The following is a 43,815-nucleotide window of genomic DNA, read 5'->3' on the forward strand; positions in this document are numbered from 1 at the left end:
TGCTGGCGGATGCGGGGCAGGCGCGCGGCGCAGGAGCGCGGCGCCGTGGGCGGTGACGGCGTCCAGCCGCTGGGCGAACTGCGGCAGGAGCGCCTCGGGCTCCTGGCCCACGGGCTGCGGGCGCCAGGAGTCATGGTCGGTGGGCAGCGCGATGAGGGCGTAGTGCAGCTCCGCCTCGCGCGCGAGCCGCGCCTCCGGCATGGCGGTGAGCCCCACGAGGTCCGCGCCCCACGCGCGGTACAGCTGGCTCTCCGCCTGGGTGCTGAGGGAGGGGCCCTCGATGCAGACGTAGGTGGCGGAAGGGTGCACCACGGTGTCGCTCTTCTGGCCCGCGTCGATGAGCGTCTGGCGCAGGGTGGCGCAGAAGGGCTGGGCCAGCTCCACGTGCACGGCGACGTCGTCGTAGAACGTGCAGGGGCGGCGGTAGGTGCGGTCGATGACCTGATCCGGCAGGGCCAGGTGGAGCGGCTGGATGGCGTCGCGCAGGCTGCCCACGGTGCCGGTGGCCACGACGTGGGTGACGCCGAACGTCTTCAGGGCGAAGAGGTTGGCGCGGTAGGGGGCGGGTGGCGTTGTGGACGTGGCCCTGGCCGTGGCGGAACACGAAGACGATGGGGACGCCGTCCAGCTCCGTGGCGATGAGCGGGGTGCTGTGGGGCCCGAAGGGCGTCTCCACGGAGAGGTGTTCGCCGCGCCCCTGGAGCCCCAGGGCCTGGTAGAGGGCTTGGCCCCCGATGATGCCCACCTTGACCGCCGGCATGCGTCTCCTCTCGCCCGGTCGCCGGGCGTGGGCCTGACGATATCGCGGGGGGCTCGCCCGGGAAGCGCGGAAGGCTGGTAGCCTTCACATTTGCCATGCGTCTTCTTTCGCGCCTCGTCGTCCTCAGCGTCCTCTTCGGCACCCCTGCCCTGGCCGGCCCCGTCCCGCCCGGCTGCGAGGAGGACGCCGCCACGTGCAAGGAGGACTGCACCATCGAGTACGGCGGCAACGGCGCCGCCCTCAAGAAGCTGACGCGCTGTTTCGAGGGCTGCCTGCAAACGCGCACCCGGTGTGCCCGTCAGTTCAACGCGGTGAACAACCGGGCGCCGGACGCACCGGACGCCGCGCCCGAGCGCCGGCGGGGCATGACGGAGGCGGCCAAGCTGCGCGAAATCCAGGAGAAGGACCGCCGCCGCGAGGAGGACCCTTCGGCGACGAGGAGAACCCGCAGCCGCGCGCGCGCCCGGTGCGCGACTCCTACGATGATCCGCCGGAGCCGACCCCGGAGCGCAGGGGCTACCGCGCGTCGGATGAGAAGCCCGCGAAGTACAGCCCGCGGCAGCAGGCCACCGTCCCCGCGCGGGCCACGGAGCCCGCGCGTCCGCCGCCCCCCCTCTCCCGCCGTGGCGCCGGAGCCCCAGCGCTCCGAGGCCCCCGACATCGAGGCCTTCTCGGAGCCGCCCCGCGCAATCCCGAGCCGAAGCCGGTGGTGGCCGAGCCCGCGCGGCCGAGCCGGACGGAGAACGAGGACCTGCTGTCTCCGCCCCCGCCGGCGAAGAAGGAGCCGCCGCCCCGTATCGCGGAGCCGCCGCGTCCCACGCTCCCGCCGGAGCCCAAGAAGGACATCTCCGACTGGGACCCCAACGGCGACTGAGGCCGGGGCCGTCAGCCCGCGCGCACCACCACCGGCGCGGCCTTCACCGGCGCGGTCTGCGTCAGCCGCACGCCCACGAGCACCAGCGCGCCGCCCAGCGCCAGCTCCCAGTGCAGCGCTTCATCCAGGAAGAGCCACGCCACCAGCGCCGTCACCGCCGGCTGCAGGTTGGAGAAGATGGCCACGCGTGACGCGGGCACCTTCGACAGCGCGTAGGACCAGAGCAGGTACGCCACCACCGACGTCATCAGCCCCACGTACACGATGGAGGCCTTCGCGGCGGCGCTGGAGGCCCACACCGCCGCGGGCTCCAGCACGAACGGGACCAGCGGCAGCTGCAACACCGTGGCCACCGTCATCGTCCACGCCGTCGCGCGCAGCGGTCCATGCTCGGAGGCCAGGGGCTTGCCCTCCGTCGTGTAGACCACCCACGCCACCACCGCCGCGAGGATGAGCAGGTCGCCCTCCAGCGTGCCCCTCGCGCTCGCCAGGCCCCGGCCCAGCAGCAGCACCACCACGCCCACCAGCGCCGTGAGGATGCCCGCGGTGGTCCGCGTGGAGGCCCGCTCCCGGCCCAGCACCAGGCTGGCCACGTACACGCCCAGCGGCGTGAGCGCGTAGAACAGCGCCGCGTGGGCCGCCGTGGAGCGCGACAGGCCGGAGAAGAACAGCGTCTGGTTCACCGGCCCGCCCATCAGCCCCAGCAGCGCCACGCGCTTCCACGCATGTCGCGGCGGCAGCTTCCGCCCCGGCGTCACCGCGAGCAGCACCACGAACGCGGCGCCGCACACGAGGAAGCGCCACAGCACCACCGTGAACGGCGACAGCTCCGTCATCGCCCGCTTGGCGGCCAGGTACGTGCCCGCGCTGATCAGCACCTGCACCGTCAGCGCCGCGTACACCCGCCCGAGCGGCGGCGCGGCAGGAGGCGTCACGGCTCCAGTTGCAGAAGCGCCCATCGTGCGGCGCTGCGTACCAGTTCACTGCCGTCGCCGCTGAGTTTTTCGAGCAGCGGCCGGGCGTGCGCCTGCCGTGCGACCCCCAGTGCATAGACAGCGTTGCGCCTCAAACCGTCGTACCGCGCGCGCGCCAGCGCCGTGCCGGGGATGAGCTCCTTGTATTGCTCGGGGGTGAGCGCCGCCAGCTCCAGCGTGCCCAGCGACGCCACCGCGCGGGGCACGAAGCGGTCATCCTCCGCGAACACCGGCTTGCGGTTGAGCGGGCACACCTGCTGGCAGATGTCGCAGCCGAAGATGAGGTTGTCGAACTTGAGCCGGAACGCCTCCGGCACGTCGCGGTCGCGGTTCTCAATCGTCTGGTACGACAGGCACGCCCGCGCATCCACCTGCCGGTGTCCCACCAGCGCGCCCGTGGGACACGCCATCAGACACCGCCGGCAGGAACCGCAGCGGTCCGCCACCGGCCCGTCCGGATACGCGTCCACCTCCGCGTCCAGGATGAGCGTGGCCAAGAGCACCCAGGAGCCGTGCGACTCCGTGATGAGGCAGCCGTTCTTGCCCACGTAGCCCAGCCCCCCGCGCGCGGCCCACACCTTCTCCATCATGGGTCCGCTGTCCACGCCGCCGTAGGTGCCCAGCCCCGGGTACCAGGCGTTGATGGTTTTACGGAACGCCTTCATCCGGTCGCGCAGCGTGGAGTGGTAGTCGCGGCCCCTCGCGTACCGCGCGATGGGTGAGCCCTGCGACGGTGCGTCGTCCCGGTAGTAGTTGTTCGCGAAGGACAGCACCGTGCGCGCGCCCGGCAGCAGCACCGACACGTCCAGCCGCTCCTCCGCGCGCGACCCCATCCAGTCCATGTCCGCGTCGTAGCCAGCCTCCAGCCACGACATCAGCGACGAGGGCGGGATGGGCTCCGCGCGCGCGAAGCCGATGAGGTCGAAGCCCACGTCCCGGGCGAGCTGCCGCAAGCGGGCAGTGGGCAGTTGCGTCGCGTACACGGGGCTACTTCGTCGGCTTCTCGGGGATCCACTTCACGTCCGGCAGGCCGGCGCGGAAGTTCACCAGCCGGGCCACCACGAAGAGCAGGTCCGACAGGCGGTTCAAGTACATGGCCACCGCGGGCGGCGCCTTGTCCTCACGCAGGAGCGTCACGACCCGGCGCTCGGTGCGGCGGCACACCGTGCGCGACAGGTGCAGCGCCGCGGCCGCGGGCGCGCCTCCCGGGAGGATGAAGTGCGTCATCTTCGGCAGCTCCTCCTCGTAGCGGTCGATGTGGCGCTCCATCTCCTCCACCCACTCCGGGCGCAGCTCCGGGATGTGGGCCGCAGCCTTGGTGTGCGGCGGCGTGGCCAGCACCGCGCCCACCGTGAAGAGCTGGTCCTGGATGCGCTGGAGCAGGTGGTCCAGGTCCGCCGGCAGCGGGGACGTGCGCGCGAGGCCCAGCGTGGCGTTGAGCTCGTCCACCTCGCCGTAGGCGTCCACCAGCGCGTCGTCCTTCGCCACGCGGCCGCCGCCGAAGAGGCCCGTCTCGCCGGCGTCGCCGGTCTTCGTGTAAATCTTCATGGCAGCCCTTGTTTAACGATGCGACACGGCGGCGCCGTGCGCGGGTGGACAGCGGCCGATATTTTGCTCGCTTGCCCGACCCCACCTAGGGAAAAAGGGCCCCATGCAGCCTTACCTGAGTCTGATGGAGCACGTCCTGAACCACGGGACGAAGAAGGGCGACCGGACCGGCACGGGGACGCTGAGCCTCTTCGGCCACCAGCTCCGCTTCGACCTCACCCAGGGCTTCCCCCTGGTGACGACGAAGAAGCTCCACCTGAAGTCCATCATCCATGAGCTCCTGTGGATGCTCCGGGGGGACTCGAACGTGCGCTCGCTCCAGGAGGTGGGGGTCACCATCTGGGACGAGTGGGCCAGCGCCGACGGCAGCCTGGGCCCCGTGTACGGCCACCAGTGGCGCTCGTGGAACACGCCGGACGGCGGCCACGTGGACCAGATGAAGCAGCTGGTGGACGGGCTGGAGAAGAACCCGGACTCGCGCCGGCACCTGGTGAGCGCGTGGAACGTGGCGGACGTGCCCTCCATGAAGCTGCCGCCCTGCCACGTGATGTTCCAGTTCTACGTGGCCGACGGAAAGCTCTCCTGCCAGCTCTACCAGCGCAGCGCGGACATCTTCCTGGGGCTGCCCTTCAACATCGCGTCGTACTCGCTGCTGACGATGATGGTGGCGCAGGCCACGGGCCTCACCCCGCACGAGTTCATCCACACGATTGGCGACGCGCACCTGTACCTCAACCACGTGGAGCAGGCGCGGGAGCAGTTGAAGCGCGAGCCGCGCCCGCTGCCGCGCATGCGCCTGAACCCGGACGTGAAGGACCTGTTCGCCTTCCGCTACGAGGACTTCACGCTGGAGGGCTACGACCCGCACCCCGCCATCAAGGCGCCCGTGGCCGTATGAGCCCGCGCGTGTCCGCCATCGCCGCCATGGCGGCGAACCGCGTCATCGGCCAGGGCAACACCCTGCCCTGGCGCCTGCCGCAGGACCTGGCGCGCTTCAAGCGCCTGACCCTGGGCCACACCCTCGTGATGGGCCGCAAGACGTACGACTCCATCGGCAGGCCCCTGCCCGGCCGCACCACCGTGGTCCTCACCCGCCAGCGCGGCTGGGCCGCCCCCCAGGGCGTCCGCGTGGCACACACCGTGGAGGAAGCGCTGGCGCAGGCCCGGGGCGACAGCGAGGTCTTCATCGCCGGGGGCGCGGACCTCTACGCGCAGACGCAGGCGCTGTGGCACCGGCTCTACCTCACCCGCATCGAGCGGGACTTCCCCGGCGACGCCCTCTTCCCGCCCCTGGACCTCGCCGGATGGAGGCTGGTGGAGGAGGAGCGGCACCCGGAGGGCGACCTGCCCTTCGGTTTCCTCACCTACGAGCGTCAGGGCTAGCCACTGTTCCGGGAAAGGCCGGAACGACCTGCCGTGCGGGCGCCTCACACCCCCGGGGAACACCCGGAGTGTTGACCCCCACGCCCCCTCCGTCTTCGGAGGGGGTGCCATTAATTGATCTTGATTCGCAGAATTGAACGCTCCGGGGGGGGTTGGTAGAACGCGGACGTGAAACACGCCGCCGCCCTCTCGCTGTGCCTGCTGGTCGCGCTGTCCTCTTCCGCCCGGGCCGAAGCGCCGGCGTCCGACGAGGGGCGCACCTGGCACCGGCTGGTGGGCATCCTCCAGTACCTCCAGGCGGACTACCCGGCGGCGGTGTCGTCGAAGTCGGAGTTCGAGCTGACGGAGCAGAAGAGCTTCGCGGCGGAGGCGCTGTCGGCGGCGAAGGACCTGGGCCCGGCGGCGGCCACGTTCGTGCCGCGCGTGGAGGCCATCCAGGCGCGCGTCAACGAGGCCGCGGACCCGGAGGGCGTGAGCCGCGACTGCGGTGAGCTGGTGGAGAGCCTGGTGCTGGCGGGGGGCCTGGCGCGCAGCCCTCGCGTGGCGCCGGACCTGGAGCACGGCAAGAAGCTGTTCCAGGCCAACTGCTCGGCGTGCCACGGCGCGCAAGGCAAGGCGGACGTGTCCATCGCGGCCACCATGGAGCCTGGGCCGGCGGACTTCCACGACCCGGAGCTGATGGAGGACGGCCTGACGCCCTACAAGGCGTTCAACACCACCAGCTTCGGCGTGCCCGGCACCGCGATGCCGGCCTACCCCACGCTCACCGAGGACGACCGCTGGTCGCTGGCCTTCTTCGTCTTCACGCTGCGCCAGCCGCCGTGCCAGGGCGAGCCGCCCAACGTGTCGCTGGAGCGGCTGGCCACGTCCACGGACGCGGAGCTGGCGAAGGCGTTCGGCGCGGACAAGGTGGCGTGCCTGCGCCGGAACATGCCGGACGCGGACGAGGAGAAGGTGCTGCTCAACGCGCGCGCGGCGGTGGGCCACGCGCTGCGCCTGGGCGCGGACGGCGACTACGCGGCCGCGAAGACGGCGCTCCTGGACGCGTACCTGAACGGCCTGGAGCCGGTGGAGCCCAAGCTGCGCGGGCGCGACCCGGCGCTCACCCAGAAGCTGGAGGAGGCGTTCCTCCAGGCGCGGCTCGCCGCCGAGCACAAGAGCCCGCACCTCCAGGACGAGGGGCGGGAGCTGCTGTCGCTGCTGGACCAGGCGCGCAAGTCCACCGGCAGCACGACGGACCTCCTGTCGGTGATGTGGCTGACGCTGCTCATCCTGCTGCGCGAGGGCTTCGAGGCGACCATCATCGTCACGGCGCTGCTGGCCGCGCTGAAGAAGATGAAGGCCATGGACCAGGTGCGCGTGGTGCACGCGGGCTGGGTGTCCGCGCTCATCGCCGGCGCCCTGGCGTACATCCTGGGCCGCAAGCTGCTGGCCGGCGCGCAGCGCGAGTGGCTGGAGGGCGTCACCGCGCTCGTCGCCGTGGGCATGCTGCTGTACGCGGCGCTGTGGCTCAACGCGCGCGCCAACGTGAGCCACTTCATGGGGGAGCTGCGCCAGAAGATGCAGGGCGCGCTGGGCCGGGGCAGCACGGTGGGCCTGTTCGTCATCGCGTTCACGTCCGTGCTGCGCGAGAGCTTCGAGACGGCCATCTTCCTCCAGGGCCTGGCGGTGGACTCCGCGGCGGGCGTGGTCTGGGGCGTGGTGGCGGGCATCGCGGCGCTGGCGGTGCTGGTGCTCTTCATCAACCGCATGGGCTACCGGCTGCCCATGAAGACGCTCTTCAACCTCTCCACGGTGGTGATGGTGGTGACGGCGGTGATGCTGCTGGGCAAGGGCATCCACTCGCTGCAGGAGGTGGGCGCGCTGCCGCTGGTGCCGGTGCGCTTCCTCTACGTGGACATGCTGGGGGTGTACCCGGACGCCCTGTCGCTGGTGCCGCAGGCGCTGCTGGCCGTGGCGCCGCTCGTCCTACCGGGCCTGCGCCGCCGGCCCCGCGTGGAGACGCCCGGCCTCCGGGGACGGGGCGACGCCGACGCCGCCCTTGCGGTAGCGTGGGCCCTGGTGAAGCTCCCCCGCCTGTCCCCACTCCTCGCCCTGGTGCTCGTGTCGGGCCTGGCCTCCGCCCAGGAGGCCCCCTCCGAGCCGGCCCGGGCTCCCGCCGGGAGCCTCACGGCGCCACCGCTGGTGGGCGCGCCGGTCGAGGACGTGCCGCCTCCCCCGGACGTCCCCCAGGAGGAGGAGACGCCCACGCGCGCGTCCGTCACGCCGGAAGCGCTGCCGTCCCTGAAGGCCGCGCCCGCGAAGGACCCCGTGCCGCGCGTGGCGGTGGAGGTGCTGGGCGGCGCGGCGGGCGGCGTGGTGGGCGCGACGGTGCTGGGCTCCGTGGGCTACCTGCTGGGGTCCGCCACGGTGGGCTGTGACGAGTGCCTGGTGATGGCCGTCGCGGGCGCCGCGGCGGGAGGCCTCATCGGCATCCCGGTGGGCACCTACGCGGGCGGCCGGTTCATGGGCGGACGCGGACGCGTGGGCCCCACGGTGGCCGGGAGCATGGTGGGCTGGGGCGCGACGTTCCTGGCGCTCACGCTGGTGAACAGCGGCGGCACCGAAGCGCCCCCGGCCGTCAACGCGGCCCTCTTCATCCTGCCGGTGGTGGGCGCGAGCGCGGGCTTCGAACTGTCCCACGGCAAGGCGCTGCGCCTGGAGGCCGAGGAGCACGCCTCCTCCACGCCCTCCGTGAGCCTGATGCCCGTGGCCACCTACAGCAGCAAGGGCCCGCACCTGGGCCTGATGGGCAGCTTCTAGGCGTTCCCGCCGCCGCCGCGTCAGGCCCCCACGCGGAACCAGGTGAAGGAGTCCTCGCGCACGCGGCCTTCGGCCACCAGCTTCTCCAGCGAGGCCAGGGCGCTGCGCTCCGCCACCGGGTGCAGGAGGGGCGGCGTGTCCGCGTAGGCCGTGGCCACCACCTCCGCCAGCGTCGCGCCCGTCGCGGGCACCGCCTCCAGGACCAGGGCCTCGCGCTGGGCGCGGTGGCGCAGGTACTCGTTCAGCTTGCCCGGGCCGTCCGGCACCGGCGAGCCGTGCGCGGGGTACAGCGTGGTGACGGGCCAGTCGCGCAGCCGCTTCAGCTGCTCAAGGTAGTCCACCATGTTGCCCTCCGGCGGGTCGATGACGATGGAGCCCACGCTCGCCACCATGTCGCCCACGATGGCGGACTTGCTGCGCGAGTCCACCAGGCACACGTGCCCGCGCGCGTGCCCCGGCGTGTGCAGCACGTGCCAGCGCTGCACCAGGGGGCCGTCCAGGTTCAGCACCTCGCCGTCCTCCAGCAGCCGCTCCACCGGGAAGTCCAGCCGGTCCGCCGTGCGCGCGTGGCACCAGAGCGGGATGCCCAGCCGCTCCTTCACCGCGAACGCGCCGCCCACGTGGTCGCCGTGGTGGTGGGTGAGCACCACCGCCACCGGCCTCGCCCCTTCCGCCTTCAGGCCCGCCACCAGCGACAGCAGCTTCGCGTACTGCTTCACGTCCGACGAACCCGGGTCCACGATGAGCAGGTCGCCCGTGCCCAGCACGTACGCGTTCGTGTGCGTCGCCGGCGGCAGCGTGGGCGTCTCCAGCGCCACCACGCGCACGCCGCGCTGGAACTCGATGCGCTGGGCCACGTAGCCCGGGCAGTACGGCGGCGTGCACAGCTTCGCGCGCGCGTCGGCTTCGTCCGTGAACTCCGACAGCACCTGCAGCGCGTGCTGCGCGGGCGGGTGCAGGAGCGCCGTGCCGTCGCTCCAGCGCGACAGCCCGTCCTCCGGGCGGATCCACGCGCCCTCCGTCAGCTCGCCGGGGATGATGCTCGCGGCGGCGCCCTCCGGCAGCTCCACCAGGTAGAAGCGCGTGTCGAAGCGCACCGGGATGGCCGGCGGCGTCACCCAGCGCCCCGCGGGCTTGAGGTCCTCCGCGCGTAAGCACAGCGTGTGGCGCACCAGCCACTCGCTCCACTTCACCGTGCCCGCGAGCAGCGCCGCGCGTCCCTCCTCCAGCGCCTGGGCGACAGCGCGCGCGCCCCTTCCGCCACCAGCACGCCCGCCTCCTCGAACAACTCGCGCGCCGCCGCGGACCTCAGCGCGGCCTCCTCGCCCTGCGCGCCCAGCACGGGCACGTCGTGGTCGTCCGGGTCCAGCTTGCCGCCGGGGAAGGCCTGGAAGCCGCCCGCGAAGGTGAGCGCGCGCTCGCGCTTCACCCAGAACACCTCCACGCCCGAATGCGCGCGGCGGTAGAGGATGACCACCGAGGAGGGCCGGGGCTCCACGGGGGTGTGGGGCCCGAAGAGGCCCATGCCGGGAAGGGGCTCGCTCATGGTTGCACCGTCGTCCTTCAGGACTGCGTCGTCTGGCCGAGCATCCGGCCCATCATCTCGCGCGCCCGCTCCGCCTGGTCCGGCCGGACGTAGAGCCGCGTCAGTCGCACCGCGCCACTGTAGCGCTGGTAGAGCGGCGTGTAGCGCGCCACCTCCGTCAGCCGCCCCGTGGACACGTCCAGGATGAACAACCCCGGGCTGCCCCCGGTCGCGGAAGACCCCACGTACTTGCTGAGCGCCCCCTTGGACTGCACGGTGTAGTGCTCGAAGCCGCCGCTGGTGAGCGCGCTGTTGAGCACCTCCAGGTCGTAGCCCGTGTCGCGCTCCGTGAACTGCGCCAGCAGCTTGAAGCCCTGCCGCCGGCTGATGCGCTCCGCCCACCGGTTCTTCGACCGGCGCAGCGTGTACCAGAGCGCCGCGTCGTCGCAGAGCAGGAAGGCCTCCGGGTCGTGCGGAATCTCGAACTCGCCGGGCGTCTCCTCGTAGTACCGGCGCAGCATGTGGTCGAAGTTCACGGACGTGTGGTGCAGGTACACCGACACGAACATGTGGTAGCGGCTGAGCAGGAAGTCCTCGAACGCGAACGCCGCCGCGCGCGACAGGGCCAGCACCGCCCGCCCGTCCTTCACCGCCGGGTTCAGGTTGGAGACGATCCAATCCATGTCGTACCGGCCGTAGTTCACGCCCGTGTAGAACGAGTCGCGCAACAGGTAGTCCATCCGGTCCGCGTCCAGCTCGCCGGAGACGATGGCGCGCAACAGCGGCATCCAGTCCACGCCCTTGTGCGTGAAGCCCGGGTCCCTGGGCGGCTTCGCGCCGGTGATGAGCGCCACCGCCGCCATGGGGGTGATGCCGCGCGGGCCGAACTCCTTCTGGATGATGTCCGTCAGCGAGCTGTCCAGGAGCAGCTTCGCCGTGTAGTCCTCGTGGGTCGCCTGCTCGCCTTCCGCCACGGAGTCCAGCCAGCCGGGCAGCCGCAGCAGCGACCGCCGGGGCGCGATGCGCTCGGACGCGTGGGAGAAGGGCATGTGCCCCAGGTCGTGGCAGAGCACCGCCAGGCGCACGGCGGTGCAGAAATGTTCACGCACATCGTCCGGCAGGTCGGACCGGCTGGCCACGGCGTTGAAGACGCGCGAGGCGACGTACATGGCGCCCAGGCTGTGGGCGTGGCGGGTGTGGGTGGCGCCGGGGAAGGCCAGGTCCCCGAAGCCCAGCTGCCGCACGTAGCGCAGGCGCTGGTAGAAGCGGCTGTCGATGACGGCCTTCTCCGGGTCGCTCACCGGGATGACGCCGTGGATGGGGTCGCGGATCCGCATGTCGTCCTTGCCGGGCCCCTGCTCACCCAAGGAGCCCGGAACTGCTCCTACAGGTCACCCACCGTAGCGCATACCCTGACAGGCGGTAGCCCTGTGAGGGGCCGACCGGCCACCACGTCACAGGCTGGGAAGGTCCCTGGGGACGTGCTAACCCTCGGGTCACTCCGAATGCACATCATCCTGCTGCACAATCGTGACCACGACCTCCTCGAGGACGACCCCGGGCGCGAAGCCCGCGAGGACGTGGTCCGGGTGGCCGAGAGCCTGGCCCACGCGCTGAGCCGGGACGGCGTGAACGCCGAGCCGCTCGCCATCGAAGGCGACAAGCTGGACTTCATGGAGGCCCTGCGCCTCCTCCAGCCCGACCTCGTGGTGAACCTCTGCGAGTCGCTGGCCGCCGACAGCCGCGGGGAGATGGCCGTCCCCTGCCTCCTGGACGCGCTGGGGCTGCCGTACACCGGCTCGTCCGCCCTGTCGCTGGGGCTGGCGCTGCACAAGCCCAAGGCCAAGGACATCCTGCGCGCCCACGGCGTCTCCACGCCCGCCTCCTTCCTGGTGAAGAAGCGCGAGGACGCCCTGGCGGTGGACCTGCCGTGGCCGCTCATCGTGAAGCCCGCGCGCGAGGACGCCAGCGTGGGCATGGACTTCGACTCCGTGGTGACGGAGCGCTCGGCGCTCGTGCGGGCGTGCGAGTCCGTGCTGCGCACCTTCCACCAGCCCGCGCTCGTGGAGCAGTTCATCGCGGGACGGGAGGTCTACGTGCCGCTGCTGGGCAACAGCCCCCGCCAGGCGCTGCCGCTCACGGAGATCCACTTCGGCCGCGCGTTCGACAACCGGCCGAACATCGTGTCGTACCGGGCCAAGTGGGAGGAGGCGTCGCCAGAGTACCGGGACTCGCCCACGGGGCCCTGCCGGCTCGACGCAGTGCAGGAAGCGCGTTGCATCCAGACGGCGCTGGAAGCATTTGCAGCGCTGGATTGCCAGGACTATGGACGCGTGGACCTTCGGGTGTCGCCCGAGGGTGTGCCGTACGTCATCGACATCAACCCCAACTGCGACCTTCACCCAGGCGCGGGGTTCGCGAAGGCGGCGCAGGCCGCCGGCATGGACTACGCGACCCTGGCCTCGCGAATCGTGGAGGTCGCTCTCGAAAGAGCCCATGGAAATCCGCACACTCGAAAGAAAGGACCGGGAACCGCTCGCCGCGCTGATCCGGCGAATCGAAACCTTCTCGCAGGAGGAGCAGGACTGCGCCATCGAGCTGGTTGACACCGCGCTCACCGCGGGCAACCGCGACTACACCATCCTGGTGGCGGACCGCGGGCAGGACGGGGGCGGGCTGGTGGGCTACTGCTGCTACGGCCCCACGCCGATGACGGAGAACACCTTCGACCTGTACTGGATCGCCTCCGCGCCGGAAGTCCGGGGCCAGGGCATCGGCGCGGGGCTCATCTCCGCCATGGAGGCCGACCTGCGCCGCCGCAAGGCGCGCATCATCCGCGTGGAGACGAGCGCCACGGAGGCCTACGGCCCCACGCGCGGCTTCTATGCCTCCATGAAGTACGGCGAGGAAGCGCGCATCAAGGACTTCTACAAGCAGGGCGACGACCTCATCATCCTGACCAAGCGCCTGTAGTCCCCCGCCGTCCAACCCCTGGGCGTGAAGACGCCGCCCGGGTCCCCGTCAGGAGGGGGCAGATGCCTTCCATGAACCGACCGATGCGACGCACCCGTCTGGGATTGTTGAGCCTGCTCGCCCTGCTGACAGGGGCCCCTCCCCCGCCTGGGCCCAGGCGCCCGCCGCGCTGAAGCACCAGGCGAAGGCCGCGGCGGCCAAGGCCCAGGCGAAAACCTCCGGCGCCCCGCAGGCGCAGGAGCAGGTTTCCGACGTGCTGAAGGCCCCGCGCCCCAAGGGCGGCGAGTACTTCGGCCTGTACCTGATGGACAAGAAGGTGGGCTGGTTCTTCACCGACCTGAAGGCGCTGCCGGGCAACAAGGTGCAGAGCATCAACGAGCTCATCTTCAAGGCGCAGGTGGGCACGCGCGTGTCGGAGCGCGTGCACCGCGAGGTGCGCGTCTACGAAGCGAAGCCGGGCGGCAAGCTGCTGTCCTTCACCGTCACGCAGAAGGGCGACGGCGGGGACAACGAGCTGGTGGGCACGGTGACGGGTGACGCCCTGCGCGTGGTGCGCAAGCGCCCGGGCCAGCCGGATGAACTGCTCAAGCCGCTGCCCGTGCCCAAGGAGACGGTGGAGGACGCGGACCAGGCGCGCGTGGCGCTCCTGCGCGGCCAGAAGGTGGAGGGCGTGGCGCTGGACGGCACGGACCTGGAGGGCTACCGCACCGTCACGACGGTGGAGGCGCCCGAGGAGCAGATGCTGGGCGGCGTGAAGGTGAAGCTGTCGCGGGTGAGCACGCTGTCGGACAAGGAGAAGGTGCCGGTGACGGCCTTCCTGACGTCGGACGGCAAGATGGTGCGGGTGGACTTCGGCCAGACGATGCAGGCGCGCGCCGAGTCGGAGACGGTGGCGAAGCGGCTGGACCTGGTGGAGGTGTTCGGCCTCACGCGCGTGGTGCTGCCGCAGCCCTTGCCCGCGAAGGCGCGCGAGGTGCCCGGCCAGGTGAAGCTGGTGATGAAGAACCTGCCGGAGAAGTTCCAGCAGGACACGTACCGGCAGAAGTTCCGCCGGCTGCCGGACGGCCGCGTGGAGGTGACGCTGATGGCGGCGCCGCCTTCGCCCAAGGGCCGCGTGGCCCGCCCGGTGGCGGACCCCGACAAGGGGGAGAACCTCAAGTCCACGCTCGCGGTGGAGGCGGACGCGCCGGCCATCAAGGCGCAGGCCCGGAGCATCATCCGCGACGAGAAGGACGCGTACACGGCGGCGCGGATGCTGTCCGCGTGGGTGTACAGCAACCTGCAGAAGGACTACGGCGCCAGCGCGGACCGGGCCACGGACGTGCTGCGCCAGAAGAAGGGCGACTGCACGGAGCACTCGCTGCTCACGGTGGCGATGCTGCGCGCGTCCGGCATCCCCGCCCGCCGCGTGGACGGCGTCATCTACATGGTGAACTCCGACGGCGTGCCCGCGCTGTACTGGCACGAGTGGGTGGAGGCCTACGTGGGCGAGTGGACCCAGCTGGACCCCACCTTCAACCAGCCCGTCGCGGACGCCACCCACTTCTACGTGGGCTACGAGGGCAACGCGGAGATCACGCCCCTCATCGGGGCGTTGCAGGTCACGGACGTGAAGTAGCGCCCGCGCGTCCCGGGCCGCGTTTCAGTGGCCCGGGGCCGCCAGCAGGCGCTCCGCGAGCAGGCCCGCTTCCGTGATGGGCCGCTCGCAGACGAAGCCGCGGCAGAGGTACGCGGCGCCCTTGCCTTCCACCGGCTCGCGGCCCGCGAAGAGCTCCTGGAGGCGCGCGGGCGGCGGGGCGCTGGTGTCGTGCCAGCCGAAGGAGAACACCGGCGCGTAGGTGCGGTTCGCGGACGCCAGCAGCGGGGCCACCGCCTCGCGCGTGCCCGCGAAGGTGACGCCTGACGCGCCGTCCAGCAGCGAGTCCGCCGCGAGCGCCAGGTGGCCGTAGCCCATGGGGTTTCGCACCAGCTGATCATGCAGCTTGGCGACGTAGTGCTCCGGGTGGTCCAGGTGGCACACGTCGCCGGTGAGCGCGGAGAGCGCCACCTGGGCCTCGGTGAGCGTGGACGCACCGGCCGGGAAGGCGTTGTCGAAGAGGCAGTAGGCCGCCACCACCAGGTCCTTCTGTCCGCGGGGCGCGGAGAGGTACGCCTGCTTCTCCTCGTCCCAGAACAGCTCCACCGCGCGGTGCGCGAGCGCGTCCGCCGCGTCCAGGTACTTCGCGTCGAACGTCGCCTGATAGAGCGCGGTGAGCCCCGCGGCGAAGTCGCCGTAGTCCTCCAGGAAGCCGTCGATGCGGCCCTGGCCGTGCTGGTACGAGCGCAACAGCCGCTTGCCGTCCCACATGTTCGCGAGCACGAAGTCCGCCGCGTTCGCCGCGAGCCTCGCCCAGTCCGGGCGGTTGAACACGCGGGAGGCCAGCGCGAGCCCGCGGATCATCAGCCCGTTCCAGCCCGCCAGGATCTTGTCGTCGCGGCCCGGCTTCACGCGCTGCTCGCGCAGGAGGAAGAGGACGCGGCGCGCCTCCGCCAGCTCCTGCTCCACCGCGTCCACGGGGCGGCCCTGCTCCTTCGCGAGCTGCTCCACGGGGACGACGACCTCCAGCACCGTGGCGCCGTGCTCGAAGTTGCCGCCGGACTTGATGCCGAAGTGGCGCAGCACGGTGTCCGCCTGCGGGCCCACGGCCAGGGCCGCGCGGACCTCCTCGGGGCGCCAGACGAAGAACTTCCCCTCCTCGCCCTCGCTGTCCGCGTCCTGCGTGGCGTAGAAGCCGCCGGCCGGGTCGGTCATCTCGCGGCGCACGTACTCGACGGTCTCCTCCACGACCTTGCGCCAGAGCGGCCGTGACTCCACCTGCTCTGCTTCCGAGTACAGGTGCAGCAGCTGGGCGTTGTCGTAGAGCATCTTCTCGAAGTGGGGCACCAGCCAGCGCTCGTCCACCGAGTAGCGGTGGAAGCCGCCGCCCAGCTGGTCGTAGATGCCGCCCAGGGCCATGCGCTCCAGCGTGCGGAACACCGCCGCCTTCAGGGGCTCGCCGCCGCCACGGCGCCACGCGCGCAAGAGCAGCGCGACGTTCATGGGGTTGGGGAACTTGGGGGCGTTGCCGAAGCCGCCGTTCACCGGGTCCATGCGCTTGAGCATGGACTGGCCCATGGCCACGATGTCCTCCGCGGACAGGTGCGCGGGGGCGGCGTCCAGGCCGTGCGTGGACAGCTCTCCCAGCCCCTCCTGGAAGCGGCTGGCCTGCTCCTCGATGTCGCTGGCCTTGTTCACCCACGCGTCGCGCAGCGCGGAGAGCAGGCGCGGGAAGCCGGGCCGGCCGTAGCGGTCCGACGGGGGGAAGTAGGTGCCGCCGTAGAAGGGGCGCAGGTCCGGGGTGAGGAACACGGTGAGGGGCCAGCCCCCGCCCTGCCCCATGAGCTGCACGACGCCTTGATAAATCTGGTCAAGGTCGGGGCGCTCCTCGCGGTCGACCTTGATGTTGATGAAGCCCTCGTTCATCAGGCGCGCGATGTCGGGGTCCTCGAAGGACTCGTGCGCCATGACGTGGCACCAGTGGCACGCGGAGTAGCCCACGGAGAGCAGGATGGGCTTGTTCTCCGCGCGGGCGCGGGCCAGGGCTTCATCCCCCCAGGGGTACCAGTCCACGGGATTCGTGGCGTGCTGGCGCAGGTACGGCGACGGCTCCTGGGCCAGACGGTTGGTTTTTCCAGAGGGGGGACGGTCATCCATGGGGTACTCCCGGTGCGAAGCGGCTTCGGGGCCCTTCACATTGTGAGCCTGGGTGCGCGGGGGCAAGCTGAAATGGCCTCACTCCCTGCTGGCCAACGGCCTTCCGGTGCGCTTTGTCCGGGGGCGTGCGTGCGTCCGCCCACTCCAGCCCCGGCCCGGGAATGAAGACGTGCCTCGTCCTGGTGGCCCTGGGCGTGGGGGTGCGGCTCGCGCTGGCGCTGGGAACGGACGTCTACTTCGACGAAGCCTATTACTGGCAATGGGCCCGGCATCTCGCATGGGGATATTTCGACCATCCGCCGATGGTGGCGTGGCTCATCGCCGCGCTGGGCATCCGGGGGACGGCGCTCCTGTGCGGGCTGGGGACGGGCGTGGCGGTGTGGGGCCTGGCCCTGGACGTGTACCGCTCCCGCGACGCGGCGTGGCGGGCCCTGGCGCTGTGGAGCGCGGTGCCGGTGGGCATCCTCTCCGGTGTCTGGGCCACCCCGGACTCCCCCATGTTGCTGTTCTGGGCGCTGGGGTTGTGGGCGCTGTACCGCGAGAAGTGGGTGCTGGCGGGGCTGACGTGTGGGCTCGCGCTGCTGTCGAAATATCCATCCGTGCTGCTGGGGCTCGCGTTCATGGTCGCGGCGCTGCGGGCGCGGAGGCTGCCGGCGGGGGCGTGGCTCACGGCGGGGCTTGGATTGCTGTGCTTCCTGCCGGTGGTGCTGTGGAACGCGAGCCATGACTGGGTGGGCTTCAAGTTCCAGCTGAACCACGGCCTGGGCGGAAGCGGCGGGTGGGCGACGTTCGGCGAGTACGTCGCGGGGCAGTTCGCCATGGGAGGGCCGGTGCTGTTCCCGCTGGCGCTGGTGTACGCGGTGCGAGGGCCGAAGGAGCAGTTCCTCTTGCGCATGGCGGCAGTGATTCCGCTGCTGTTCTTCGGCTACGCGGCGGCGAAGACGCGGGGCGAGGCGAACTGGCCTGCGGCGGCGTACGTGGCGGCCTGCATTGGCGTCGCGGGGATGCGGCCGGTGTGGCAGCGGGCGGCGGCGTGGAGCGGGATGGCGGTGGTGCTGGCGGTGACGTCGCACCTGCTGTTCCCGGTGCTGACGTTCGAGCGCGATGTGGTGCTGGCGAGGACGCACGGCTGGGGCGTGCTGGAGAAGTTGAAGGCGCCGGAGCAGTTGTTCCCGGGCATGGCGCCGGGTCTCACGGCGGTCTACGCGCCCACGTACCAGCTGGCCTCGCAGGTGGCGTACGCGACGGGCGCGGAGACGGACACGGTGGGGCCGTCACGGCGCAAGAGCCAGTACGACGTCTGGCCTGAGCTGGAGTTGAAGCCCGGGCAGGACGTGCTGTGGTGTTCGGAGAACGGCGCGGCGCCGCCGGAGGAGCTGGTGCAGCGCTTTGGGGCGGTGGAAGGCCCCGTGAAGCTCACGGGGGTGTTCCGGGGCCGGAGGCTGCACACCTTCACGGTGTGGCTGTTGAGGAACTAGCCTCTAGCGGACGGTAAGCTTGTCCTAGTGCCCCAGTCCCAGTCACATGGCAAAATCCAAACCCGCCACAACAAGCATCCGCAGACCATCATGAACTGCGGCACCTTCGCATCATGAACGACTTCAAAAACATCAGAAACCGAGACGCCTGGGCAACAATTCGCGGCTTCGTCTATCAAGCAGATCTAACCATTCTACGCTGGCTTTCACTTCAACCGCACCAAGTTCTGCTACTTGAGCTGGGTGAAGATATCGACACAGTTACCCATGCATTTGACGCACCAGAGGAAGAAACCCATCGCCTCCTTGAGCAAGTCAAGCACCGAGACAACAAGACAACCCTCAGAGACAGCGCAGTAGTTGGCTTCCTAGCAAGCGCACATGAACACTTAAAGCTAAACGCAAACAAAAACATAACACTTCGATACATAACAAACGCACAGCCCACTTACGAACGACCAAATCTGTTCACGCCGCGACAGCGAGCCCTACAGGTCTGGATGGACCTAAGCAGCAAGTCATTAGCATCAATCAGTGAAGACCCCAGCCTTCCAAAGCTGCTGTTCGGACTGCAAAACCTATCACGCCCTGACGACTTAGCCCCAAGCACATGGGATTCGTTCGTAAATTTCACCAAGACTGCGACCTCAGAGGATGCCTCAACATTCATAAAAAGTATTGAATGGAGTTTTGGAGTCGGAGAGACACGCAACCTCAGAGAGCAAATCACCGAAAAACTACTCGAAAGACACGCCGCCACCACCAACGAAGCAACAGCGGCCTACGAGCGAGCCTTTGCCCATGTCTTCGCGACACTCAGCCAAAGCGGCCTCAAAAGTCTATCTCCACCCGACTTAAAAAACGTTATTGCAGGGCTTGGCCTCGATCAAACCTCGATCCAGCGCATCAACATCACCCAAAATCTACTATCAGCCCTCAACTCGAGAATGGGCGACGTAGAAGCAATTCTCTCCCAGCAGCAACTCGCCCTTGGCGAAATTGACACAGCAGTAAACAACCTGATTTCCGAACACCAACAAACCCCGCAAATCAAATACGCCCCAACTCGCACGAACACAAAATCCTACCCGCCGATAGTGCCGGGCGCAGAGCGACCAGAACTGCTGGAAAAGCTCCTTCAATCCCTAGACACAAAAACATGGGTAGCTCTAACAGGTGATCATGGCGCTGGAAAAACGCAACTAGCTAGGCGGTTGGGCGAACACCACCTACCACGCCTACATTGGCTTCGACTGCGGGGTCTTTCCACAGAGGCAGCCTCAACGCTTATCTTTAATACAACGAGTACCTTTACGCCAGAAGCAGACCACCACCCATTACTTGTCCTAGACGACCTACCTCGCATTCGGCATGGAGACCTATTATCAGACCATCTAACCGACCTAACGCAGAACAAATCAACAAGCCACATTCAGCTATTTTCAACCAGCAACCACCAACTACCCATCCAACTACTAGATTTACTAGGCATCCATATCGAATCAATACCCACACCGAGATTCACAGACAGCGAGGCCAAGTCGCTATTCGCCAGCACACAGGCGCCATCGGATTTTCTGGAGAACAGCAAACTTATCGAGACCCTAAATGCTCTCGCAGGCGGCCACCCCACACTGCTCCAAGCAATGTCTCGGTATCTAAAAAAGGCAAACTGGGCAATATCCGATGACTCGACGCTCACCGGCATATTTCGCCGAGACTACGCGCAACCGATCCAAGCCGAAATTCAATCGATCATTAAATCGACAGTATCAGAACCAGAGTCGCGCGAACTTTTATACCGACTAGACATCGTGGTCGGTTCAATATCTGAACAAGAAATTCGCACGATTTGCGCCGTTTCCCCATCCATAGAGCACCCATTTGAACATACTGCCGAACTTACTGGCCTCTGGCTGCAACCAGAAGACCACCAGACATATTCGCTCTCCCCCCTCCTCAAACAGTTCGGCAAGGTCAATCTTCCTACCGCAAGATTTCAGCTAATCAATCGTTCTCTGGGCGAGTCGATCCTTAGCCGCGGAGTCATCGCCCCAGCAGACGTTGACCGATGCATCATATATTTCACGGCGGCCGACCTAGCCGAGCGAGCAGCAACCTTGCTTCTCGCCGGCCTAGCGATGCTACTCAAGCATAAAACTTCTTCGTCTTGGCGCTACAGTACGTGGCTGAGTCTTTGGGCAGACTCGCCACTCCCCTCCAACATGAGGCTTGACGCCAAGCTAGTTCTTCGCGGCGTTCAGACCCAAGCAAGAGAAGCCTATTCTCTGCCCGTTGACTTCATATTAGGGGACCTGGACGCTCTACTCACAGCCGCAGGTCCGAAAGAAAGCGAGGCTGTGATTATCGCATGCACCCATGCAATTTCAGCCAACACCAGCTCAGCGCCGGAGCGGAACTTCAAATACTCCAAAGCAGCACTTCGAGCTTGGCGGTCAACCCTGCCAGCGGAGCGCTCTTCGGCAGCCTTGGATCTGCCCTCTCACGTAGAATGGGCCCTTTGGGTCATGGCGACCAGCGTGCGTTCCGTCTCAAATCTAGAGGATTGGATTTCCATTTTCGAGGCGCTTAGTCCAGAACAGCAGAGCACTGCCCTGCAAAGCCAAATGGCCAACCGCGGCACCATGCTAATGGTCGATCAACTCTGGCTCCACGAGCAGGACAAAGATCCGCGCCTCCAGGATTGGCCATCGATCATCGCTACATTAACTCACTGGCATGACAAGGCAAGACGACTCAAGCGTCCCGAATTGTCTGCAGCCGCGATGCGCGCCCTCATCGCAATCAAAGCAGAAGTCGAGTCTCAGCCCCAAGAAGCAATCGTTCTTGCCCGAGAAGAGCTCAAAATCCATACCACAGACTCTCTTCCAGCATTCATGATCAACGAATGCATCGGGCGAAATCTAGCCTACAAGAACATGTGGCCAGAGGCATTTCACCACCTCATTTCCGCCACTCAGTACACTGGCTCTGAATTGCCGGTCGAACGCATGCTTGCACACCTGGAAGCAAGTTATGCAGCGACCAAGACAGGAAATCCAGATCGAATCTCATTAGCCCAAAAGGCCGTTTCCATTACAGATGAGTCCTCAACAATTGGCCCCACAGAGCGCGTAAAGGCTCTAGCCGAACTGGCGATCGCACTGTGGCAAACACACGGCCTATCACAGGCATTCGACACATGGAACCTAGCTGCCAAGGAGTTACTAAAAGTCACAACTGATGATTTCCGCCGCAATGGCCTATTCATGATTTTCGGACATTGCACGGGTTACTTCATGATACTCGCCAGGACCGGCCATCCGCCCGCATCCCTTCCTAACGGACAGCACTATGCACCGCCTCAAAGCAGGCTCTTTCTAGGTGACCTGACTCGATTCGGTCACCTATTTAACGAGTCGAACACTTCGTACCTATATGCGCAAATGGCTTGGTTCGCCGATGGCGTAAACAACGTTTCACAGGCTGAACATTGGGCTCTCCAAGGCCTTGAAGCCCTTGAAACGGCACACCTTCCAATTGCTCAATCCGTACTGATCCACCAGTCGCTCCCGCACCTTCTTGGGGCGAATGTTTTTGGACGAGTCATTGCCAGCGCCCCCCATTTTGCCCATTCTCCAAAGTACAACTCTCAGGACCGAGAGCAGCTAACGAGGCAACTCATCTGTCCGCCCGTAGCACTGCGATTAGCAACGCTAACGATCACCGACTTGACTACAGCGCATCTGGCGGCGAACGAAACGGCAATGTCATACAAAGCCATGGCCGAAAAAAGCGAGCTTCCTGCTCCGTGGAAAAAGGCGGCACACTTGGTCCAGGAGCTTGTTCAGCCTCACGCCACTGCCGAAGTTCTTTTTAACCATCCGAGAGAAGAGAACTTCCCCAAGGAATGGGCACTGCATTTCATGAGCAACATATTTGGCTCCATTCAAGACACGTGTCCCCTTGGCCTGGCCGCCGTTGTTCAGTCAGACCTGCTTGCACATTTTTACAACAACACAACCCCCGATCATTCGATGACCCATCGAATTGTGCTTCCTTTTATCTCTGCATTTTGGATGAAGGTTTGGGGCGAACGACGATTTCTCCTGCGTACTCCACGGCTATTGGCCGGAGTCTTCAAGGAGCCCACCTCGATTGGCGATGTGAGGCAACTTCTCCATGCCGTCATTCAAGATCAAGCCCAGACACCATCCGACATTGCAAAACAATGGATTTTGTCAACCGGATCAAAGACAAGACCGTAACAACACAAGCATCCGCCCCAAGTGCAATCTCACTCTGATGCAGTGCTTTGGATCCGTGGAGGGACCCGTGAAGCTCACGGGGGTCTTCCGGGGCCGGAGGCTGCACACGTTCACGGTGTGGCGGCTGGGGAACTGATCACTCCGGGCTGAGGAACTTGTTCACGACCGGGTTGTCGTTGGAGTCCCAGCCCAGCACGCCCAGGTACATGCCCCGGCGGCCCCCGTCGTCGGTCTGCGCGTCGAAGTTCACCGGGCAGGGACCGCTGCCGCACAGCCAGCCGTGGAAGAAGATGCGCTGTCCACCGTCGAGCGCCGCCGCGATGTCCGCGCCGCCAGGGCCGCACACGCCGCCGGTGCTCCCGTCCGTGAGTAGGGTGTGCTGCGTGACGGCGTTGAAGGCGTTGGCACCCAGGCCATTGGCCCGCATCCAGATGGTCTCGTAGGTGCACTTGTTGTACGGGCCGCGCGAGGCGAACAGGATGTAGTCGCCAGCGCGCTTCACCAGGACCGGGTTCTCCACGATGCGGTCCGAGCGCAGCAACTGGCGGCTGGTGGCGCCGCTGGCCACGTGCGTGCCCGCCGCGTTGAGCCGGACGATGCGCAGCGACGAGGGCAACTGCTGCGTTTTGTAGAGCAGGAAGCGCGTGCCATCGCTGTCCTTGAAGCCGGACGGGTCGATGACGCCAGCGTTCGTGAGCGGACGGCCCGGGACGTTGTCATCCGGCGCAGGCGTGTTCGCCAGTCCCGGGCAGACCAGCGGGCCACCCGAGACCGGAGTGAACGGTCCCAGCGGCGAACTGGCGGTGGCCGCGCCGATACAGCGCTGGTTGGCGTCCAGCCCGTCCACCGGAGCGGCGAAGTAGACCACCCATTCGTTCGCGCTGATCCGCTCCAGGTCCGGGGCCCACATGACGCCGCCCGTGGCCCACGAAGGCTTGGCGGTCAGGGCCGGCCCTTCCGCCGTCCAGGGACCGGTGCCGATGTTGCCCTGGGCCGATGGAACAAGGCTTCCCGTCGACATGCCGTAGAACTGGTCGTTGTGGCTGACCACCGTCGGATCGGCGAACCCGCCACCGCCCGGTGCAAACACGGGACGGGGCGCGGCGCCCGCAGTCAGGGAGACATGGAGACAGGCAACGAATGCGCCAAGGGCGCTACGGCGGAGTGGCGTCATGGGAAATCCTCCTCGACGCTTTCTATCAGAATTCCAGCTTTTACTCGTCTACACTCCGACTCGCGGCGCCTTGGTAGACTTGAGCACTCATGCTCCCGAGTCGACCCAAGCCTGGCCCCAGGGATTTCTCGTTCCTCCAGTCGAGCCAACTGCTGAATCCGCATGATCTCGTCACGGTCTGCACAGCGCTCGCTACCCACCTGGACGAAGGCACGCCCGAGGCAGCGGACTGGCACCGTCGCCTGGCACAGGCGCTCTTCGAGCATTTCGGCCTGTCAGGCTTGCCCCAAGCCCACGCTGCCTCCATGGCTGAGAGCGGCAGCGAGCTTCGTCACAATCTAGGGGACCATGAGGTGCGTCCGCTTGCAGCGGGATTCGAGCTGGCGAATGCCTGGCGCTATCGCAAACAGCTCCTCGCACTCGCGCTCCCCGTGGGGCTGCTGGAGGGGCATCCTTTCTGGTTCACGTTCCCACGCCGGCTGCCAGAAGCGCTCCGCCCGATAGCGGAGAGCGTGTCCGACCGCCTGCTGAGGCACGCTCATGCCGCAGAAGATCTCGTGAGTGAGTTGGACCGCGTCATCGTTGCAATGTGGGGCTGCCCCGTCGAGCTACTGGATTCCAGTGTGATGGCCGAGACGCTCGTCGCGCAGGGGCTTACGCTTCCGCCGCCTCCTCCTCGTGACGATGACGACTGGTCTTCACACTAGAGCGCTGACAACAGAAGCATGACGAAGAGGAACGCGAAGTAGGTCCGGGCCGCGAGCTTTCCCGAGAGCGCGCGGGGCCTGCGGTCCTTGAAGAACAGCGTCAGGTTGATGACCGCCATTCCCAGGGGCAGCAGGAAGAGCCAGCCTTTGGTCAGCCACAGATAGAGCCCTGACGCTCCGGCCATCACCGCGAAGGCAATCACGGCGCTGGCCTTGGAGCCCACCTCGTCGGAGTAGAGCTTCTCCCCTGGCTTCGTCGTCCCCGGCCATGCGGTCTTCCGCATGACCTCCCAGTGCAGGTACAGGAAGACCATGGCCAGGATGGCCAGCAGTCCCTGGAGATTCAGCGGCCTTCCGGTGCGCTCCGCGTGCGCCACCCATACGTAGAGGCCGTGGCCCACGTGGAGCTGGATGGCAATTCCAATCATCAGGAACATGCTGCGCTGATACGCGATCCAGTGCTTCTCCAGCGCCCAGAGCATCAGCGCGTGCACCATGATTCCCAACAGGATGGCGGCCCTCACCCAGGACACGGTCAGGTTGGTCCCCAGCAACACGGCCGCATTGAGCCCCAGCGCGACGTACAGGTCCCCGAAGGTGACGTCTCCTTTCGCCAGCCCCCGGTTGGGGTTGTGGACGAGGTCGTATTCGTAGTCGCGCAGCTCATCCACGATGCGCATGAAGTAGCCCACGCCGATGATGCTCAATGCGACGTGCAGCAGGTCCGGAGAGAACGTCAGCCCCGGGCCCCCGTCGAGCACTCCGAACATCCCGTCCAGGCTCACGCACCAGAGCGAAATCACCAGCAGGTAGAACAGCGGCGGGTAGCGCTGCACAGAGAAACGCAGCGTTGCCCTTGCCCGCTCCATGACCGTCCTCCTCATGCCGCCACCAGTGTGACCGTGCCCGTGGAACCATCCACGCGGACCCTCGCACCATCCGGGATGCGCGTGGTCGCGTGCGCCACTCCCACCACCGTGGGGATGCCGAACTTCCGGCCCGCGATGGCCGTGTGCGACAGCATGCTGCCTCGCTCCACGACGATGCCTCCCGAGGCCAGCATCAGGAACAGCCAGCCCGGATCCGTCTCCTTCGCGATGAGGATGTCGTCCTTGCCCAGCGTGCCCACCGCGCCCGGGTCCAGCACGACGCGCGCGTTGCCCTCCACGATGCCCGCGCTCGAACCGATTCCCTTGAAGAGCGAGGCGTCATCGTTGGCCGCTTCCACGGCCCTGGGGATGCCGTCCGCCACGCTTCCCACCGTGGTGAAGTCACGCGGCGGCTGGCGCTCCTGGTTGTCCTGCTGCTCCCTTCGCCGCAGCCTCGCGAGCTCGCCCAGGTTCCTCGTGACGCTCCGGCCTTCGAAGTGGTCCAGCACCTCGCGCATCGTGAGGTAGTGCACGTCCAGCGGTGCATCCAGCACGCCCCGCTCCGCCATCCGCTTCCCGAGCGCCGCGAACACCTGCTTGCTGAAGCCGAAGAGCTGGCCTCGCCAGAACCGGCTGTCCTCCCGCAGGCCAATCACCGTCCGCAGCCGCTCCAGGAGCTGCTGGATGGCCAGCTTCCGCAACGGGTGTCCTTGGAGGAGCGTCGCCAGCTGCGCCTCCGCTTCCGTGCGCCTTGCCTTGTCGGACGCTCGCAACTCCTCGCGCGTGACGGACGTGCGCGCGTAGGACTGGACGACTCGCACCAGGTCCCAGGGTGTGTCCCGCAGGTTCGGGCGCTCCACGTTCAGCTCCTGGACGCCCCGGTCTCCGTACTCGCTCAGGTGTTCGCGGAAGGCTCGGGCGAACGCAGGCGGCACTTCCCCGGCGTCGATGCTTCGCCAGAGGGCTTCCGCCTCTCCTTCGTCGAAGCGCTTCGCCAGCGCCGGATCCGCGCGCACCATTTCCGCGAGCGCCACCGCGGAGAGCAGCGCGTGCGTGCCCGCGTCCGGCTTCGCCCCGCACAACAGGCCCACGAGCAGCGCACTGGGGTCCTCTCCGGTCCACTTGAGCAGCAGCCTGCGCGCCAGCCCGAAGCACGTGTTGATGTACCAGTGATTGATGAGCGTCAGCCCCCACCAGTTCCCCACCTCCGTCCAGACTCGCCGGAAGTGGTGGATGAGGACCAGCGGGTCCTCCCGCTCCACGGGCAGCGCCCTCAGCCCCGCGAGCGTCTGCTTCCACCACGTCTCGAACGCTTCGAAGTCCCGCTGGAACGTCGCGGTGACGCTCAGCGCTCCCAACGCCGAACGGCCCAGCGCGTAGGCGTAGCTCGCGGTGCTGGGGAAGCTCTCACGGTGGCCGGGCAGCCGGATGACCAGCGACGCGTCCCGCTGGAGCACGTCCTCCAGGTCCCGCATGGACGTCGCCGCGATGAACGGGTTGATGCCATTGACGTGCATCAGGTTCGACAGCGAGTGGTAGACGCGCCCGTCGATGAACCCCAGCATGTTCTGGAAGGCCGGCGCCTGGTCGTGCAGCGCCTTCTCGTCCGCGCCCTTCATGCGGCGCAGCAGGTCGTAGAAGATGACCTCGTAGAAGTAGCTGGCCAGTGAGTACGTCAGCGGCGTCGTGACGCCCGGGAAGCTCTCCGACACGTTGCCGCAACCCCAGACGCGGATCTTCCGGAAGTCGAAGGCGATGGGCCGCGCCTGCAACACGTGCAGCGTGCCGTCCTCCGTGAAGGTGCCCTCGATGTCCTGGGGCATGCCGAAGCTGCGCTCGATGTCTTTCGCCAGCGCGGCCAGCCGCTTCAGCTCGTCATCCGTCAGACACGGCGCGTCCCGCAACGGCTCCGGCACGGGCCTGCTGATCAGCTCGCCTCCGGGCTCGGGGTTCTCGCACAGCATCTCCGCCTTGTGGCCCAACTGCCTTTCGATGTGCCCCGTCTCCGGATGGATGAAGTAGTGGTCCACCCCTACCCGCTCCTGGACCACGCCCTCGCCGATGCCGTGCCCCGCGACGACCAGCGTTCGCCGCTCGGTTGTCTTCGGGTCGCACGTGAAGGCCACGAAGGAACGGCGGCCCGGAATCATCCGCTGGACTCCCACCGCTACCATGAGGCCTCGGACGTCGCGGCCCTGCGCCAGCCGGTAGATGAGCCCTTCCGGTGTGTAGGCGGACGCCCAGCAGCGGCGGATCCGGTCCAGCAGCGTGTCCCTGCGCACGTAGAGGAACGTGGAGCTCACGCCCGCGAAGGGATCCGTCTCCGAGTCCTCGCTCTCCTCCAGCGCCCGGCCCACGACGGAGGCGCGCACGGCCACCATGCCGCTTGCGCCGAAGGTCCGGTCGAAGGTGTCCAGGATGGTGGCTTCGCGCTCGGCGCCCAGGGGGACCTGGAGGAAGAGCTTTTCAATCTCCTCCGCGACGCGGCGGATGTCCTGATGGGAGGTCCGGTCCACCGCCGTGGTGAGCCGGTCGATGGCGGACTGGAGGGGCCTGACCACTTCCTGGAACATCGTGGTGGTGAGGCAGAAGAACTCGGGGACCGGGAAGCCGTGCTTCGCCAGGTGCTGCTGGCGCGCGAACTTCTGGCCGACCTGCTGGGGATCGCTGGCCTCGGTCATCGAGACGAGCGGAAGGGGGGAAGGCATGGGAGGGGTTCCTTCAGGATGGAAAGTCATTGAGCGCGCTTCGCAGGGCATCCACCGGGGACCGCGACAACAGGTCCTCCGGCCCGAGCACCTCCGCGAGCCGCGAGACATCCAGACACTGTGATTGGGTCAGCAACTCCAGACGCTCCGCCATCGCTCGGGCCCGGCGGCTGGGGACCTCGCGCAGGACTCGCGGGAACCAGGCCGGGGCTCGGAGCTTCACGGTGGGACGCTCCAGGCCCAGCCGCTGCGCCACCGTGCCCAGGAACTCCCCGCGCATCAGCGGGCGTGAGTAGGCGACGTTGAGCGCCTGCTGTTCGGGACGCGGCGTCTCCACCATCCGGCTCGCGAGCCGCCAGAGGATGCGGCCCAGGTCATCCACGTCGATGACCGAGCACCCCACCCTGTCGTCCCCCACCTGGACCCCGCGCTTCAGGAGCTTCACCATCGCGGGCAGGACGAACCGGTCCCCGCGCCCGAGGAGGAAGCGCGGCCGGAGCAGCGCCGCGTGGAGGCCGTTCCGGACCGCGTGCTCCGTGACGACGTCCTCGGCCGCCACGCGCGAGCGGGCCAGGGCGGTGATGGGGCGCAGCGGATGCTCCTCCTTCACACCCCGGTGCGGCCCCGGGCCATAGACAGACATGGAGCTGCCGAGGAGGACGCCCCGGCAGTCTCCCTGGAGCCGCGTCAGGAGCCGCCGCGTGCCGTCCACGTTGGTCCGCTCGAAGCCCATTCCATCGGTGTCCCGCTGCTTCATGGCGAGGTGCAGGACCACGTAGGGGTACGGGGGAAACAGCGCCTCGGGGATGCCGTGCAGGTCTCCGCGCACGACGTGCACACCCTCTCCCCAGTCACGGCCGTCGGGCGAGCGCACCAGCGCGTGCACGGGATGCGCTCCGCGCTGGCGCAGGAAGGCCTGCCCCACCATGCCGGTCGCGCCCGTGAGCACGACGCCGAAGCCGCCTACCAGACCCATGGGACCAGCCGCTTGCGGCTCGCCGCGTACTCGGCGTAGCCCGGGAAGGAGCCCAGCAACAACCGCTCCTCGTGACGGATGCGCAGGAGCACCGCCGGGACGAACAGCAGCGCGAACACCGCGATGCCCACGACGGCTGGGAACACCAGCAGGTAGCCCACGTGCGCCAGCAGCATGCCGGTGTACGCCGGATGCCGGAGCCTCCGGTACACGCCCTCCGTGACGAGCAGGCTCGCGTCCGGCAGCCGCACCCGGTGCGAATAGGCCTTCCCCAACGTGCGGATGGCCGTGAGCCGCAGCGACACCCCGGCGATGAAACAGAACAACCCCACCGCGCGCGGCACGGGCCCCAGCTCCAGCGTGGGGAACGCGACCGCTAGGAGGAGGGTCGCCAGCCGCGCAATCGCATACAGCTCCAGCGTGGCGCTGTCCCGCTCCGCGGTGGGCTTGCGCGTCTCCCGCAGCGTCACCCGGCTCTCCACCAGCATCCACGTCAGGTACAGCCCCAGCATCAGGCCCGCGATGGGCCGGCTGTCCTCCGGCGTGCGCAGGACCTGCCGGATGCCGAGCGGAATGAGCAGCCCCACGCCCGTCACCAGCAGCAGCGTGGGCATCCACCGGTGCAGGTTCTTCATGACGCCTCCTTCGCGCTCAGCGCGCCAATCAGACCGTGGAAGCAGCAGGTGTCCTCCTGCCAGCCCTGCACGGCGATCCACATGCGGGCGCGGCGTCCGACGGTGCGCACCGGCTCCGCCCACTCGGGGAGCCGGAAGCTGACGAAGGTGCGGATGACCACCGGCACGTCGTTGCGCACGAAGCGCCGGAACTCCAAGGACAGCCGCGTCATGATGAGCGACCAGTCCAGGGGCAGCCCCACGCCGTGGATGGTCGCGATGCTCGCCTGCCGCGCCAGCTCCGTGAGGAGCATGCCCTGCACGTGCTCGGAGGGATGGTCGAAGACGAACTCCGGGGATTCGGTGAACGCGTTGAACTGCTGGAGCGCGCCCACCCGGCACGCGTTGGCGAGCAGCACGTTCGCCGGGTCGCGCTTGTGCACCAGCACCGGGTCGATTCGCTCCAGCGGACGGGCCTGCTCCGCCTCACTGAAGGACTGCCGGCCCTCGGAGACGGGGTTGCGGACGGGGATGCGGGCCAGGAGCTCCGAGACGTTCTCCGGCGGGTCCCGCTTCCACGGGCCGCCCACGCGCACACCCACGGGCGTCGCGTCCGCCCACTCGGCCAGCGCGGGGAACTCGGCGGCGCGCGTGCCCAGGTAGAGACCGCAGTGCTCCTGGAGCACGGCGGCCAGGAACTCCGCCTCGTCCACGTCCTTCACCGGGATGCGGCAGGGGTGCTCGACTTCCGGGAGGAGGGGCTCCGGCACCAGCAGGAACGGGACGGCCTCCGGCGACGCCACCCGCACGCGACGCTCGGGATGGCCTGAATCGGAATCCATGTCTGCCTTTCTCCAGCTGAGGGGAAAGACAGTCTAGGAATCGCGATATCTGAACACGAGAACCGGGGGAGGCCCGCTTTCACGCGACGGGAGAGCAGACCCGGAGGATTCGCGGGGTCTGTTTCATGAACCACCATGACACGTCGCGAAATGCGTCTTGGATTGAGACGGCCGGTGCGGCCGCGGGCTCACTGTGCCTCGTGCGCCACCGGCTCGCCGCAGGCCCGCGCTTCCAGCTTCGCTCCCCCACCACGCAGGTAGAGGGTGCCCGTGGTGGGCATCGCGTCGGAGCGCTGGCGACCCACCGCCACGCGCACGGGGTCGCGTGCCTGGGCGCCGTGCAGTGATGAACACCTGCAACAGGTGCGACCCCGGCGGGGGCGCTGGCTGGCGAACAGTCGAGCGGACCCCGGGTTGTAGCCGGGCGGGAGCGTGATGACGGTGCGCTTCCAGCAGGACAGGTGGCGGGCAGGCGGGCGTGGGAGGCGGGCATGGGGACGGTCAGCAGTCGTGCGTGGCTTTCGGCGTTGTCGCTGGTGGTGGGCGCGGTCCCGGCGTTCGCGCAGGGCGAGCCCTTCACGCCGGATCCGATGAGCGTGCGCCGGCTGGCGGACCTCCCCTCCGAGCCCCGCTTCGCCCCGGACATGAACCGGCCGGATTCGCAGGTCACCGCCGAGCTGAACGGACGGTTGTACTTCCTCGCCGTCCTGCCCGGCACCAGCGGTGCGCTGATCCATGACCTCTGGGTGACGGACGGGACGGCCGCGGGCACCCGCTCCGTGCAGGAGGAGCTGCTGCCGCCGGACACGCACGTCGATCCGGCCTCGCTGCGCGCCACGCCCCACCGCCTGTTCTTCACCGCGTCGTCGCCGGGGATGGGCCGCGAGCTGTGGACGAGCGACGGCACGCGCGAGGGCACGCACGTCACGCGCGAGCTCAACCCGGGCCGGCTGGATGGCGTCGGCTACCAGGCGCCCGTCTTCGTCATCGGTGAGTCGGTGCTCTTCTCGTCGGCGGGGATGGGCGAGACGGAGTTCGACCTCTGGAAGTCGGACGGCACGGAGGCGGGCACCGTGCCCGTGAAGGACATCTTCCCGGGGATCCACTCGTCGCGCCCCGGCAACTTCGTGCGCGTGAACGACACCATCTTCTTCGTCGCCGAGGGCCCCGAGGGCATGGAGCTGTGGCGCACGGATGGCACCGGGGCGGGCACCACGCTGGTGCGCGACATCCGCCCCGGCACGGGCCACTCCGTTCCGCTCCAGCTCACCGCCGTGGGCGGCACCCTCTACTTCACCGCCGAGGACGGCCAGCACGGCCGCGCCCTCTGGAAGTCGGACGGCACCAGCGAGGGCACCGTCATGGTCGCGGAGTTCGTGCCCTCGGGTGGCATGCCCCACCTCCACCACTTCACCGCGCTGGGGAACACGCTCCTCTTCCTCGTGAGCGGCACGTCCAGCGGCATGGAGCTGTGGCGGACGGACGGCACGGAAGGGGGCACCCTCCCCGTGAAGACGCTGCTCCGGGGCATCCTCGACGGGGCTCCGGGCATGACGCTGGTCCCGGTGGGCCCCCGCGTCTTCCTGGTGGGCCAGGGCGGCGGCTCCGGTGATTCGCTGTGGGTGACGGACGGGACGGCCGCGGGCACCGTGCGCATCCCACGTCCCACCGAGTCCGGGCTCGAGACCGTGCGCGGCTTCACGCCGTTCGAGGGCGGGCTCGCCTTCATCGTGACGACGGCCCTGGGCGCGAGCGAGCTGTGGCACACGGACGGCACCCTCGCGGGCACGTCCCGGCTGACGCGGCTGCCCGCGGGCAGCGTGTACGGGCCGGCCACCGGGCTGGTGTCGCGCCAGGGCGCGCTGCTGACGGCGGCCGGGGACCCGTGGACGCCGCGCGCCCTGTGGCGCATGGAGCGGGATGAAGCGGCGCCGACCTTCGTGTGCCCCACCGCCCGGGACGTGGCCTCCAACCGGCCCGAGGGCACGCTGACGCAGAACCTGACCCCGGCGCTGGTGGGCTCCCCGTCCCAGGTGACGATCCGCACCTCCCACCCGGACTACAGCCTGCTGCGGCTCAACCAGCCCACCCTGGTCACCCATCAGGCCGAGGACGCCACGGGCCGGCTCGCGTACTGCGCCACCTCCATGACGTCGAGGGACCTGACGGGGCCCGCCATCAACGGCTGCCCCACGGAGCTGACCCTGGGCACGCGCTCGCCCCTGGGCCTCACCTTCTATTACCCAACCCCGAACATCCAGGACGAGACGAGCCCGGACGTGCTCGTCACCTACAGCCCGGAGGACGGCAGCGTGCTGCCCCTGGGCACCACCCGGGTGACGATGACGGCGAAGGACTCGGCGGGCAACGTCAGCACCTGCTCCTTCCCCGTCACCATCCGCGACGGCCAGGCGCCCACCGGGGCCTGCAAGGTGAGCGAGGTCCGCGTGGAGGCGGAAGGGCCCGAGGGCGCGCACGCGTACTGGCCGGACCCCACGCCCACCGACACCATCTCCAGCCAGGTCAGCGTCCGGAGCACGCACGCGTCCGGGGACCTGTTCCCGCTGGGCCTCACCCGCGTGGAGGTCATCAGCACCGACGAGGCGGGCAACAGCAGCACCTGCGAAATCCAGGTGCGGGTGCGCGACTCGCGGCCGCCGCTGCTCACCTGCCCGCAAGACCAGACGCTGACCACCGCGGTGCTGACCGGCACCCGCGCGGAGTACCCGTCCGCCACCGCCGAGGACGCCGTCTCCGCGGCGGACCTCTCCTACAGCCCCGTCGTGGGCACGCCGCTCGCGCCGGGCCTGCACTCGGTGCAGGTGACCGCCATCGACGCGGCCGGCAACGCGTCCCTCTGCAACTTCCAGCTGACCGTGGCGTACGACCCGACGAGCGACATGCGGCAGGGCCTGAGCTGCTCGGTGGGCGGCGGCCCGTCGTCGGCGGTGGGCTGGGTGGCGCTGCTCGCCCTCGCCTGGACGCTCAGCCGCCGTCTGAAGGACGGCAGGCCGCGCGGGTGAACCCCAAGCAGTGCGGCGCGGGGGACTTCCGCTACAGTCCCCAGGGCCCCCATGGACCTCACCCTCTTCGTCGTCGGACTCGTGAAGGTCGTCCTCGGTGGCCTCGTGGCCGCGCTCGGCATTGGCCTGAGCATGCGCGGCCTGGGCCGCCTGCTGGACAGCCACCCCGTGGAGGAGCTGCGCCGGGGCAACGTCGCCTCCGGCCTGGTGCACGCGGCGAGCCTCGTGTCGCTGGGCCTGCTCGTGCAGCACGCGCTGAAGGCCACCAGCGACGCGGTGGACCTGGCGGTGCAGAACCCGCCCGTGTCCGCCCTCTCGGTGCTCCAGTTGCTGGGGCTGGCGCTGGTGCACGTGGGGCTGTCGCTCGCGGTGGGCGTGGCGGTGCTCGCCCTGGGCGTGCGGCTGTTCGACAAGATGACGCCCGGCATCGAGGAGCTGGAGGAGGTGCGCAAGGGCAACATCGCCGCCGCGCTGCTCTTGTGCGCCTTCCTGCTGGTCATCGCGCTGCTCACCGCGCCCGGCCTCCAGGCCGCGCTCAACGGCCTCATCCCCTTCCCGCAGCTGCCCACCGGCATGCTGCGCGCGCCCGCCTGAGCCGCCGCCATGGTCGCGCGCATGTGGAAGACGCCGCTGTCGCTGGTGCTGGTGGGAGGGCTGCTCGCCTTCACCGGCTGGGAGGGGGTGCTGGCGAGCAAGGCGGGCCGGCTCGCGGAGGCCCCACGACCGGAAGGGGAAGTGCCTCCGGACGATCCCCAGGAGGCGCGGAAGGACCTGGGCGTGGTGCTGGTGCCGGAGGACACGCTGCCGGAGCGCGCGAAGGCCTATGACTGGCGCGTGGAGGGCCTGGAGCCCGCCCGTCAGCAGCTGGCCTATGGGCTGGGCGAAGCGGTGGAGCGCGGGCTGGAAGAGGCGCACCGCGACTACAGCGTGCGGCTGCGCTACCGCGCCATGGGCCCGGAGCGCTTCACCTACGTGGCGCCGCCGGGCTGCGGCACGGACATGCGCTGCATCTACGCGGAGCTGATGCGCAGCAACGCGGAGCCGGTGCGCGTGCTGGGCGAGCGCTTCGCCACCTCCATCCGCGAGCGCGACCTGGACGCGGCGCAGGCCACCGAGCTCATCCTCGGCTTCGTGCGCCGCATCCGCTACGAGCTGCCCGGCGACGAGCCCTTCGGCATCGTCCCGCCGGGGCTGGTGCCCGCGCAGGACCGGGGCGACTGCGACTCCAAGGCGGTGCTCGCGCTGATGCTGCTGCGGCAGGTGGGCGTGGACGCGGTGATGCTCTACTCGGACGCGCTCGCGCACGCGGCCATCGGCGTGGGGCTGCCCGGCACCGGCACCCGCATCCCCTTCGCGGGGCGCGGCTACCAGTACGTGGAGCTCACCGCCGAGGGCTGGCCCCTGGGGATGATTCCTCCGCAGTACGACAAGCCGCGGCTGTGGCGGGTGCTGCCACTGCCGGACGCCCCGGGCTGAGCGCCCTGGCGGCTTACGCCATTTACCTGTATTCCTGCTCTGTCTATTTCCCAGGTGGGGGTGGCACATGACAGGTTCACGGACGTGGATGACGGTGGGGCTGGTGGCGCTGGCCACCGGCTGTGGCGCGGCGGGAGACTCGGAGTCTCCTGTGATGGCCGGGGTGGAGCAGGCGCTGGGCGCGTGCACGCACTCGGTGACGACGAACACGTACGACGGCCCGGAGTACTGGGGCACGCTCGTGTTCAAGAACACGGGGACGGTGGCCATCGCCAACCCGGTCATCGCGCTGGACGTGCCCTCGGGGGTGACGTGCGACGATGACCAGCCCGGCTGGACGCACACGCAGTCGGGCCGCACGTGCACCTTCACGCGCACGTCGTCGCTGACGGTGGCGGTGAACACGTCCTACACGTTCAACTACTCCACCAACTCCAACACGTCCTTCACCGCGGCCAACGTGAAGGTCCAGTCCGACAGCTGCGGCGGCACGTCCCCCGGCGGCTCGGGCCTCACCGCGAACCAGAAGAAGGTGGCGGAGGCGCTCACGAGCATCTGGGAGAACGACACGCCCACGCTGGACTACGCCTATTCGGAGAACATCGGCGACGGGCGCGGCTACACCAACGGGCGCGCGGGCTTCTGCACCGGCACGGGCGACGCCATCCAGGTGGTGCAGTGCTACCGGGCCCTGCGCACGGAGGCCAATGGCAACCGCCTGGCGAAGTATTGGAATGGCCTCACCGTCATCAACAACCGCTTCCTGTCCACCGGCGAGGACCAGGCGTCCACGGCGGAGCTGGACGCCGTGGGCAACTGGACGGCGGACTGGGCGGCCAGCTTCAACACCGCCGCGACGAAGGCGGACTTCAAGCAGTGCCAGGACCAGGTGAGCGACGCGCTCTACTACACGCCCACCCTCAACGAGGCCGCGAAGTGGGGCCTCACCCAGGCGCTCACCAAGGCGGCGCTGTACGACGCGTCCATCAACCACGGCTTCGACGGCATGAAGGCCCTCATCCGCCAGGCCAATACGGCATCGGGCAACAGCGGCCAGGTGGCGCCGGTGATTGGCTACAACGGCATCACGGAGAGCGCGTGGCTCCAGAAGTTCCTGGAGAAGCGCCGCGACGTGCTGGCGGGGGACTCCACCTGGGTGGAGGCGGTGGACCGCGTGGCCGCGTACGAGAAGCAGCGCCGCCGTGGCAACTGGGACCTGGGCACCGCCCTGCGCAACGACGTGCGCGCCCGCGACTGCTGGACGACGGCCTACCCGTCAAGCGGCTACACCGTGCGCAACATCAACCCGGACGGCACCTGGAGCACGCCGGCCTCGTACACGTACTCCTGCCAGTAGGCCGGCCGGTGATGCGGGAGGACAGTCCGGCACACGGGCCGTGACGGCGGGCGCCCCGGGATGGCATGACCCGGGGCATGGCCCGTGACGTCTCGTTCTTCGACAAGCTCGCCTCGCTCCTCGCCCAGGAGCGCGAGGCGGAGAAGGCCCGCACGACCGCGCTCACCCAGGGGCTCTCCCTGCGCGAGCGCGAGGAGCAGGGCCTGTCCGTGCTGGACCTGGAGACCGTCGAGGAGGAGGTGGGCCTGGGCGGCCGCATCCTCCTCACGCTCGCCCGCGCGGACCGGGGGAAGCTGCCCACGCGCCTGTCCAACGGCGACTTCGTGGCGGTGCTGCCCCGCCGCGCGGAGGTGAAGGACCCGGCGAAGGCGCTCGTGTCGCGCGCCACCTCCACCCGCATCCAGCTCGCCTTCGACCGCGAGCCGCCCGCGTACCTCTCCGAAGGGCTCCTGCGCCTGGACGTCGTCCCCAACGACGTCACCTACGAGCGCGTGCGCGCGGGCCTCCAGCGCGTGAAGGCCCTGGACAAGGGCCAGGAGCGGCACAAGCGCGAGGTGCTCCTGGGCAACGAGCCCCCGCGCTTCGACAACACGAAGGACTTCACTCCCAGCCGCCCGCTCAACCCGGAGCAGCAGGACGCCGCCAAGCGCGCCCTGGCCGCGGAGGACTTCTTCCTGGTGCACGGCCCGCCCGGCACCGGCAAGTCCACCGTGCTGGCGGAGGTCGCGGCCCAGGCCGTCGCGCGCGGAGAGCGCCTCTTGTGCACCGCGGCCAGCAACGCCGCCGTGGATCACCTGCTGGAGCTGTGCCTGGAGCAGGGGCTGCGCGCCCTCCGCGTGGGCCACCCCGCGCGCGTCGCCGCCCGCCTGCAGGAGCACACGCTGGACATCGTGGTGGAGGAGCACCCGGACCGCGTCGTCAGCCGCGACCTGTTCGACGAGGCCTTCGACCTCTTCGGCTACGCGCGCCGCCAGCGCAACCAGGGCCGCAGCCGCGCGCGCTTCTCCAACGCCCGCTCCTCCACGGCGGAGGCCAAGGACCTGATGGACGAGGCGCGCAAGCTGGAGAAGAAGGCCGTGAAGGCCGTGCTCGCCCGCGCGGACGTGGTGTGCGTGACGCTCGCGAGCCTGGGCTCCGGCGTGCTCGCGGGCGAGGAGTTCGACCGCGCCCTCCTGGACGAAGCCACCCAGGCCACCGAGCCGCTGGCCCTGCTGGGCTTCCTGCGCGCGCCCAAGGTGGTGCTCGCCGGAGACCCGCAGCAGCTGCCGCCCACCGTGCTGTCGCAGGAGGCCGCGAAGGCGGGCCTGGGCACCAGCCTCTTCGAGCGCCTGCTCCAGGACCACGGCGACGATGTGAAGCGCATGCTGCGCGAGCAGTACCGGATGAACGCCGCCATCATGGCCTTCCCCTCCAAGGAGATGTACGGCGGCGAGCTGCGCGCCCACCCGTCCGTGGCGGACCGCACGCTCGCGCAGGTGCTCGGCCCCGGCGCGGAGGTGGACGCCCCGCCCGTGCTCTACCTGGACACCGCGGGCAAGGGCTTCGACGAAGAGGTGGAGCCCACCACGCACAGCCTCCTCAACCCGGGCGAGGCCACCTACGTCATCGCCCGCGTGCGCGAATTGCTGGCGCGGGGCCTGTCCCCGCGCGAGCTCGCCGTCATCGCCCCGTACAGCGCCCAGGCGCGCCACCTGCGCGAGGCGCTGGAGGCCGTGCACCCGGAGGTGGAGGTGGACACCGTGGACGCGTTCCAGGGCCGGGAGAAGGACGCCATCCTCGTCAGCCTCACCCGCTCCAACAGCGAGGGGCAGCTGGGCTTCCTCAACGACCTGCGCCGCATGAACGTGGCCCTCACCCGCGCCCGCCGGCACCTGTTCGTCGTGGGCGACTCCGCCACCCTCAGCAGCCACCCCTTCTACGCGCGCTTCATCGAGGGCACCCAGACGGACGGCGGCTACCGCTCCGCCTGGGAGTGGCCGGACCCGGCTGAGCAATGATTGTCATCCCAACGACTCCGGCCTGCCCCCCGGGACTACGCAAGGAGTGCGAGCCGGACGCGCGAAAATTGTCGGGTCGCTGAACGAATTTTGTCACCCGCCTGCCTGCCTGGCGCGGGAGACGGCCGGAAATCAGGCATTTGGCTCCATCCATGGGGTCGGCACGAAGGATGCTTCTCTTGCCGGACACGGAGGGAATGCATGTCTCAAGCGCCTGTGGTGACCAAGGAGAATGACGTCTGGGTGATTCGGATCGACCGGCCCAACGGCAAGACCCAGGAGTACCGGTGCGCCACGGAGGGCCAGGCCCGGCAGCTGGCCATGGTGCTCGGCAAGCCGGACACCGGCGGCCCGCCGCGCCCGGCGGCGTCCAGCAGCGTCGCGTAGGGTCGCCAGCACCCGGGGGGACGGAGTAAGGCGTGAAGGCACGAGGAGGCCCCCGTGCCCGCCGCCGCATTCGAATCCCTCACCGTCGACGCAGAAGGGCTGCCGCTGCACGTGCGGCAGCGCGGCCCCCGGGGCACGCCCGCCGTGCTGTTCCTGCATGGCTGGCTGGACCACTCCCACAGCTTTGATTTGCTCTGCGAGCACCTGCCCGGCTCCTGGCGCACGGTGCTGCTCGACTTTCGCGGCATGGGTCAGAGCGGCCACGCCGGCCCCGGCGCCGCGTACCACCTGAGCGACCACCTGCTGGACGTGGAGGCCACCCTGGACGGGCTGGCCCTGCCCCCGGTGCACCTGGTGGGGCACTCGCTGGGCGGCATCGTCGCGCTCGCGTACGCCGCCGCGCGCCCGGAGCGCGTCCTCAGCCTGACCCTCATCGAAAGCCTGGGGCCCTCCGGCGGCCCGGCCGCGGGCGCCCTGCAGCGGCTGCGCGGGTTCCTGGACGACTCGCGCCGGCCGCGAACCGCAAGCGCTACCCCTCGGTGGAGGCCGCCGCGGAGCGCCTGCGTCAGGCGAACCCCACCCTCTCCCCGGACGCGGCGCTCCTCTTCGCGCGCCACGGCACCCGCCGGACACCCGAGGGCGACTTCGCCTTCACCTTCGACCCCCGCCACCGCCGCCGCTTCGGCCAGGGCTACGACGAGGCCCAGTGGCTGGCGCTGGAGGCCGCCGTCACCTGCCCCGTGCAGCTGCTTCGCGGCACCGAAGGGCTGTCCCCCGCCCCGGAGCTGCTGGAGGCGCGGCTGGCCGCCCTGCGCACGCTGGCCGCCCCGCCCCGCTTCTTCGAAGGCGGCCACCACGTGCACCTGGAGCAGCCCGCCGCCGTCGCCGGTGCGATCGCGGCCTTCGTCGCCAGGGCCTCCGCGGGCCCGGCTCCGGAAGCGTCCAGTTCATGACCTGAAAAGTTGGGGGTGCAGGTTGGCAAAAGGTCGGGAAAAACCTTTCACCCTCCAGGGCAACCCGGTTCCCTCCAGCGCTCACTTGGCCGCCGGAGTATGCGCCAAGTCCCTGAATTCAGGGGGACGCGAGGCCACGGCCCCGGGCGGCACGGGTCTTGATTAGGGGTAGCCCTGGATGGATCACGTGTCCCGGGCATCCGTGTGCGTGTGGTGGGGAAGGGTGGGGAGCGGACAATGGTGATGGGGTGGAGGGGTCGGGTCGTCCTGCTGGCGTCATTGGTGGCGGGGACGATGGCGTGTCACGAGGAAGACCAGACGCGCGGGGTGCAGGCCACGGCGGTGCTGGACGTGGACGCGCTCGACTTCGGCGAGGTGCCGGTGGGCGAGTGGCGTGAGAAGGAGGTCCGCATCCGCAACGTCGGCTACGTGCCGTTCTCCGCGCTGGAGGCGCTGGGGATTGGCAACAACCCGTCGTACCAGGTGGAGCTGACGGACGGAGGCGGCCGCGTGCCGCCGGGCGAGTCGCATGTCGTCAAGGTGCGCTTCCACCCCCTGAAGGAGGGGCCCGTGGAGGAGACGCTCCGCGTGACGACGGACGCCAACGTGGGCGCGCTCCAGCAGCTCCAGGTCCAGGGGCTGGGCACGCCCACGCGCATCGGCGTGAGCCCGCCGGTGCTGGACTACGAGACGCTGGAGGTGGACAGCGACCGCACGCTGGAGGTCACCGTCACCAACCCGGTGGACCTGCCGCTGACGCTGAAGGTGGCGGGCGACCAGGCGGACCCCTTCACGCCGGACACCATCACGGTGCCGCCCAACAGCACCCGGGTGGTGAAGACGAAGTACCTGCCCCGCGCGCTGGGGCAGATGGGCGCGCGGCTGGAGGTCCTCTCCTGCGAGACGTGCACCCCGTCCGTGGTGGACCTCAAGGGCAACTCCGTGGCGAGCGCCTTCGTGTTCGACCCGGCGCCCGTGCCCTTCGACGAAATTCCGGTGCACGAGCGCACCGAGTCCTTCACCCGCGCGCGCAACGTCACCTGGCGCCCGGTGACCATCTCCGCGCTGGCCACCAGCGACCGGGCCTTCTCGCCGCTGACCCGGCCGGAGGGCCGCACGGTGCAGCCGGGCGAGGTGGTGGAGATGCGCATGGAGTTCGCCGCGCGCTTCTCCGGCCCCAACGTGGGCAACCTCACGGTGGCGTACGCGTCCGACAAGTCGCGTGAGTCCCGCGTGATGCTGGATGCGCGCGGTGGCCGGCCCACGCTGGCGGTGGCCCCGGTGGCGCTGGACTTCGGCGAGCTGCCGGTGGGCGGCAAGCTGGAGCAGGTCATCCGCATCACCAACGCGGGCAGCAACGGCCCCCTCACCTTCACCGGCGTGCGCGCCGACGGCGACGCGGTGCAGTTCGACGTGGGCACGCCCACGCGCGGCACGCAGGGCTATGCGTGGAAGGGCGGCACCTGGCCCGCGCTGGAGGCCAACGGCCTGCAGATTCAACCGGGCGACGACGCGCTGGAGCTGAAGGTCTACTTCGAGCCCAGGAACGAGGGCACCTTCAGCGCGACGCTCTACGTGCAGTCCAACGACCTGTTCACGCCCGAGCGCGCCATCGTCCTGACGGGCCGTGCCCGCGCCTCCGGCCCCTGCGTCTACGAGCTCCTGCCGCAGCCGAAGCTGGAGTTCGCCAACGTGGTGCCGGGCCGCGGCGCGGTGCTGGGCTTCTACTTCCGCAACCCGGGCCGGGCCGAGTGCGCCATCAAGGACGTGCACCTGTCCAATGACGGCGGCGGCGTGTTCTCCATGCCCGGCGGTCCCATCACCGGCGGAGTGGTGCTCTACGACACGGCCTTCAGCTCCATGATTGCCTTCAAGGCGCCCACCACGGGCGGCGAGTTCAACGGCGAGCTGATGCTCACCGTCAACAACCCGGCCTACCCCACGGTGACGCTGCCCATCCACGCGGTGTCCAACCCGTCCTGCCTCGTGGCCACGCCGTCCTTCGTGGACTTCGGGCCCATCCGCTACGACTGCCCGGCGAAGCCGCGCAAGACGTTCCTGTCCAACCGCTGCAGCGAGCCGCTCACCGTGGCGGACGCCACCATCGGCAACGGCACGTCGAAGCAGTTCTCGCTGCTCACGCCGGTGACGGCGCCCATCACGCTCCAGCCCGGCGAGGGCTTCGAGATGGAGGTGGACTACGCCCGCGACGTGCTGGGCCAGCACTACAGCCCGCTGTACTTCCAGGCGGACACGGAACCCAACCGCTTCCTCGTCCCGCTGCTCGCGGAGACCAACCACGAGGGCATCCAGGTGGACCGCTTCACGCAGGGCACCGACAGCCAGCTGGACGTGCTCTTCGTCGTCTCCAACACCACCACCATGGAGCCCTACCAGCAGCGCCTGCGCAACGCGATTCCGGGCTGGCTGCAGCGGGCGAAGGAGCTGAACGTGGACGTGCGCGTGGGCGTCACCAGCACGGGCCTGGTGCAGCGCCAGGGGCTGTGCGGCGGCGGCGCCAACGGCGGTGAGGCCGGCCGGCTCTTCCCGGTGGACGGCAGCCGCGCCCGCGTGGTGTCCGGCAACAGCGCCAACGCGGCGGCCACCATCCAGGCCAACCTGGACGTGGGCCTCTGCCACAACCTGGTGCAGGGCCTGGAGACGACGCGCCAGGCCCTGTCCGCCCCGCTGTCCGAGCAGGCCGACGACGTCCGCACCCCGCAGCCCAACGACGGCAACCTGGGCTTCACCCGCGCCGCGGCCCGCATGGCGGTGGTGGTGCTGGCGGACGAGGACGACCACTCCGGCTTCACGCCCGACAGCTACATCCAGTTCCTCCAGACGCTGAAGGGCACGGGCATGTCCCAGCGCAGCAACCTGCACGCGCTCATCCCCAACGGCGCCTGCTCCACCGCGAGCAGCAGCGCGGACCGCTTCGCCGCGGTCGCCAGGGGCACGGGCGGCACGGTGGGCTCCATCTGCGAGGGTGACTACCGCGGGTTCCTGGACCCCATCATCCAGAAGGCCGGGGAGCCGCAGGCGGACTTCCCGCTCACCGCGACGCCGGACGGCACGCAGGAGCTGAGCGTGCGCGTGAACGGCCGCATCCTGGGTGCGGACCAGTGGACCTACGACGCGGGCCGCAACGCGGTCGTCTTCGCGGCGGGCTCCGTGCCCACCCCGGGCCAGGCCGTGGAGATCCGCTACCGCAGCGTCTGCGCCCCCACGCCGTAGCCGAGGGGCCGTCGCCGGTACGACGCCGTGACGCAGCGCGGCCGGGCCGGGCCCTCCAGGGGGCCGGCCCGGTTCGCGTTTTTGGGGGTGCTCGGGCTTTTGAGTTCCGCACTGACGCGGCTATCGTCACGGCTGGAGTGGAAACGTTCGGCCGCTATGAATTGCTGCGAAAGCTGGCCACCGGCGGCATGGGGGCCGTCTACCTTGCCCGGCAGAAGGGGCCGGTGGGCTTCCAGAAGCTGCTGGTGGTGAAGCGGCTGTTGCCCCACCTGTCGGAGGACGACGAGTTCCTCCAGATGTTCCTGGACGAGGCGCGCATCGCGGCGCTGCTCAACCACCCCAACATCGCGCAGATCTACGAGATGGGGGACGTGGACGGGCAGTACTACATCGCGATGGAGTACGTGCACGGCGAGCCCCTGGGGTCGCTGGTGCCGCGCGCGTCCGCGCACCCGGGCGGCTTTCCGCTGGGGCTGCGGTGCCGGATCATCGCGGAGGCGGCGGCGGGGCTGGACGCGGCGCACAACGCGCGCAGCCCGTCCGGCCGGAAGCTGTCGCTCATCCACCGGGACGTGTCGCCGCAGAACGTGCTGGTGGGCTTCAACGGCGGCGTGAAGCTCATCGACTTCGGGGTGGCGAAGGCGCAGGGGAAGCTGTCGCAGACGGTGGTGGGCACCATCAAGGGCAAGCACGCGTACATGTCCCCGGAGCAGGCGCGGGGTGAGCCGCTGGATGCGCGCTCGGACGTGTTCGGGCTGGGGACGGTGTTCTACGAGCTGTTGACGGGCGGGCGCCTGTTCAAGCGCGAGACGGAGATGGCCACGCTCAAGGCCGTCGTGGGGCACAAGATCGTCCCCCCCTCGGAGGCGGTGCCGGGGATTCCGAAGTCGTTGGATCCCATCGTCTTCAAGGCGCTGGCGCGCAAGCGCGACGACCGGTTCACCACGGCGGGCGAGCTGCAGCTGGCGCTGGAGGAGTTCCTCCAGCAGGAGAAGCTGCACGGCACCAGCGCGCACCTGGCGGCGTTCATGCGGGACGTCTACGCGGACGAGCTGGAGGAGGAGCGCTTCGCGGCCGAGCCGACGATGATCTACTTCGACCCGCGCCTGATGGCCCGGCCGGGCAGCGCGGCCGCCGCGAAGGCCCCGGCCACCGGGACGACGCCGTCCGCGGGCAAGGC

At 69.1% G+C, this 43,815-nt stretch carries 32 protein-coding genes and 1 pseudogene; 19 read left to right on the plus strand and 14 right to left on the minus strand.

Translation table 11 applies throughout. The features are described 5' to 3' along the window. A partial coding sequence (locus ACLEQD_RS02190; protein WP_410381343.1) for an MTAP family purine nucleoside phosphorylase occupies positions 1-510 on the minus strand: 510 nt, incomplete at its 3' end. Positions 511-1,226: 716 nt separating this feature from the next. Here ACLEQD_RS02190 and ACLEQD_RS02195 point away from each other — a divergent pair. Continuing rightward, entirely contained in the window at positions 1,227-1,634 is a 408-nt protein-coding gene (locus ACLEQD_RS02195; protein ID WP_410381345.1) for a hypothetical protein, read from the plus strand. A gap of 11 nt (positions 1,635-1,645) precedes the next feature. Here the strand turns inward: ACLEQD_RS02195 and ACLEQD_RS02200 are convergent, their stop codons facing one another. Genes ACLEQD_RS02200 through ACLEQD_RS02210 form a run of 3 tightly spaced genes read right to left on the minus strand, consistent with a single transcriptional unit; the run spans position 1,646 to position 4,156 of the window. Further along, positions 1,646-2,569, minus strand: coding sequence for a DMT family transporter (locus ACLEQD_RS02200; protein ID WP_410381347.1), 924 nt, complete (start codon positions 2,567-2,569; stop codon positions 1,646-1,648). Beyond that, positions 2,566-3,591, minus strand: coding sequence for a tRNA epoxyqueuosine(34) reductase QueG (gene queG / locus ACLEQD_RS02205; protein WP_410381349.1), 1,026 nt, complete (start codon positions 3,589-3,591; stop codon positions 2,566-2,568). The genes ACLEQD_RS02200 and queG overlap by 4 nt, the downstream gene beginning before the upstream one ends. A 4-nt stretch (positions 3,592-3,595) precedes the next feature. Further along, a complete protein-coding gene (locus tag ACLEQD_RS02210; RefSeq protein WP_410381351.1) occupies positions 3,596-4,156 on the minus strand; it encodes a cob(I)yrinic acid a,c-diamide adenosyltransferase in 561 nt (186 codons plus the stop codon). A gap of 103 nt (positions 4,157-4,259) precedes the next feature. Between ACLEQD_RS02210 and ACLEQD_RS02215 the strand changes: the two genes are divergently transcribed. The 3 genes from ACLEQD_RS02215 (at position 4,260) to ACLEQD_RS02225 (ending at position 8,341) form a co-directional block, all read left to right on the plus strand. Further along, positions 4,260-5,054 carry a thymidylate synthase gene (locus tag ACLEQD_RS02215; RefSeq protein ID WP_410381353.1) on the plus strand — a complete coding sequence of 265 codons (795 nt, stop codon included), beginning with the start codon at positions 4,260-4,262 and terminating at the stop codon, positions 5,052-5,054. Then, positions 5,051-5,539, plus strand: coding sequence for a dihydrofolate reductase (locus ACLEQD_RS02220; protein WP_410381355.1), 489 nt, complete (start codon positions 5,051-5,053; stop codon positions 5,537-5,539). The genes ACLEQD_RS02215 and ACLEQD_RS02220 overlap by 4 nt, the downstream gene beginning before the upstream one ends. A 168-nt stretch (positions 5,540-5,707) precedes the next feature. Beyond that, entirely contained in the window at positions 5,708-8,341 is a 2,634-nt protein-coding gene (locus ACLEQD_RS02225) for an FTR1 family protein (protein ID WP_410381357.1), read from the plus strand. A gap of 20 nt (positions 8,342-8,361) precedes the next feature. Here ACLEQD_RS02225 and ACLEQD_RS02230 read toward each other — a convergent pair. Both ACLEQD_RS02230 and ACLEQD_RS02235 read right to left on the minus strand, forming a co-directional pair. Beyond that, a pseudogene (locus ACLEQD_RS02230) lies at positions 8,362-9,887 on the minus strand (MBL fold metallo-hydrolase). 17 nt (positions 9,888-9,904) lie between these two features. Further along, the gene (locus tag ACLEQD_RS02235; RefSeq protein ID WP_410381399.1) at positions 9,905-11,203 is read right to left on the minus strand and encodes an HD domain-containing protein; all 1,299 of its coding nucleotides are present in this window, start codon (positions 11,201-11,203) and stop codon (positions 9,905-9,907) included. Between the two features lie 168 nt (positions 11,204-11,371). Here ACLEQD_RS02235 and ACLEQD_RS02240 point away from each other — a divergent pair, with 168 nt between their 5' ends. From ACLEQD_RS02240 to ACLEQD_RS02250, 3 genes are all read left to right on the plus strand, one after another. Then, positions 11,372-12,472: a D-alanine--D-alanine ligase gene (locus ACLEQD_RS02240; protein WP_410381359.1), complete on the plus strand. Its 1,101-nt coding sequence runs from the start codon at positions 11,372-11,374 to the stop codon at positions 12,470-12,472. Then, on the plus strand, positions 12,363-12,839 hold the full coding sequence (locus ACLEQD_RS02245) for a GNAT family N-acetyltransferase (RefSeq protein ID WP_410381361.1): 477 nt from the start codon (positions 12,363-12,365) through the stop codon (positions 12,837-12,839). The genes ACLEQD_RS02240 and ACLEQD_RS02245 overlap by 110 nt, the downstream gene beginning before the upstream one ends. Positions 12,840-13,092: 253 nt before the next feature. Continuing rightward, entirely contained in the window at positions 13,093-14,457 is a 1,365-nt protein-coding gene (locus ACLEQD_RS02250; RefSeq protein WP_410381363.1) for a transglutaminase-like domain-containing protein, read from the plus strand. Between the two features lie 24 nt (positions 14,458-14,481). Here the strand turns inward: ACLEQD_RS02250 and ACLEQD_RS02255 are convergent, their stop codons facing one another. Further along, positions 14,482-16,572, minus strand: a complete 2,091-nt coding sequence (locus ACLEQD_RS02255) for a thioredoxin domain-containing protein (RefSeq protein ID WP_410381365.1) — start codon at positions 16,570-16,572, stop codon at positions 14,482-14,484. A gap of 161 nt (positions 16,573-16,733) precedes the next feature. Between ACLEQD_RS02255 and ACLEQD_RS02260 the strand changes: the two genes are divergently transcribed. Together ACLEQD_RS02260 and ACLEQD_RS02265 are read left to right on the plus strand one after the other, a co-directional pair. After that, on the plus strand, positions 16,734-18,050 hold the full coding sequence (locus ACLEQD_RS02260; RefSeq protein WP_410381367.1) for an ArnT family glycosyltransferase: 1,317 nt from the start codon (positions 16,734-16,736) through the stop codon (positions 18,048-18,050). A 113-nt stretch (positions 18,051-18,163) separates the two neighbouring features. Next, positions 18,164-22,318: a hypothetical protein gene (locus ACLEQD_RS02265; protein ID WP_410381369.1), complete on the plus strand. Its 4,155-nt coding sequence runs from the start codon at positions 18,164-18,166 to the stop codon at positions 22,316-22,318. 136 nt (positions 22,319-22,454) lie between these two features. Here ACLEQD_RS02265 and ACLEQD_RS02270 read toward each other — a convergent pair whose 3' ends face one another. After that, positions 22,455-23,339, minus strand: coding sequence for a family 43 glycosylhydrolase (locus ACLEQD_RS02270; protein ID WP_410381371.1), 885 nt, complete (start codon positions 23,337-23,339; stop codon positions 22,455-22,457). A 242-nt stretch (positions 23,340-23,581) separates the two neighbouring features. On the opposite strand from ACLEQD_RS02270, the gene ACLEQD_RS02275 reads away from it, so the two are divergent. Then, positions 23,582-24,199 (plus strand): hypothetical protein, encoded by a 618-nt coding sequence (locus tag ACLEQD_RS02275; protein WP_410381373.1) that lies wholly within the window; start codon positions 23,582-23,584, stop codon positions 24,197-24,199. On the opposite strand, the gene ACLEQD_RS02280 is transcribed toward ACLEQD_RS02275, so the two are convergent. The 6 genes from ACLEQD_RS02280 to ACLEQD_RS02305 all read right to left on the minus strand — a co-directional run bounded on the left by ACLEQD_RS02280 (position 24,196) and on the right by ACLEQD_RS02305 (position 30,519). Next, positions 24,196-25,068: a hypothetical protein gene (locus ACLEQD_RS02280; protein WP_410381375.1), complete on the minus strand. Its 873-nt coding sequence runs from the start codon at positions 25,066-25,068 to the stop codon at positions 24,196-24,198. The two genes, ACLEQD_RS02275 and ACLEQD_RS02280, sit on opposite strands and share 4 nt — an antisense overlap. 11 nt (positions 25,069-25,079) lie before the next feature. Next, positions 25,080-27,776 (minus strand): PEP/pyruvate-binding domain-containing protein, encoded by a 2,697-nt coding sequence (locus ACLEQD_RS02285; protein WP_410381377.1) that lies wholly within the window; start codon positions 27,774-27,776, stop codon positions 25,080-25,082. A 13-nt stretch (positions 27,777-27,789) separates the two neighbouring features. Next, the gene (locus tag ACLEQD_RS02290) at positions 27,790-28,752 is read right to left on the minus strand and encodes an NAD-dependent epimerase/dehydratase family protein (RefSeq protein ID WP_410381379.1); all 963 of its coding nucleotides are present in this window, start codon (positions 28,750-28,752) and stop codon (positions 27,790-27,792) included. Further along, on the minus strand, positions 28,740-29,387 hold the full coding sequence (locus ACLEQD_RS02295) for a methyltransferase family protein (RefSeq protein WP_410381380.1): 648 nt from the start codon (positions 29,385-29,387) through the stop codon (positions 28,740-28,742). Before ACLEQD_RS02295 ends, ACLEQD_RS02290 begins: the two co-directional genes overlap by 13 nt. Then, positions 29,384-30,208, minus strand: coding sequence for an AfsA-related hotdog domain-containing protein (locus ACLEQD_RS02300; protein ID WP_171422132.1), 825 nt, complete (start codon positions 30,206-30,208; stop codon positions 29,384-29,386). The genes ACLEQD_RS02295 and ACLEQD_RS02300 overlap by 4 nt, the downstream gene beginning before the upstream one ends. A gap of 188 nt (positions 30,209-30,396) precedes the next feature. Next, a complete protein-coding gene (locus tag ACLEQD_RS02305) occupies positions 30,397-30,519 on the minus strand; it encodes a hypothetical protein (RefSeq protein ID WP_410381382.1) in 123 nt (40 codons plus the stop codon). Positions 30,520-30,699: 180 nt separating this feature from the next. On the opposite strand from ACLEQD_RS02305, the gene ACLEQD_RS02310 reads away from it, so the two are divergent. The 9 genes from ACLEQD_RS02310 to ACLEQD_RS02350 all read left to right on the plus strand — a co-directional run. Continuing rightward, positions 30,700-33,231: an HYR domain-containing protein gene (locus tag ACLEQD_RS02310; RefSeq protein ID WP_410381383.1), complete on the plus strand. Its 2,532-nt coding sequence runs from the start codon at positions 30,700-30,702 to the stop codon at positions 33,229-33,231. A gap of 51 nt (positions 33,232-33,282) precedes the next feature. Beyond that, entirely contained in the window at positions 33,283-33,825 is a 543-nt protein-coding gene (locus ACLEQD_RS02315) for a DUF350 domain-containing protein (protein WP_410381385.1), read from the plus strand. Positions 33,826-33,834: 9 nt separating this feature from the next. Continuing rightward, positions 33,835-34,707: a hypothetical protein gene (locus ACLEQD_RS02320; protein ID WP_410381387.1), complete on the plus strand. Its 873-nt coding sequence runs from the start codon at positions 33,835-33,837 to the stop codon at positions 34,705-34,707. Positions 34,708-34,774: 67 nt separating this feature from the next. Continuing rightward, positions 34,775-36,064: a chitosanase gene (locus ACLEQD_RS02325; protein WP_410381389.1), complete on the plus strand. Its 1,290-nt coding sequence runs from the start codon at positions 34,775-34,777 to the stop codon at positions 36,062-36,064. 77 nt (positions 36,065-36,141) lie between these two features. Then, positions 36,142-38,061, plus strand: coding sequence for an AAA domain-containing protein (locus ACLEQD_RS02330; protein ID WP_410381391.1), 1,920 nt, complete (start codon positions 36,142-36,144; stop codon positions 38,059-38,061). 201 nt (positions 38,062-38,262) lie between these two features. After that, positions 38,263-38,448, plus strand: coding sequence for a hypothetical protein (locus ACLEQD_RS02335; protein WP_410381393.1), 186 nt, complete (start codon positions 38,263-38,265; stop codon positions 38,446-38,448). 144 nt (positions 38,449-38,592) lie between these two features. Continuing rightward, entirely contained in the window at positions 38,593-39,567 is a 975-nt protein-coding gene (locus ACLEQD_RS02340) for an alpha/beta fold hydrolase (protein ID WP_410381400.1), read from the plus strand. Positions 39,568-39,638: 71 nt separating this feature from the next. Next, positions 39,639-42,635 carry a choice-of-anchor D domain-containing protein gene (locus tag ACLEQD_RS02345; protein WP_410381395.1) on the plus strand — a complete coding sequence of 999 codons (2,997 nt, stop codon included), beginning with the start codon at positions 39,639-39,641 and terminating at the stop codon, positions 42,633-42,635. A gap of 137 nt (positions 42,636-42,772) precedes the next feature. Next, the coding region (locus ACLEQD_RS02350; RefSeq protein WP_410381397.1) for a serine/threonine protein kinase at positions 42,773-43,815 on the plus strand (1,043 nt) is incomplete at its 3' end.

The organism is Corallococcus sp. 4LFB, assembly GCF_046520365.1.
Classification (GTDB): domain Bacteria; phylum Myxococcota; class Myxococcia; order Myxococcales; family Myxococcaceae; genus Corallococcus; species Corallococcus caeni.

Coding starts and splice junctions, on each gene's coding strand:
- ACLEQD_RS02215 (WP_410381353.1), top strand. CDS start 4,260: ATGCAGCCTTACCTGAGTCTGATGGAGCACGTCCTGAACCACGGGACG.
- ACLEQD_RS02265 (WP_410381369.1), top strand. CDS start 18,164: ATGAACGACTTCAAAAACATCAGAAACCGAGACGCCTGGGCAACAATT.
- ACLEQD_RS02255 (WP_410381365.1), bottom strand. CDS start 16,572: ATGGATGACCGTCCCCCCTCTGGAAAAACCAACCGTCTGGCCCAGGAG.
- ACLEQD_RS02330 (WP_410381391.1), top strand. CDS start 36,142: ATGGCCCGTGACGTCTCGTTCTTCGACAAGCTCGCCTCGCTCCTCGCC.
- ACLEQD_RS02280 (WP_410381375.1), bottom strand. CDS start 25,068: ATGGAGCGGGCAAGGGCAACGCTGCGTTTCTCTGTGCAGCGCTACCCG.
- ACLEQD_RS02245 (WP_410381361.1), top strand. CDS start 12,363: ATGGAAATCCGCACACTCGAAAGAAAGGACCGGGAACCGCTCGCCGCG.
- ACLEQD_RS02260 (WP_410381367.1), top strand. CDS start 16,734: ATGAAGACGTGCCTCGTCCTGGTGGCCCTGGGCGTGGGGGTGCGGCTC.
- ACLEQD_RS02285 (WP_410381377.1), bottom strand. CDS start 27,776: ATGCCTTCCCCCCTTCCGCTCGTCTCGATGACCGAGGCCAGCGATCCC.
- ACLEQD_RS02295 (WP_410381380.1), bottom strand. CDS start 29,387: ATGAAGAACCTGCACCGGTGGATGCCCACGCTGCTGCTGGTGACGGGC.
- ACLEQD_RS02270 (WP_410381371.1), bottom strand. CDS start 23,339: ATGTCGACGGGAAGCCTTGTTCCATCGGCCCAGGGCAACATCGGCACC.
- ACLEQD_RS02345 (WP_410381395.1), top strand. CDS start 39,639: ATGGTGATGGGGTGGAGGGGTCGGGTCGTCCTGCTGGCGTCATTGGTG.
- ACLEQD_RS02210 (WP_410381351.1), bottom strand. CDS start 4,156: ATGAAGATTTACACGAAGACCGGCGACGCCGGCGAGACGGGCCTCTTC.
- ACLEQD_RS02240 (WP_410381359.1), top strand. CDS start 11,372: ATGCACATCATCCTGCTGCACAATCGTGACCACGACCTCCTCGAGGAC.
- ACLEQD_RS02290 (WP_410381379.1), bottom strand. CDS start 28,752: ATGGGTCTGGTAGGCGGCTTCGGCGTCGTGCTCACGGGCGCGACCGGC.
- ACLEQD_RS02275 (WP_410381373.1), top strand. CDS start 23,582: ATGCTCCCGAGTCGACCCAAGCCTGGCCCCAGGGATTTCTCGTTCCTC.
- ACLEQD_RS02335 (WP_410381393.1), top strand. CDS start 38,263: ATGTCTCAAGCGCCTGTGGTGACCAAGGAGAATGACGTCTGGGTGATT.
- ACLEQD_RS02320 (WP_410381387.1), top strand. CDS start 33,835: ATGGTCGCGCGCATGTGGAAGACGCCGCTGTCGCTGGTGCTGGTGGGA.
- ACLEQD_RS02235 (WP_410381399.1), bottom strand. CDS start 11,203: ATGCGGATCCGCGACCCCATCCACGGCGTCATCCCGGTGAGCGACCCG.
- ACLEQD_RS02300 (WP_171422132.1), bottom strand. CDS start 30,208: ATGGATTCCGATTCAGGCCATCCCGAGCGTCGCGTGCGGGTGGCGTCG.
- ACLEQD_RS02220 (WP_410381355.1), top strand. CDS start 5,051: ATGAGCCCGCGCGTGTCCGCCATCGCCGCCATGGCGGCGAACCGCGTC.
- ACLEQD_RS02315 (WP_410381385.1), top strand. CDS start 33,283: ATGGACCTCACCCTCTTCGTCGTCGGACTCGTGAAGGTCGTCCTCGGT.
- ACLEQD_RS02310 (WP_410381383.1), top strand. CDS start 30,700: ATGGGGACGGTCAGCAGTCGTGCGTGGCTTTCGGCGTTGTCGCTGGTG.
- ACLEQD_RS02325 (WP_410381389.1), top strand. CDS start 34,775: ATGACAGGTTCACGGACGTGGATGACGGTGGGGCTGGTGGCGCTGGCC.